Below are 57,671 nucleotides of genomic sequence, written 5' to 3'. Positions count from 1 at the left end.
CACGATCAGCTCATGCAATGGGCTCATGGAATACTCTCCAAGCGCTGGATCAAGCCAGTGCGGCCTGGTAGCGACGGGCGACCTCCGCCCAGTTCACCACGTTATAGAACGCGCCGATGTATTCCGGGCGACGGTTCTGGTAACGCAAGTAATAGGCGTGCTCCCACACATCCAGACCGAGGATCGGCGTATTACCGTTCATCAGCGGACTGTCCTGGTTGCCGGTGCTCTCGACCACCAGCTTCTTCTCGGGCGTCACGCTGAGCCACGCCCAGCCACTGCCGAAGCGGGTCAGTGCCGCCTTGGTGAAGGCTTCCTTGAAGGCCTCGAATCCGCCCAACTGGCTGTCGATGGCCGCTTTCAGATCGCCCTGGGGCTCGCCGCCGCCGCTGGTGCTCATCACCGTCCAGAACAGCGAATGGTTGGCGTGCCCGCCACCGTTGTTGATCACGGCACCACGCTTGTCTTCCGGCACCTCCTTGAGGCGGGTCAGCAGCTCTTCGACAGGCATCTCGCCGAGCGGGTTGCCTTCCAGCGCGGCATTGAGGTTGTTGACGTAAGTCTGGTGGTGCTTGCTGTGGTGGATTTCCATGGTTTGCGCATCGATATGCGGCTCCAGGGCGTCGTAGGCATAGGGCAAAGCAGGCAGGCTGTACGGCATGATTTCACTCCTCTAATGGTACTGACGACTGGCAGGCGCGGAGCGCACTGCCATTGGCACATTGCCGGACGCCTGGGCACCCAGCAATCGCTCCGTACGGGGGTAGGCTCCGTGCTCGGCGACAAAGTTCAACACTCCCTAGTAGCTGCGCCGACTGTGATGCAGGGCCGCCTGACGCAGCGCAGGCGAAAGCTGTTCGCTCGCCATGCAGTGCAGTAGGTGCTCGTGGCAGGCACATAGATGCTCGGCCGCGCCCTCAGGATGGCCGATGGTCAATTGCAAGTCGGCCAGGTTGTGCTGCGAGACGAAGAACGCCGCCACCGCCGCATCGGCATCACGCCAGCGTTCGAACAGCACCTGAGCGAGGGCGAGCGCCTGCAGGTACTGCTCGCGCGCCTCGACCCAGGAGCCTTCGGCGAAGTAGCGGTTACCGGTCTCGATGAGTCGTTTCCACTGCTCCATGATCTGCTCTCCCCCGGCTGACAAGCGCAGCGTTTAAAGACCGCCCTGGGTGAGCCGCTCGGGGTTGAGCAACTGCTCCAGCTCGGCGCGACCGAGTTCGGTCATTTCTTCGGCCACGTCGATGATCGGCCGACCTTCGCGGTAGGCCTTCTTGGCGATTTCCGCGGCTTTCTGATAACCGATCAACGGATTGAGCGCGGTGACCAGAATCGGATTGTGCCCTAGCGCTTCCTTGAGCTTGGGTTCGTTGACCTTGAAGCTGGCGATGGCGCGATCGGCCAGCAGACGGCTGACATTGGCCAGCAGCTCGATGCTGCCGAGCAGGTTGTGGGCGATGACCGGCAGCATGACATTCAACTCGAAGTTGCCGGACTGCCCGGCCACGGCGATGGCAGCGTCGTTGCCGATTACCTGCGCGGCGACCATGGCGGTGGCTTCGGGGATCACCGGATTGACCTTGCCGGGCATGATCGACGAGCCGGGCTGCAGGGCTTCCAGCTCGATCTCGCTGAGGCCGGCCAGGGGCCCCGAGTTCATCCAGCGCAGGTCGTTGGCGATCTTCATCAGCGAAACGGCAGTGGTCTTCAGCTGACCGGACAGCGCGACCGCGGTGTCCTGGGAGCCGATCAGGGCAAAGAAATTGGTGCCCTGCGTGAACTGCCGGCCAGTCAGGGCATTGAGCTCCTGACAGAACAGCTCGGCGAAACGCGGATGGGCGTTGATGCCGGTGCCCACCGCTGTGCCGCCCTGGGCCAGCGCCTGCAGCGCCGGCAGCAACCCGGTGAGTAACTGGATGTTGGCCTGGATCTGCTGAGCCCAGCCATCGAGCACCTGGCTCATGCGCACCGGCATGGCATCCATCAGGTGAGTACGGCCGGTCTTCACGTAGGGCTGCACCGCCAAAGACTTGTTGCACAGCACTTCGAGCAGATGCCCCAGGGCAGGCAGCAGCTTCTCGCTGACCTCGATGGCGGCACTGACATGGATGGTGGTGGGGATGATGTCGTTGCTGCTCTGGCCGCAGTTGACGTGATCGTTGGGGTTAATCGGCTCGCCCAGAATGCGCGTGGCCAGGGTGGCGATCACCTCGTTGGCGTTCATGTTGGAACTGGTGCCGGAACCGGTCTGAAACACATCCACCGGGAAATGCTGCATGAAGTCTTCAGCCAGTAATTGCTGACAGGCGGCGACGATGGCATCGCCCTGAGCCGGCAGGATCTGCTCCAGATCGACGTTGGCGCGAGCGGCGGCCGCTTTGGCCAGCACCAGGGCACGGATGAACGCCTCGGGCATGGCCTGCCCCGAAACGGGGAAGTTATTGACCGCACGCTGGGTCTGGGCGCCATACAGCGCTGCGGCGGGCACAGCCAGCTCACCCATGCTGTCGCGCTCGATACGGGTGTCGCTGTGGAAATTATTCATAGGGGTTTCCTTCTGCCAGTTCGGAGATCGAAAGCGAGGGCTGCATGCGCAAGGTGGCCAGGCGATTGCGCGCGCTAATCAGGCTGCGCTGCTGCTCGCGGTCGACCGCCAGATGCTGCAGGGCGTAGAGCGAGCGATAGGCGTGATCCAGACAGACACTGCGCCAGTGCCAGGGCAGTGCCGTGTCGCAGGCGGTGTCCATGAGCAGGGTCAGGGTGGTCAGCGACATCCGCCAGGGGCACAGGCGGCCGTGCTCGACCAGTTGCCGGCCTTGCGCCCAATGCAGTTCCAGCAGCCTTGGCTCGTCGGGAAGCAACGCGCAGCGGATCCTGAATCCCAGCCAGTGCCAGCAGTCCAGGCAAGGCGTATTGCTCGTGCGAAATCTCATGGCAATCCCTCAAAAGATAATGATATTAATTCCTATATAGGAAAAATAATCAATCCTTTATGGCAAATGCAAACGCAGGTGCCGATTCGCAGAGGTGGGATGTCGTAAGCGGACTTGCCCGGTAAAAAGCACAGAGAAAGAAACGGTAGGAAGAAAAGCCGTCGCCTTGCACGACGGCTTGAAATAAGGAAGGGCGCCGAGATCGCCCTTCTGGTTCAGCTGCCGGCGACGGTCATCTTCTCGATCAGCACCGAGCCCGTGCGGATATTGCTGCGCAGCTCCAAGTCGCTGCCAACGGCGACGATCTGCCGGAACATGTCGCGCATGTTGCCGGCGATGGTCACCTCCTGCACGGCGAACTGGATCTCGCCATTCTCGACCCAGTAACCGCCTGCGCCGCGGGAATAGTCACCGGTCACCATGTTCAGGCCATGGCCCATCAGCTCAGTAACCAGCAGGCCGCGGCCCATGCGCTTGATCAGCGCCTGCTGATCTTCCTCGCCATGGCTGACGAACAGGTTGTGCACACCACCGGCGTTGGCGGTACTCGGCATGCCCAGCTTGCGCCCGGAATAGGTGCTCAGAATGTAGGACACCAACCGGCCGCCCTCTACGAACGGCTTGGCGTAGGTAGCCAGGCCGTCGCCATCGAAAGAGGCGCTGCCCATGGCGCGCGGAATCTGCGGGCGCTCATCGAGGCTCAGCCAGGACGGGAACAGTTGCTCGCCCAGGGTACCTTCCAGGAACGACGATTTGCGGTACAGGGCGCCGCCTGAAATGGCGCCCAGAAAGCTGCCGAAAAGGCCGGTGGCCAGCTCTGCCGAGAACAGCACCGGCACCTCGCAGGTCGGCACCGGGCGCGCGCCCAGGCGGCTGACCGCACGCTGGGCGGCACGCCGGCCGATGCTGGCGGCGTCGGCGAGCAGGTTGCCCTGGCGGTTCACGTCATACCAGTAATCGCGCTGCATCTGCCCTTCGCTCTCGGCGATCATCACGCAACTAAGACTGTGGCGGGTGCTGGCGTAACCGCCGATAAAACCGTGGCTGTTGCCATACACGCGGCAGCCCTGGTGAGTGCCCAGGCTGGTGCCATCGGCATTGCGAATGCGAGCATCGGTATCGAAGGCCGCCGCTTCACAGGTCAGCGCACGCTCGACGGCCTGCTCGGGGGTGATGTCCCAGGCGTGATAGAGGTCCAGATCCGGCAGATCGCGAGCCATCAGCGCCGCGTCGGCGAGGCCGGCACTCTCATCTTCGGAGGCGTGCTTGGCAATCGCCAGAGCAGCCGCCACGGTTTCGCGAATGGCCGCTTCGCCGGTGGCCGACGTACTGGCCGAGCCCTTGCGCTGGCCCACGTACAGGGTGATACCGAAACCCTGGTCGCGATTGAACTCGACGGTTTCCACCTCGCGCTGCCGCACCGTGGTGGACAGCCCCTGCTCTACCGATACGGCGACCTCGCAGGCGGTGGCGCCCTGCTTCTTGGCCTCGGCGATGATCTGTTCGACCTGCGCCTGCAAACCAGGCAACGCGGCAGGTCCGACTACTTCCACTTCACTCATAACGACTCCTGAACGATAGCCACAGCGGCAACGACGCGGGTCGCGCATGCGGCAAGAAACTTGCTGCTATCATGGCGGCGTTTCCCATTGGATCACCGCCCCATGTCTGATTACTCCGATGACTTCTCCGGCGAGAAGAGCAAATCCCAGGTCAAGCGCGAGCTGCATGCGCTCCAGGAACTAGGCCAGCGCCTGGCCGGCCTCAAGCCCGACCTGCAGCGCAAGCTGCCGCTGACCGACGCCCTGCGCCGCGCCCTGGAAGAAGCACCGAAGCACACCGCCAACTCGGCCAAGAAGCGCCATGTCCAGTTCATCGGCAAGCTGATGCGCGAACAGGACATCGACGCCATCGTCGCACTGCTCGACCAGGTCGACGCCTCCACGCGCCAGTACAACGAACGCTTCCACAACCTCGAGCGCTGGCGTGACCGGCTGATCGAGGGTAACGACGAGGTGCTGGAGAAATTCATCACCGAGTACCCCGACGCCGACCGCCAGCACCTGCGCGGGTTGATTCGCCACGCCCAGCACGAAGCGGCCCAGAACAAGGCTCCGGCCGCCTCACGCAAGATCTTCAAGTACATACGCGAACTCGACGACGCCCAACGCGGCCTGCGCTAAACACCCCGCGCGGATGACGCTGTCGCCCGCGCTCATCACGCGCCAGTACCGCCGACCGTGATCGCATCGATTTTCAGGGTCGGCTGGCCGACGCCGACAGGCACCGACTGGCCATCCTTGCCGCAGGTGCCGACGCCGCTGTCCAGCGCCAGGTCGTTGCCGACCATCGATACCCGGCTCATCGCCTCCGGACCGTTGCCGATCAGGGTCGCACCCTTGACCGGTGCGGTGATCTTGCCGTCCTCGATCAGGTAAGCCTCGCTGGTGGAGAACACGAACTTGCCGCTGGTGATGTCGACCTGACCGCCGCCGAGGTTGGCGCAATAGATGCCCTTCTTTACCGAGCGGATGATTTCCTCGGGGTCGCTCTCGCCGGCCAGCATGTAGGTGTTGGTCATGCGCGGCATCGGCAGGTGCGAGTAGGACTCGCGGCGGCCGTTGCCGGTGCGCGCCACGCCCATCAGGCGGGCGTTGAGCTTGTCCTGCATGTAGCCCTTGAGCACGCCGTTCTCGATCAGCGTGGTGCATTGGGTCGGCGTGCCCTCGTCGTCCATGCTCAACGAACCACGGCGCTCGGCCAGGGTGCCGTCATCGACGATGGTGCACAGTTTGGATGCCACCTGCTGGCCGATCTTGCCGCTGTAGTTGGAACTGCCCTTGCGGTTGAAATCACCTTCCAGGCCGTGGCCGACCGCCTCATGCAGCAGCACGCCGGACCAGCCAGCGCCCATCACCACCGGCAGGGTGCCGGCTGGTGCAGCGATCGCCTCGAGGTTGACCAGTGCCTGGCGCAGCGCCTCGCGGGCATAGCCCATGGCGCGATCTTCGTTGAGGAAATAGCGGTAGTCGGTACGCCCGCCGCCACCGTGGCCGCCGCGTTCGCGACGGCCGTTCTGCTCGACGATCACACTGACGTTGAAACGCACCAGAGGGCGGATATCGGCGCCCAGGCTGCCGTCGGTGGCCGCGACCAGCACGCGATCCCAGACGCCGGCCAGGCTCACCGTCACCTGTTTGATGCGCGGATCCAGAGCGCGAGTGGCGAGGTCGATGCGCTTGAGCAGCTCGACCTTCTGGGCGCGGTCGATCACGTCCAGCGGGTTGTCGGCGGCGTACAGCGGCATCACTTCGGTAGCCTTGAAGGCCTGCACGCGGCCCTGCTGACCGGCGCGGGCAATCGAGCGCGCGGCGCGAGCCGCCTGGCTCAGCGCTTCGAGGGTGATGGCATTGCTGTAGGCGAAACCGGTCTTCTCACCGGACTGGGCACGCACGCCCACGCCCTGGTCGAGGTTGAAACTGCCCTCCTTGACGATGCCGTCTTCCAGCACCCAGGTTTCCGAGACCTGGGTCTGGAAGTACAGGTCGGCGGCATCGATGCCAGGGCCGGCCAGCTCGCCGAGCACGCCCGGCAGGTGCTCCAGGGTCAGGCCGCCGGGGCTCAGCAGTTGCTCGCTGACGGTCGATAACAGGTCGTTCATAAGGTCTCCACATCAGGCTGCCGCGGCTCGGCCGCAGCGAAAAATCGTTTGTGTCGCAGCACCGGCATGCGCTCGCGAATCGCCACCTGCTCGCCGGCATCCCGCTCGGCCAGCAGCATCGCTTCACCCTCGGCGTACTCTGCCAGCTTACGCCCCCAGGGGTCGACGATCAGGCTGTGGCCGTGGGTTTCCCGGCCGCCAGGGTGAATACCACCCTGGGCCGCCGCCAGCAGGTAGCACTGGGTTTCGATGGCGCGGGCGCGGATCAGCACCTCCCAGTGCGCCGCCCCGGTAACCCGAGTGAAGGCCGAGGGCGCGGTGATCAATTCGGCGCCAGCCTCACGCAGGGCGCCATAGAGCTCAGCAAAGCGCAGGTCATAGCAGACGGTCAAACCCAGACGCCCGACGGGCGTGTCGGCCACCACTATCTGCCCGCCATGGGCATAGTCGTCCGACTCGCGATAACGGCCGCGGCTGTCGCTGACATCCACGTCGAACAGGTGCAGTTTGTCGTAACGGGCGACGAACTCGCCGTGCTCATCGACCAGTAGCGAGCAGGCCCGCGGCTTGCCGTCGGGCTCATCTCGCGGTGGCAGCGGCAGGGTCCCGGCGACTATCCACAAACCAAGCTCGCGGGCGGCGCTGCGCAGCCAGGGCAGCACCGGGCCTTCGCCGCTGGCCTCCTGGCGGCCAAGAGCTGCGGCGTCGCGGCGGCCCAGAGCGGAAAAATTTTCCGGCAGCACGGCTAGTCGCGCGCCACCCGCCGCGGCCTGCTCCAGCAGGCGCCGGGCCTGCAGGAGGTTGGCGGCGATATCGTCCTGGCTGACCATCTGGATCACGGCGAATGACATCACGACCTCCGGCTCAGTTGGGCTTCTCGAACGGCTTGTCGAACTTCAGTTCCGGGTCGTGCAGCGTGCCCTTGACGTCGTACTGCACGCTGGCGAAGCGCGCCACGCGATCACCCAACAACTTGTCGGCGATGAACAGCGCACCGCCAATGGCCGGTGCGCCGACGATCAAGGCGGCAATCGGCAGGTTGTTGGTCACCGGCAGGGTGACCAGCAGCTTGGCGTCGATGCCCTCGTTAACCATGTTAAGGGTGCCGTTGAGCTCCAGGTTGCTCGACGGGCCGGTCATGGTGATCGGCTCCTGGGTGACGAACACGCCGTCGGTAGCCAGCAGGTTGCCTTTCACCCGGTCGTAGCTCAGGCCCTTGTCGAGCAGGTCGGAAAAATCCAGGCGCAGACGCCGGCCGATGGAATTGAAGTTGAGGAGGCCGAATACCCGCAGCGCCGATGCTGAGCCCTGCACCTCGACGAACTGGCCCTTGCGCAGCGCTGCGTCGAGGCTGCCGGAGTAGCGTTTGAGGCTGAACCAGGCTGGCGAGCCCGGCCAGTGGCCGTCGGCGTCCAGGCGGAAGCTTTCGCTGGTCGCCGACGGCGCGTAGCCCCAGGCCTTGAGCACTTCGGAGAGCTTTTCGCCCTGCAGGCGGCCCTTGTACCAGCTGCGCGTCTGCCCCGGCACGCCCTGCCAGCCGATGGCGCCGCCCATATGCAGGCCCTTGAGGTTGATGTCCAGATCGCTGAACTGCACGCCCTGGCCGTCCGGCCGTGCCTTGAGCGACCAGGTGCCCATGTCGTCGTCGCCCTGGAACACATGGGCGACGCGCAGGTTCAGCGCCGGAATCTTGCGCGGGTCGAAATCGGCCAGCGGGTCAGGCGCCTCAGGCTCCGGTTCGTCCTCGGTTTTCGGCTTGGCGGCCGGCAGGCGCACATATTCCATATCGGCGACGATAGGCTTGTCGGCGGCCTCGAACAGGTCGATGCGGCCCTTGGCCAGGGTGCTGTCCAGGTTCAGCGACCAGCCGCCATTGAGCGGACGGAGGCCCACATCCAGATCATCGAGCTTCTGCCCAAGGCCTTCGAAGTGGCCGATACGCAGCTGCGCATCGCTGAACAACTGCTGCGTCTGCTGACGTGACGCCTGTTGATAAGGCTCGATCGCCTTCTGCCATTCGGCCAGGTTGACCCGCTCGACGCGCCCACGCACCCGCACGCCGCGACTGCTCGGCAGGATCGCCGGGCCATCGCCAATGCGCAGCTCACCGCGACTCTGATCAAACTTACCTGTAGGTGCAGCCAGGGTGAAGCTGGCCACATTGGCGTAGTCGAGCCCATAGCGCTGCTCGGCACCGCCGAAACTCATGCGCCACTGAGCCGCGCGCTGCTCGTTGGCAGCCTTGCCGAAGGGCGCCGGCAAGCCAATGCTCAGGCCCTTGAGGTCGGAGTCGACGCTCAGCTGGCTTTGCGCGCCCTCCAAGCTCAGGTTCAGGCGATATGGCAGGCTCCCTTCGGCCGGCAGCTTCTGCTTGACGCCCAACCACTGCGTCAGGCTCGCCAGAGTTACCACGCCATTGGCCTCGATCTGGCTACGTGGCTGACCGGGTTTGCCATCGGCCACCGCCTTGCCACGGATGGCATGTCCCAGCGCTCGGGCAGTGATCGTCGGCGCGCTCAGCCCCTTGCCCGTGTCGTAACGGAAATCTCCGGTCACGTCGCTCAATTGCAGATCGGGCTTGCTGATGGCGAGCGAGGCCTTGTTGGCGCTGAAGTCGACGATCACATTGGCCAGCTCGCCTTTCTGCAGTGGGATATCCAGATTCAGAGCGCCATTGAGGGCGCCCTCGCCCTTCCAGCCAGCGAAAGTGTCGGCGACGCCAAGCGGGGTTTCCTGAAGGATCTTCAGACCATCGCCGACGCTGCTCTGCAGCTTGCCCTTGAGCTTCAGGTGCGGAGTCTGGCCACTGTCGACATGGGGGATATCGGCAAATGCCTCGCGCACGCGGCTGTCGAGAATCTTGCCTTCGGAAACGCGCACGCGCACGCCGCTGTCTTCGATCAGCACCTGGCCGCGGGCATCACGCAGCGCCGGCCAGCCGGGCTGGAAGGCCAGCTCGGCGTCCTGCACGTCGAAGAACAGGCTGATACTACGCACTGCCGGATCCGGGTTACGGTTGATCGAACCCTGATACTGAAAGTAGCCCTCGTTGACCTTGCCACTGCGGATGGCGGTCTTCAGCCATTCGTCGAGGGCCGCGCTGAGCACCGGGGTCGGCAGATACTTTTCGGTGAAGCGCGCATCGCCGTCACGCATGCCGACGCGCAGGTCCATATAGTCCTCGCGCTCGGGGTCCTTGAGCATGCGGATCAGAAAATCGCCGGCCACCTTGCCCTCTTCACCCACCACTTGCAGATAGGGCGCACGCAGGGTGAAGCCTTCGTCGTCGAGGGTCCAGGTCAGCCGACCCTTGGCCTGCTGATAGACCCAGGCCTTCGGGAACAGGGTGGTCAGGTGCAGGGAGAAATCTTCGCTGTCGACCTTCAGTTCGCCGCCGCCGAGGTCGCCGGTGATGCTGCCGCTGCCGTTCTCCACGGCAGGCGAGGCATGCCAGGCGGAAAAGCCGACGCGCTCCAGGTTGGCGGAGAACTGCAAACGTTTCGGCCCCTCAGCATCCGGCTGGAAGCTGGCGTTGAGGTTACGCAGGCCGCCGTGGGGCTTGAGGGTCTGCAGCAGATCCAGCGCCGTTTCCGGCAGCGGCGCCAGGCTCTCGACCAACGGCAAAAGCGGGCCGACATCAAGGCGGTCGGCGCTCAGTCTCCAACGCTGCGACTGGTCGTCCTTGGCCGCCTGATGGCCCAGGGCGATTCGCGCTTCGCCCCAACGGTTGTCACCACGGCTGAAGGCGAAATCATCGAGCAACAGGTCGAAGTCATCACCCTGGCGCTCGAAGTAGGCATTCAGGGCCAGATCCTTGAGGGCGACGGACTTGCGCTCGCCATAATGCCCCTTGATGGCTGGCGCATGTAGGCGAGTAACGGCACGCTGCAACTGACGCTGGTCCCACACGCCCCACAGCTCACCGCCCAGTTGCAGATTGTCGAGGTGCCAATCGCGGGTCAGCCTCTGCGGCAGCCAAGCGGCCCAGTCGCTCTGTGGCGCACTCAGGTACAGCTCGGCACGGGCGTCCTGCCAGTGCTCGGGCTGGATGCGCGTGCGCAGTTGCAGGGCCAGGGGTTGGCCATCCGGCAGGTGCAGGCGCGCGTTCAGGCGCTGACGGCTGCTGCCGTTGTCGACGCTGAGGTTGATGTCGGTGAGTTGCAGCGGCGCCTGCCCGAGCGCCTGGACGCTAACCTGGCTGCCGAGCAGGGAAAGATGGCCGAGCACCTGGGACTGGCGCAGCGCCTTGGCGATATCCAGCGGCGGCTGATCCTGCCGTTGCGGCAGGCCGTCTACGTGCCAGGCGCCCTGCTCATCCTCGCGTAGGGTCAGACTGAGGCCATCGAGCTGTAGATCGGCGAGGCGCGGTTGCCAGGTCATGAGGCTGCCAAGCAAGTCGGGCACCACCTTAACCTGGTCGAGAGCCAGTGCCTGTTCGCCTTCGCCAATGCGCAGATCGCGCACGGTCAGCAGCGGCGCGAAACCGCTCCAGTGACCTTCCAGCGCGCCGATGCTGACGGGCATGCCCAAGGCCTCACTGGCGCGGGTTTGCGCCTCTTCGCGGTATTCGGCCACCAGGGGCACCAACTGGCGACCGAGGCTCACGTAAAAGGCGGCCAGCACCAGGCCCAGCGCACACAGCCCCAGACCCCAGCGCAGCAACGTGGCGAATGCCTGCCCCAGACGCGCCATTCAGTTCACTTCCCGGCCCGGCCGGGCAACGTTACAGCAGCACCACATCATATTGTTCCTGGGAGTACATGGTTTCGACCTGGAACTTGATGGTTCGTCCTATGAATGCTTCAAGGTCGGCGACGTTGCCCGATTCCTCGTCGAGCAGGCGGTCGACCACCTTCTGGTTGGCCAGCACGCGGTAGCCCTCGGGCTGGTAGGCACGGGCCTCGCGGAGGATCTCACGGAAGATTTCGTAGCAGGTGGTTTCCGCGGTTTTCAGCTTGCCGCGTCCCTGGCAGTGGCTGCACGGCTCGCACAACACCTGTTCGAGGCTTTCACGAGTGCGCTTGCGGGTCATCTGCACCAGGCCCAGCTCGGTGATGCCGATGATGTTGGTCTTGGCGTGATCGCGCTCCAGTTGCTTTTCCAGGGTGCGCAGCACCTGGCGCTGGTGCTCCTCGTCTTCCATGTCGATGAAGTCGATGATGATGATGCCGCCGAGGTTGCGCAGGCGCAGCTGGCGGGCGATCGCGGTGGCCGCCTCGAGGTTGGTCTTGAAGATGGTTTCTTCGAGCGTACGATGGCCGACGAAGGCGCCGGTATTCACGTCGATGGTGGTCATCGCCTCGGCGGGGTCGATGATCAGATAGCCGCCGGACTTGAGCGGCACCTTGCGCTCCAGGGCCTTCTGGATCTCATCCTCGATGCCGTGCAGGTCGAAGATCGGCCGCTCGCCCGGATAATGCTCCAGACGGTCGGCGATTTCCGGCATCAGTTCGGCGACGAAAGCGGTGGCCTTGCCAAAGGTTTCCCGGGAGTCGACGCGGATCTTCTCGGAACGCGGGCTGACCAGATCGCGCAGGGTGCGCAGGGCCAGGCTCAGGTCCTCATAGATCACCGAGGGCGTCGGCGCACTTTTCATCTGCTCGGCGATCTGCGTCCACAGGCGGCGCAGGTAGCGGATGTCGACGAGAATCTCCTCGGCCCGCGCGCCATCGGCCGCCGTACGCAGGATGAACCCGCCGGCTTCGGCGATGCCTTCAGCGGCCACGCAATCGGTGACCACCTGTTTGAGGCGCTCGCGCTCGGCCTCATCTTCGATCTTCAGGGATATGCCGACATGACTGGTACGCGGCATGTACACCAGGTAGCGCGAGGGAATCGACAGTTGGGTGGTCAGGCGCGCGCCCTTGCTGCCAATCGGGTCCTTGGTGACCTGTACGGTGAGGCTCTGGCCTTCGTGCACCAGGGCGCTGATGCTCTCCACGGCGCTGCCTTCACGGCTCGAGATTTCCGAGGCATGGATGAACGCCGCACGCTCCAGGCCGATGTCGACGAACGCCGCCTGCATACCGGGCAGCACACGAACCACCTTGCCCTTGTAGATGTTGCCGACGATGCCGCGGCGCTGGGTGCGCTCGACGTGCACCTCCTGCAGGACACCGTTTTCCACCACCGCCACGCGCGACTCCATCGGCGTGATGTTGATCAGAATCTCTTCACTCATGCGCCCATCTCTTGGCTGAGATGAAGCTGAAAGCAGCGGCGGGCTCATCGCACCCGAACCATCGCAGCCTGCAACCTCTTAGGTTATGCGCTGGCAGTCGTTTGCCAACACGGAATCGCGAATTGCGCGAGCAGTTCGGCAGTCTCGCACAACGGCAGGCCAACCACCGCTGAATAACTGCCCTGCATCTGGCTGACGAACACTGCAGCCAGCCCCTGAATACCATAACTGCCAGCCTTGTCGCGCGGCTCTCCAGTGGCCCAATAGGCTTCAATCTGTTTCCGGTCGAGAGGCTTGAAGCACACCGTGCTGGTTACCACGCGCGCTTCGGCGCGGCTATCACTGACCAGCGCGACGGCGGTCAGCACCTGGTGCTCACGGCCGGAAAGCGCCGCCAGGGTGGCTAGCGCATCCTCGCGGTCGACGGGTTTGCCGAGAATCCGGCCATCGAGCACCACGGCGGTGTCGGAGCCGAGCACCACGGCGTCGCGGCGATCAGCCAGAGTCGCGAGAGCAGCCTGAGCCTTGGCCTGGGCCAGGCGCTCGACGTAGGCCGCAGGCGCCTCGCCGGGCTGCGCGGTTTCATCGATAGGCACCACGTGGGTGGTGAAGGGGACGCCGATCTGCGCGAGTAGCTCGCGACGGCGCGGCGAAGCGGAGGCCAGGTAGAGCGTGGTCATGCACAGGTCTCGCAATCAGGCGCTACAGCGCGGTTCAGTTGACTCGCATGCGCCGGTGCACGGCACGCAGCAGGGTGCACACCCAGGGCCAAAGCAGCGCGCTGACCAGAGCCGGCAGCACGAAGGCCAGGGTCGGCGGGCGGTTGCCAGTCAGGGCGTTGAGCCACAGCTGCACCAGTTGAGCCACGCCGAACACCACCAACAGCACCATGCTCTGCTGCCACATGGGAAACATGCGTAGGCGCTGATGCAGGCTGAGCACCAGAAAGGTGATCAGGGTGAGGATCAGCGCGTTTTGCCCCAGCAACGTGCCATTGAGCACGTCGGCCAGCAGGCCGATGCAGAAGGCGCTGGTCATGCCGATGCGGTGCGGCACGGCCAGCACCCAGTAGGTGAGAAACAGCGCCAGCCACAGCGGTCGGCCGATTTCCATGAAGCGCGGCATGGCCGATACGCTGAGCAGCAAGGCCAGCACCAGACTGGCCCAGATCACCCAAAGGTTGCTCGAACGGGACGCGATCATTAGCGGGGCTCCTCACCGTTGGGTGGCTCTACGGGCTGCACCTCCGGTGGCGGCGCCTCGACCGGTGGGGCGTCTTCGATCGGCGCTTCGGCGTCAGGACGGTGACGCGTCTGGCGGTCGACCTCTTCCTGAGCCTCCGCTGACTCGGCAGCACGCTGCTCCGGCGAACGCGGGTCGGTGAACACCAGCAGCATGTAGCGGGTGCGATTGAGGTTGGCGGTCGGCACGGCGCGGACGATGGCGAACGGCTGACCGGAGTCGTGCACCACCTCGGTCACCGTGGCCACCGGATAGCCGGCAGGGAAACGCTGGCCAAGACCGGAGCTGACCAGCAGATCGCCTTCCTTGATGTCGGCGGTATCGGCGACGTGGCGCAGCTCGAGGCGTTCGGGGTTGCCAGTGCCGGTGGCGATGGCGCGCAGGCCGTTACGGTTGACCTGCACGGGAATGCTGTGGGTGGTATCGGTGAGCAGCAGCACGCGGGAAGTGTAGGGCATCACCTCGACCACCTGGCCCATCAGGCCGCGGGCGTCGAGCACCGGTTGGCCGAGCACCACGCCGTCCTTCTCGCCCTTGTCGATGAGAATGCGGTGGGTGAAGGGGTTGGGGTCGATACCGATCAGCTCGGTAGCCAGCACTTCATCGTCGACCAGCGCCGAGGAGTTGAGCAGTTCGCGCAGGCGCACGTTCTGTTCGGTCAGCGCGGCGAGCTTCTGCAGGCGGCGCTGCATCATCAGCTGTTCGGCTTTGAGTTTCTCGTTCTCGGCGGCCAGCTCGTTGCGCGAACTGAGCTCCTGGGTGGCGCTTTCCCACAGGTTGACCGGCAGGCGGCCGAGCCAGTAGACCGGCTCGACGATCAAGCCGAGCTGGCTACGCACCGAGTTGAGTACGGTCAGACGAGCATCGACGACCATCAGAGCGGCCGAAAGCACGGCGAACACCAACAGGCGTACACCGAGCGAAGGACCTTTGGCGAATAGCGGCTTTATGGCGATTACCTCGTAGCCTGCCCGGAAGCTGCATGCGGCGCGATGGTAGCTTCCGAGCTGCTGCAGCGTGAGGCGTGCGGCTTATTCGGTGGACAACAGATCCATGCTGTGACGATCCATCATCTCCAGCGCCTTGCCGCCGCCACGGGCGACGCAGGTCAGCGGGTCTTCGGCGACGATCACCGGCAGGCCGGTTTCCTGGCTCAGCAGCTTGTCGAGGTCGCGCAGCAGCGCGCCACCACCGGTCAGCACCAGACCGCGCTCGGCGATGTCCGAAGCCAGCTCGGGCGGCGACTGCTCCAGGGCGCTCTTGACCGCCTGGACGATGGTTGCCAGGGATTCCTGCAGCGCTTCGAGCACTTCGTTGGAGTTCAGGGTGAAGCTGCGCGGCACGCCTTCGGCCAAATTGCGGCCACGTACGTCGACCTCACGGATCTCGCCGCCCGGGTAGGCGGTGCCGATTTCCTGCTTGATGCGCTCGGCGGTGGATTCGCCGATCAGCGAACCGTAGTTGCGGCGCACATAGGTGATGATGGCTTCGTCGAAACGGTCGCCGCCAACCCGTACGGATTCGGCATAGACCACGCCGTTCAGGGAGATCAGTGCGATTTCAGTGGTACCACCACCGATATCGACGACCATCGAACCACGGGCTTCTTCGACCGGCAGGCCGGCACCGATGGCAGCGGCCATCGGCTCTTCGATCAGGAACACTTCGCGGGCACCGGCGCCCAGGGCGGATTCACGGATGGCGCGGCGCTCGACCTGAGTCGACTTGCACGGCACGCAGATCAGCACGCGTGGCGACGGCTGCAGGAAGCTATTTTCGTGAACCTTATTGATGAAGTACTGCAGCATCTTTTCGCAGACGCTGAAGTCGGCGATCACGCCGTCTTTCATCGGGCGAATGGCGGCAATGTTGCCAGGAGTACGACCGAGCATGCGCTTGGCGTCGGTACCGACAGCGACGACGCTCTTCTGATTGCCATGGGTACGAATGGCGACGACCGACGGCTCGTTCAGGACGATGCCGCGCTCGCGTACATAAATAAGGGTATTGGCAGTGCCCAGGTCAATCGACAGATCGCTGGAAAACATGCCACGCAGTTTTTTGAACATGGGATAGGGACCCTAGGCAACGCGTGGTAAAGATCGGCGCAAGAAAACACGCAGGTAAAAAAGTGCGGCAAACTCTAACAACGGCAGGGATTTTGAGCAAGGCACCAATATGTTAGATTGCCTGTTTTTCCGCGGCCTTGAGGCATCTTTCACACGGGTGGCGACAGCACTGAAAAGCTGTCATGCGCTACCGGTAACTGCCCCAAGCCGCACGTCGCCGCCTTAGACCGCCAGCCAAGCGCATCCGTTCCCTGCCACCTGTGCACGGGTACCTGCCGATACGCGCGCTGGCGACCGCCTGGCGGCCAGTTTTCAAAGGGAGAACCCGATGGCGCTTGAACGCTCCGAGGTGGAAAAGATCGCACACCTGGCCCGCCTGGGCCTGAGTGACAGTGAACTGCCACAGACCACCGCAACCCTCAACAGCATTCTGGGCCTGATCGACAACATGCAGGCGGTCGACACCACCGGCATCGAGCCCCTGGCCCACCCGCTGGAAACCACCCAGCGCCTGCGTGCCGACGCCGTTACCGAAGCGAACCAGCGCGACGCCTATCAGGCCATCGCCCCGGCCGTGGAAAGCGGCCTGTACCTGGTTCCCAAAGTCATCGAGTAAGGAAAGCCTTCCGCCATGCATCAATTGACCCTGGCCGAGATCGCCCGCGCACTCGCCGACAAGCAATTCTCCTCCGCCGAGCTGACCCAGAGCCTGCTGAGCCGCGTCGAGCAGCTCGATCCGCAGCTCAACAGCTTCATCACCGTCACCGCCGACCAGGCCCTCGAGCAGGCCAAGGCCGCCGACGCCCGCCGCGCTGCGGGTGAAAACGGTCCGCTGCTCGGCGCGCCGATCGCCCACAAGGACCTGTTCTGCACCCAGGGCGTGCTGACCAGTTGCGGCTCGAAAATCCTCACCGGCTTCAAGGCGCCCTACGACGCCACCGTGGTCGACAAGCTCAAGGCTGCCGGTACCGTCAGCCTCGGCAAGCTGAACATGGACGAGTTCGCCATGGGCTCGGCCAACGAATCCAGCCACTACGGCCCGGTCAAGAACCCCTGGGACACCAGCCGTGTACCCGGTGGTTCCTCCGGCGGCTCCGCGGCTGCCGTGGCGGCACGGCTGATTCCGGCCGCCACCGGCACCGATACCGGCGGCTCGATTCGCCAGCCGGCCGCGCTGACCAACCTCACCGGCATCAAGCCGACCTACGGTCGGGTGTCGCGCTGGGGCATGATCGCCTACGCCTCCAGCCTCGACCAGGGCGGCCCGCTGGCCCGCTCTGCCGAGGATTGCGCCCTGCTGCTCGGCGCCATGGCCGGTTTCGACCCGAAGGATTCGACCAGCGTCGATCAACCGGTCGATGACTACCTGGCCGCCCTCGCCCAGCCACTGGCGGGCCTACGCATCGGCCTGCCCAAGGAGTACTTCGGTGCCGGCCTGGACGCGCGCATCGGCGAGAAAGTCATGGCCGTGGTCGAGGAGCTGAAGAAGCTCGGCGCCACCGTCAAGGACATCAGCCTGCCGAACATGCAGCATGCCATCCCGGCCTACTACGTGATCGCCCCGGCCGAGGCCAGCTCCAACCTGTCGCGTTTCGACGGCGTGCGTTTCGGCTATCGCTGCGAAAACCCGAAGGACCTGCAGGACCTGTACAAGCGTTCCCGTGGCGAAGGCTTCGGCGAGGAAGTGAAGCGCCGCATCATGGTCGGCACCTACGCGCTGTCCGCCGGCTACTACGACGCTTACTACATCAAGGCCCAGCAGATCCGCCGACTGATCAAGAACGACTTCGTGGCGGCCTTCAAGGACGTCGACGTGATCCTCGGCCCAACCACGCCGAACCTGGCCTGGAAACTCGGCGAGAAGAACGCCGACCCGGTCTCCGCCTACTTTGAAGACATCTACACCATCACCGCCAACCTGGCCGGCATTCCCGGCCTGTCGATGCCGGCCGGCTTCGTCGATGGCCTGCCGGTGGGCGTGCAGTTGCTCGGCAACTACTTCCAGGAAGGTCGTCTGCTCAACGTCGCGCACCAGTACCAGCAGGTCAGCGACTGGCACAAACAAGCACCGAGCGGATTCTGAGGAACACTTTTATGCAATGGGAAACCGTCATCGGGCTCGAGATTCACGCTCAGCTCAGCACCCAATCGAAGATCTTCTCGGCCAGCGCCACCACCTTCGGTGCCGAGCCCAACACCCAGGCCAGCCTGGTCGACCTCGGCATGCCCGGCACCCTGCCGGTGCTCAACGCCGAGGCCGTGCGCATGGCCTGCCAGTTCGGCCTGGCCATCGACGCCGAGATCGCCGAGCGTAACGTCTTCGCGCGCAAGAACTACTTCTACCCGGACTTGCCCAAGGGCTACCAGACCAGCCAGATGGATCACCCCATCGTCGGCAAGGGCTTCCTCGACATCACCCTGGAAGACGGTACCGTCAAGCGCATCGGCATCACCCGCGCGCACCTCGAAGAAGATGCCGGCAAGAGCCTGCACGAAGACTTCCAGGGCATGAGCGGCATCGACCTGAACCGCGCCGGCACGCCGCTGCTGGAAATCGTCTCCGAACCGGACATCCGTTCGGCCAAGGAAGCAGTGGCCTATGTGAAGGCCATCCACGCACTCGTCCGCTACCTGGGCATCTGCGACGGCAACATGGCCGAAGGCTCGCTGCGTTGCGACTGCAACGTGTCGGTACGCCCTAAGGGCCAGGCCGAGTTCGGCACGCGCGCCGAGATCAAGAACGTCAACTCCTTCCGCTTCATCGAGAAAGCCATCAACCATGAAGTGCAGCGCCAGATCGAGCTGATCGAGGACGGCGGCAAGGTGGTGCAGGAAACCCGCCTGTACGATCCCAACAAGGATCAGACGCGCTCCATGCGCAGCAAGGAAGAAGCCAACGACTACCGTTACTTCCCCTGCCCGGACCTGCTGCCGGTGGTGATCGAGCGCAGCTTCCTCGACGAACTGCGCGCCGGGTTGCCCGAGCTGCCGCCGCAGAAGCGCGAGCGTTTCGAGAGCCAGTTCGGCCTGTCCACCTACGATGCCAGCGTGCTCAGCGCCAGCCGCGAGATGGCCGACTACTTCGAAGCCGTCGAGAAGACCTGCGGCGACGCCAAGCTGTCCGCCAACTGGGTGATGGGCGAGCTGTCCAGCCTGCTCAACAAGGACGGCCTGGAGATCGAGCAGTCGCCGGTGTCCGCCGAACAAATGGGCGGCATGATCCTGCGCATCAAAGACAACACCATCAGCGGCAAGATCGCCAAGATGGTCTTCGAAGCCCTGGCCGCCGGTGAAGGCGCAACGGCCGATGAAGTGATTGAGAAGAAGGGTCTCAAGCAGGTCACCGATTCCGGCGCCATCGAGAAGATGCTCGACGAAGTGCTGGCGGCCAACGCCGAGCAGGTCGAACAGTACCGCGCCAGCGACGAAGCCAAGCGCGGCAAGATGTTCGGCTTCTTCGTCGGCCAGGCCATGAAAGCCTCCAAGGGCAAGGCCAACCCGGGGCAAGTGAACGAACTGCTGAAGAAGAAGCTCGAAGGTTGAGCGATTTGAAAACGCCGGGATTGCCCGGCGTTTTCATGTCTGATGGATGGCAAAGGGAGAAGAGCAATGCGAGGACTGTCGATTGTGCTGGTGCTGTTCAGCCTGCTGCTCGCCGGCTGCAGCACGCCCCGTGGCGGCCTGCCCTATGGCAGCTATGACAGCAGCGTGGCAGGCGACTACCGCGCTGAAGGCAAGGCCTCGTATTACGGCCGCGCGCACCACGGCAACAAGACCGCCAGCGGCGAGCGCTTCGACCAGAACGCGCTGACCGCCGCACACCGCACCCTACCCTTCGGCACCATGGTTCGGGTTACCAACCTCGACAATGGCCAGAGCGTGGTGGTGCGCATCAACGACCGAGGCCCCTTCGCCCGCGGGCGCATCATCGACGTGTCGCGCAAGGCGGCCGAGTCGTTGGATATGCTCAAGACGGGCGTGGCGCCGGTGCGGGTGGAAAGCCTGAAGTAAGACGGAGGGGTTGCTCATGATCTCTCAGGCAGCTTAAAGGACTGCTACAAAACAAAACCGGACATCGTTGCTTACCTGTGGGAACGGGCCATGCCCATGATTTTTTCGCGGGCATGGCCCGCTCCCACAGGTGGGCCTTATGGCTGCTACCGCCACTTCGCAGGCAAAGCGCTGAACTTCAACCTGAAAATCGTGAGCAGACGCCTACAACGCCGGATCCCAGCGCTGCGACCAGTCGGTATCTTGCGCGGCGATCTCGCGCAGCAGCTCGAAGCTTTGCTGCAGGGCTGCCGAATCCCGCTCGCGGGAATACACCAGATAGGTCGGGTAGCTGAACTCTGGCGCCCTGGGCACCCGCTCCAGTACCTTCTTGTCCAGGTAGCTCTGCACAACGCGCGTGCGGAAGTAGCCCGAGCCGCCGTGCTCCAGGATGTATTGCAGGGCCAGCGGCCCGAGATTGAAGGACACCGGTGCCCGCGCCTTGTCCGGCAGGGCGCGGTCGTGCTGGGCGCGGAAGCTGTCGCTCCAGTCGATATAGACGTAGGGCTCCGGGTTTGCCGCACGGACCAGAATCAGCTTTTCCTCGAGCACCTGCTCGACCTGCACGCCGGCCCAGTAGGTGGGCTGGTAGACCAGCGCCGCGTCCATCACGCCCATTTCCACCTGCCGCAACAGGCTGGCGCATTCGGCCACCTGGGCGCGCACCGCGTAGCCGTCGACGCCCTCGCGGATGGCGCTGACCCAACGCAGCATCAGCGGATTGCACAGGCTCACCTCGCCGCCGATATGCAGCACGTTGTGATAACCGTCCGGCAACGGCAGGTCGTGCTGCGCGGCCTCCCAGGTCTGCTGGATCTGGTTGGCGTAGGTGACGAACGCCTCGCCATCGGGCGTCAGCCGCGCGCCAGCGCGATTGCGCACGAACAGCGTGCTGCCCAGATGACTTTCCAGCTTCTGGATACGCGCGGTGATCGCCGTCTGGGTGACGTGCATGCGCTCGGCGGCGGCGATGAAACTGCCGCTACGGACGATTTCCAGAAAGGTACGGGTAAGGTCGATATCCATGGTCGCTGGGCCAGCCCGATTGGCGCTGGCGATTCCTCAAGCCTGATCCGGCGCCCAGTGTACGGGCGCGCGGCGGATCATTCGATGCTTCAATCGAGGCGCCTGAGCAGATCGCGGTGCAGCGCGGCGACCAGGTCGGTCTGGGTAATCACCCCGACCAGCCGGCCCTCGTCGAGCACCGGCAGGCAATGCAGGCCGTCGTCGGAGAGCAGCGCGATCAGGTCGACGACATGGGTATCGACATCCACCGTGCGCACCGGCGCCGTCATCAGCTCGCCCAGCACCTGTTTCTTCTGCAGGCCGAGAATCGCCCGCAGGTTGAAGCTATTGGCGCGCGTGGCGCTGACCAGATCGACCAGGCTGACGATACCGACCAGCCGCCCGGCGTCGAGAATCGGCAGCGCCTTGAGGCCGTGATGGGTCAACAGGTACAGGCCCTTGGCGACCGCCGTTTGCGGCGTGGCGTGGATCAGGTCGCGGGACATCATCTGCCCGGCACGGATCTCGCCCATGCTGCGGCGCAGCGCGTGCTTCTCGGTGCTGCGCACGATCAGCTCAAGGTCTTCACGGGTGATGTCGACGAAGGAACCCAGTTCGTCGAGGGCGTAGTCCAGGTCATCGGCATTGATCCCGGCGCGCTCGCTCGGCAGTGGGTCGCGGGTGTGATGCACCGCAGGCGTGCCGGGGTGCGGGCGCGGATACGGCACGCGGGTCAGGTTGTTGTAGAGCAGAGCGCAGGCCAGGAGGCCGACGCCAGCGGTCATCGCCGCCAGCGCCGGCTGCCAGAATGGCTCGCCCGGCAGCGGTGTGGCGAACACCATGCAGAAGGCGATGGCCCCGCCCGGCGGATGCAGGCAGCGCAGCGGGCACATCAATAGCAGGCTCAGGCCCAGGGCCAGGGCCGCGCCGAGCAGGCTGTGATCGACGAAATGGGTGATCGTCAGCGCGACCACGCTGGCGCACAGGTAGCTGCCGAGAATCGACCAGGGCTGGGCCAGCGCCCCCGAAGACACAGCGAACAGCAGCACGGCCGAAGCCGCCAGGGGGCCGGAGAAATGTACCGCCATGTGCAAACCGAACAATTGGCTGCACACCCAGGTGCTGAACAGAAACCCAGCGGCAGCGCCAAAGGCGGCGCGACTCCATTCACGAGGGCGGGTATGCAGGGCGTCAGGCAGAAAGGCGGAGAGCCATTGGGGGAAATGCGCGTGGGACTTCATCGCTACCGTCGAAAAGATCGAGCCTCTCAAATGAGAGGCCCGCTGGGACCGCTGGAAGCGGCTTGCAGGAGCATCCGTCCCTGGATGATGTACTCGTCTGTTTGCAACCTTGCCCGCCCCGGCAGAGAAACCGTGGCGAGCAATGGAGCAGAGTGTGACGAACGGCGATAACGCGATCAAACGAATAATAATGAAGGATGGATAAGCTTTTTTTGATACTAAAATGACACGCATCACGCCTGTGGCCCGGGTTGAGCGCAGCGATATCCGGGGAACCGAATCCTGGGTATCGCTGCGCTCAACCGCAGGCTACGTATGATCGGCTGTGCCTTTACGGATAGCTGAAGCTTTTTACCAGGGTCAGCTCGCCCGGCGTGCGCATCGGCACCAGAAAGCTCTCCTGCTTCTCGTTGACCGTGCCCTCTTCGGTAATCAGGGTGATCTGCCCGGTGGTGAGGATCTGCTCGGAGTTGCCCTCGCCTTCTTCGTCGTAGCTGTAACCGCCGCCGTAGTAGTTCACGTAGACCAGGTACCGGCCCTTTAGCGGCGTGGGCGAGGCGATCATTTCCGGGCCGTAGCCGGTGGTCACGTCGACATCCAGGGCAGCGCCGTTGGCCAGCGAACGATTGCCGTACCACACATGCTCGCCATCGGGCGTGACCAGGTGCAGGTCCAGGTCGGTGTTGTCGCTGTCCCACGACAGCACCACGCGCAGGCGCGCGGGGGTTTCGCCGCTGCCATTGTTGTAGAACTGCACGCGCCGACGCTGGCTGCCATCCGGGCTGCGCACCTCGACGTTGTTGCTGCCGGCCGGGAACACGAACGGGCGGTCGAAGCCGCCGTCCTCGTCGATCTTCAGCGGCATGCTGGTGCCGTTGACCACCAGGCGACCCGGCGCCCTGCTCTCGTCCTTGCGCAGCGCGCTGATCGCACCCTTGATGCGTGCGGTGTCGGCCTGGTTGGCGGCGCTGTTCACCGAAGAGGCCGGGTAATTGACCTCCTGCATGAACTGCGCGCCGTCGCCACCGCCGACGCGCCAACCGCTACGTGGCGTGTCGAGTTTCACCTCGGCCAGCGCGCACAGCGGCAGCAGGGTCAGGCAAAGGGCGATACGAGGGGTAATCAGGGCCATGATGTCATTCCAGTAACAGGGTGCGGGCGAGGCCTTCGACGTAGGCCTCGTCCTGTCCATTGGGGTGGGCGACGAACGCCAGGTGCAGGTATTCGTGGGTCAGGTCGAGGCGATCCTGCAGGGGGAAGAAGCCGCGCACGAAAATGCGCTGCCGCTCACGATCCACATAGGGCCGCCCGGAAGCCAGTTGGCAAACGGTGAACTGCTGAATTTCTTCATACCCCGGCTCCATGTCCAGGCGCGGGCGCCAGTCGCGGCGCTGCTTGCGCAGCCACTGCTCGGCAGCGACCAGCGGCTGGCAGGCGGCCACGGGCTTGTCCCAGCGGCTCAGGGTGGCACGCGGGAAGGCGCGAGCAAGGATGGCGTCGTAACGCAGGCCGTTGTTCGCCTGCTCGACCGCTTGGCTCCAGGCCAGACGATCAGGCCCCGGCTGGGTGCTGTGATAGGTCACCGGCGTACCGGCCAGCACCAGGTCGGCCGTCCACGCGGCGATATCCTTGGCGCCCTGGCTGGCCGGGCGCGGCGCCACGCGCTGGCTGGCGCTGCTGTCGTCGATGCGCAGGCATTCGCCACGGCGACCGGCGCTCTGCAACAGGTAGGTGCGCGCAGCGATGGCCAGTGCCTTGGCGGCCTCGGCGGGCTGCGCCGAGGCCTCTCGATCCAGCACCCGGGCCACGTAGTCTTCGCGCTGCAGATGGGCAGTGAGCTGCTGGCCCTCGTTCGTACGTTCGAGAAACAGCTCGCCGTGGCTTTCGATGGGCAGGCGGTTGCCATTGGCGAACTCGACCTCGTAGCGCCCGTTTAGCACACCCGGCTCCACGGCCACCTCACTGCCCTCGCGCCGCAGCTGACGCAGGGGATAACGGGCGAATAGGCGCACCTCGACGCAACTGCCGGCCTCGCTTGGCCAGGCCGCTGGCAACACCTGACCGAGCGCTTCGGCATGCCGCTTGAGCACCATCACGCTGGTGCCCGAGCCGCCAGCCCAAACGGGCGTGCCGTCGGCCAGCCAGCCGGCGAAACCACCCTGGCGCGCCTGGGGATCGTTATCGGCCAGCCAGCTCCAGGTCTTCACCCGCAGGCGGCTGCCCAGGGCGCTGACGGTCGAACCGTCGCCGTTCAGTACCACGTCCAGCAGCACTTTGCGGGCATCGGCCTGAGCGGGCAATTGCGCCAGCTGCAGAAGCAGTTGCTGAACCGAGACACGGGTCGCCGGCGCCAGGCGCTGGCGCTCGCTGATCCAACTCGGCGCCTTGCGGGCCTGCCAGTAGTGCGACCAGTCGCTCTGATCCAGCTGCAGGTTCTGCTGCTCGAAATACAGGCCGCAGGATTTGACCAGCGCCTGGTCCCGGTCGATGTGCTCGCCGGGGTTGCAGCAGTAAACCTCTTCCTTGTCCTGCCCGCGGCACTGATAGCCGTTGTCCGGCTGCCCGGTGTCGACCAGATAGGCGTAGACGAACAGCTTCCACAGGCTGCCCAGCGGCGCCTCCAGGCTGTCGGGCAGGGCTTCGCGAATGAGTAGCCGCTGCCCATCAAGGCGCAGCAGCTCGCTGCCGTCAGCCCGTTGCCAGGCCAGCGACAGCGGCGCTTCGCTGGCTATCGCTGAACCGCCGAGGGCGGCCAGCAGGGCTAGCGAAGCGAGCAGGCCGTACTTACTCAACGGTTACCTTCTGCAGGGCTGGCTCCGTTTCCAAAGCCTGCTGACCAGGCGCATAGAGGCGGACGTAGCGAGCCGGCGGCAGCACGAACTCGCCCTTCTGCGAGAAGCGCACCAGGTGGCGCAGCACCAGCTCGCCTTGCAGGGCGTCCACCGGCACCGCGTAGCTGAGTTCGCCCGGCTCGTTGCGGGCCTTTTCCAGCGCCGCGGCTTCATCGCCACCCAGGCCGCTGACCTGGATGCCCCAGGTGGTGCGCTCCACATCGGCGCCCGGCGGCAGCGGCACTTCCAGCATGCCGTAGCGCAGGGTCTGCTCGCCTTCGCTGCTAAGGGTCACTTCGTCCAGGTACAGGTCGGCGCTGGATATCTCGTCCTTGCCGACTTCCTCGGCACGGAATTCGAAGGCCTTTTCGCCAGGTACCAGCCGCAGCAGACGACGCTTGAGAGTGACCGGCACGTTGCTCGGCGCAGCCTGGGCGCTCTGGTAGTCGAGGCGTACTTCGCTCGGCTGATCCAGATCGCCGGCCACCTGCAGGGCCTGGGGCGGTTGCACGCCGGTCCACTGCCAGTAGTTGTCACCGCTGGTGCCTTCCACGGCCTGCCAGTCGCCCTCCAGCGCCAGCGTCGGCTGGGCACTGCGCAGGTCCAGCGACGGCTGCAGCCAGGTCAGCGCCAGGGCGCGCTCCAGGCCAGCCTGGGCCGGTGCCAGCTCGCCGAGCAGACGCTGGGCGCGCTGGCGATCCGGGCCATTGAGGTACAGGCCGACGGCCGCCACGAACGGCGACTGGCTCTCGGCCAGGCGACGACGGGCGCCATCGAGTTGTACTTGCAGCGCCTCGGCCACCGGCACGTTGTTCTGCTGCGCCAGGCGCACGCCCATCTCGCGGGCAATCGCCAGGCCCAGGGCCGAATCCGGCGCTGCCATCACCAGGCTGTCGCCTTCGCCGAGCACCACTTCCTCGCCTTCGCCCGCGGCGGCCAGGTCATACACCAGGCCTTCGAGCAGGGTTTTCACCGGCAGCCCCATGTCGCGGGCGAAGGCCAGGATCAACGCACGCTGCAACAGCGGCGTTTCCGGGGCGCGCTTGGCGTACAGCTCCAGCACGCGCTGCCAGTGCTCGGGCGGCAGTGGAATGGCCAGGGCGCGGCTGGCGTGCCAGTCGGCGTAATAGGCATAGGTGGTCAGGAAGGCGTCGCCATCGGCATCGCCGCCCCACCAGGTGAAGGTCGCTTCGGGCCCGGCCATCTGCACCAGGCGCAGGCGGCTGTTCTGCATGATCAGGCGCAGACGATCCTTGATGCGCGGCTCGCCGGCGGCCAGTGCAGGGTAGGCCAGGCTCAATGGCAGCAGGCGGCTGGCGGTCTGCTCGACGCCGCCATAGGGGTAGTCGAGCAGGTCGTCCAGCGCGGCGTTGAACAGGCCCGCGCCGCTGTCGGCCACGCGCAGTTGCACTTGGCTGGCATCGGCCGGCAGTTGCAGCGGCGTGCTGCCTGGGAACACCGACAGGTGCTCGCTGCGCACCTGCTGCCAGCCGGGCGCGACGGTGCTCAGCTTGACGGCCAGGGCGTCGGCGACCTTGTCGGCCTGGCGCAGCTCGGCGCTGAAGTCGCCAGCGGCGATCACCGCCTCTTCGACCGGCAGATAGTTGATGCCCTTGGCCAGCGTCACCTCGCGGCGCTGCTCCTGCTCGCCATGACGGATCAGCAATTCGGCCTTGGCGCCCTCTTCGCCCTGGTTGAAGGCGAACAGGCCCAGCGCCGGCTTGTCGCCGACGCGGAAGCGGCTCGGGCCGCTCCACTTCAGGTACAGCGGTTTTTCCGAACGCACGAACTGGCGCTTCTGTCCGACTTCGCCCTCGGCGCTCACCGCCCGGGCGGTGATGCGCCAGCGGGTCAGCGAGTCCGGCATGCGGAAGCTGAAGCTCGCCTTGCCGTTGGCATCGGTGACCAGATCCGGCTGCCAGGAGGCGGTGTCGACTTCCTCGCGGCGCGGACGCTCGAGCACCTTGACGCCGCGCTCGCTGCGGTTGGCGCGGCCCGGTGCACTGGGCATGCCCGGCAGGGCCAGGTCGTAGCTGATGAACGACAGGCTGGCGCTGGTGCGCACGTTGTTGCGGCGCGGGTGATAGAAGAACTGGTCGATGCCCGGGGCGATTTCCGGTTGCAGGGCGTAGATCATCTCGTCCACCACGCTGACCGTCAGGCGCGTCGGCATCGGTTTGCCTTCGAACAGGGTGCTCAGCTCGACGGTGACCAGCTCGCCCGGTTGCACCACGTCCTTGTCGACCTTGATGGCGATGTCGATCTGTGGCGTGGCGACCTTGATGCCGGCGTTCTGGAAGCTGTAATCGCCGCCGCGGGTGTACAACGCCGAGAAGGTGATGTTCGGCGAGAAGGTCTTGCCGACCGGAATCCGCGCGCGGTACTGGGTGTCGGACAAACGCTCGAGCTTGAGCCAGTCGCCGCCCTTGGAGAGCAGCGCAGTGGCCTCGACCTTGTCGCGCTCCAGGGTCAGCAGCGCGTCGCTGACCGGCTCGGGAAAGGTGATCAGCGCCTGGGCTTCGTCGCCGGCCTGGTACTCGGCTTTATCGAGCACGATCTCGATGGTACCAGCCACCGACTTGACGCCCTCGCCGCTGACCGAATGGCCGGTGGCGCCGAGGATCAGGCCGCTGTCATCCTTGAGGGTGATGCTGTAGGTGCCGGGGCGCTCGAAATTCAGCTCGAAGCCCTTGGCATCTGCCGCCAGCTCGCCGTTGCCGGTGCTCTGATCTTCCAGGCGCACCCACTCGTAGCGGGCCGGTTTGCGCTCACTGGCGCCCTCGCTCTGATAGGTGAAGTTCACCGCCTGGCCGGCCGAACTGAAACGCTGCGGCGCGCCCAGGCGGTAGCGGGCGGCGCCGCGCTCGATGAGAATTTCCTTGCTGGTCTTGACCCGGTAGGCGGCGCCATCGCTGGCGAACACGCTGAGCAGGTAGCGGCTCGGCTTGTCGGCAGCCGGCAGGTCGAGCGCCGCGCGGCCCTGGCTGTCGGTGCTGACTTCGCTGCTGGCCAGCTCGACCGGGAACTGGCCGAGGTACTGCAGTTCGTTGTCGACCATCGACAGCTGCTGGGCACGCAGGCTCAGCTGCACCCTGGCGTTGGCCACCGGCTTGCCGTCCGGGTAGAGCAGCACCAGGGCGCCCTTGACCGGCTCGCCGGTGCGGAAGTCCGGCTTGTCGAGATCCAGTGACACTTCGAAGTGCGGCTTGATGTACTCGGCGACGCGGAAGGCGCTGCTGTACAGCCCGTCGCGGTAGCCGAAGCGCAGCTCGTAGCCGCCGGCCACGGCGTTGTCCGGCAGCTGGAAGCGAGCCTGGCCGCCACGGGCGCTGTCGAAGTCGAGCTTCTGGGTTTGCAGCACGGTGCCGTTGGCGTCGAGCACGCTGAGGCTGATCGGCGCGGTGCCGGCCGCGACGGATTCGCGGGCGTTCTTGAACTCGCGGCCGACGATCTTCACTTCCACCCAGTCGCCAGGGCGGTACAGCGGGCGGTCGGTGAAGGCGTACAGCTTGGTGTCGTAAATCTCGCTGTCGTAATAGAAGTTCTCGGAAACGAACACGCCGCCGTCGGCGTCCTCACCGATCACGTAGGAGCGCTCCGGGCTGGCGTGGCCCAGGCGCAGCAGGCCCTGGGCGTCAGTCTTGCCGCTGGTCATCACGCCCACGCCATCGCTCCACAGCAGCTTGGCGTCGGCTACAGGGGTGCCCTGGTGCTTGTCGGCCGTCCAGACCAAGAGCTCGCCGCCGGCGATCTTGCTGACCGCCACGGTGTTGGAGACGAACACCACGGTGGTGGCGCGGTACTTGCCGATGATCGCTTCAGCCAGATACAGGCCCGGTTTGAGCTTGCCCAGCGGCACGTAGACGTTGCCCGAGGCGACGCTGACGAAGTTGCTCGACGAGCCGGACAGGTCGACGCCGGCAGGCGGCTCGATGGGCTTGGCTTCCCACAGCGGGTAGCGGAACTCGGCGACCAGCGGCAGGCCCTTCATCGGCGCGAATTGCACCTGCGGGGTGTACTCGGTGGGCGCGGCGATGGCGTTGCCCATCTTCAGCTCCGGCGCCTCCTCGGTGACCTGCTTGCGCGACTCGTAGGAGAAGGCGCGCTGCATCACCCGGCGGGATTTGCGGTACCAGTTGTCCCACAGGTACGACAGGGTGTTGGACAGCCCCTCGCCCTTGAACTGGCCCTCGGCGACCACGCGGTGCAGGTTCTTCTGGCGCTTGAGGAACTCCAGCGGCTGGTCGATGCGGTACAGGCGCATGTCCACGCCGCCGTAGCCTTCCATCCGATAGCGGCGGTAATCGCGACCCGGCGCCTCGAGGCGCACAGTGGCCACTTCATCGGCGGCGAAGCTCGAGTCGGCGAGCAGGAAGAACGACTCGCCGGCCAGCGGCGTGTAGCCGCTGGCCGGCACTTCGTCTTCGGCGTGAGCGGCCAGGGGCATGAGCGCCAGCAGCGCGACGGCGAGCAGACGGTTCATCGCGCGAGGAAATTCAGCCGATAGATGCCGATAAAGTTGGGGTTGGCGTCGTCGGGTATCCATCGGGTGTCCTTCCATGTCATGAGTTGTTGCAGGCTGACGGCACGCATGCCGTTATCCGTGGGAGTGGTGGTGCCGGTGTGGTAAACGATGTCGCGGCCCATCCAGATCATCAGGTGCTGGTCATCGCCCTGGTCGAAGAACATCAGGTCGCCGGGGCGCGCCTGGTTCAGGTCGCGACCGACCAGAACGCTGTTGAACTGGATCATCTTGATCGCGTTGACGTAGGGGCCGCGCTTGCCGCCGCCCTGCTCCCAGTTCTGCGCCAGCGTGCGTTGCGCGTCGCTCAGTTGCAGCTCGGGCGGCAGGTAACGATTGGACAGGCCATTGGCACGCAGCCACTTGGCGTCGTGCACCTTGAGCGCTTCGTTGGCGGCGAAACGCACCAGGCCTACGCAATCCTGCTGATACCAGCGCGGGCTCGGCCCCTGGCGCAGTTGCTCCTGGGCGATCCGCACGAACCAGGCGCGAAAGATCTGCGACTGCTCGGGATCGAGGCCGGGCGCCTGCTCGGCCCGGGCGCACAGGCCAAACGCGAACAGCGCCGCAGCAAGCAGCACGCGCCAGGCCGGCATGGCCGTGATCAAAGCGCACGCCATTCGAGCGGAATCCACTTCCAGTCATCGTCGGCTTCGATGCCTTTCGGCAGCGTCAGCGCGAACTGGCCATAACCGCCGAGGGCCCGCAGCTTGGGCAGCAGGTGGGTGTCGGCGGCGTTGCGGAATACCGGCTCGTAGTTGGCCGGCAGGCTGTCCAGGGTTTCCTGTTCGAGCAGGCGCGACAGGCCTTCGGGCGCCAGGTATCCGGGCACCACGCCGTCGGCTGGCAGCACTTCGGCCAGTGGCGGGAAACGCTTGTTCAGCGTATCGAGCGCCTTGTTAACCAGCCGGTCATCCAGGGAGAACAGCAAGGTCTGGCCTTGACGCGCCAGGCTCACCCGGAAAAAGCCCTGGGAGACCAGCGCATCGGGGATGGCGCCCTGCTCCGCCGGGTACTGGCCGAAGTTGGAGCCCACCTCGCGGCGCCAGGTGTGGCCATCGTTCGTGGCCCGGCTTTCCACCGGAAAGCGACCGTTCTCGGCATTGGGCTCGAAGGCGCCGATCATGCCGTCGAACAGCCCGCCGATGGCCTGATCCAGCTCCGGCGTGGCGGCTTCATCCAGATGGGCGACCAGCAGCGGCGAGTGCAGCCGCGAGTCGGCATACCAGCACAGACCGGCAACATTACCCAGGCGCTTGCGCAGCTCTTCGCTGGCCTGCTCGCTGGCGCCGACCTTGGCCAGCAGTTTTTCGGCGCTGCCCGGCGCCACCGGCACCGCCACGCAAGCGCTGGCGCCCATGGGCATGGCTTTCCAGATCGGCGTGAAGTCCATGGCCGGCTGGTCGTCCACTTCGTTCAGTGCCAGGAAGCTGCTCCAGCCGCCCTCGCCCTTCTCGAAACGCACCCCGGCAAAGGCCGGGAAGAAGCGCTGATAACCGAGTGCGACGTACTCGCCGCTCAGGGAAATGCGCTGCTGCTCGGTTTCGCGAGCCTTGAGGCCGAAGCGCTTGGCGAAAGGGTTGTCGCCATCGAGCAGTGCCTCGACGGATTCGGTGGCATCGCGGCCGAGCTTGTCGTCCTCGCCGAACAGCATGCCGGGCGATGACAGCACCAGCAGTTTGTCGCCATGGCTGGCCAACAGTAGGGCGCGATCCCCCAGATAATTGAGGCGGTACAGCGGCACGCTGCTGCCATCGACGCGCAACTCACCGGCCTGGCTGAGCTGGGTGTCGTCCAGCGCCACATGGGCCAAAGGTTCGAGCACCTTGGCCAGGCCGCCGCGCTGCATGACCATCACGAAGTGCTTGAGCTTGCCGTCGGCGCCCTTCCAAATGGCGACGTCGGCGGGCTGGTCGAGCAACTCGTCGAGCAGGTTGTCGCGCAGCTTCAGGTCACGCTCGTAGATGATCCGCCGCAGGCTGCCGACCAGCCCGAGGCGGTCGGCGTTGTGCTCGTAATAGAACACGAAGTCCTCGGTGAGGGTGTCGCGCAGCAGCGGCACAGCCAGCAGGTCCTTGGGCAGACGGCTGAGCGAGGCACTTTCGATCAGCGCATCGGGGTGCTTGAGGTCCAGGCCCAGGGCGCTGCGCTCACCGAGTTCGCGTGAGTCCTGACCGCAGGCAGCCAGCAGGCCGGCCGTCAGCAGCAGAGCGACGTGGCGCAGGTGGGCAGTGGTATTCCGGTTCATCCGAGCCTCGGGATATCAGTAATTGAAGGATTTCACGAAAAGCAGCTCGCCAATGGCGCGCAGCGGTACCACGAAGGTATCGCGCTTCTCGTTGACGGTGTTCTCGTTGAAGATCAGGTTGATCTGCGCGGTGATGATCTCGTTCTGGTTGCTGCCGGCCTCGAAGTTGTAGCCCTCGCTGCCCAGGTTGCCCCAGTAGTTCACGTAGATCAGGTAGGTACCTTGCAGCGGCGCAGTCATGGTGAACATTTCCGGGCCGGGACCGTCGACGCTGTCGACATCCAGGCCGCCGCCATTGGTGAGTACCGGGTGGCTCCAGAACGCGTGCTGGCCATCCGGGGTGACCACATGCAGGTCGAGCTCGGCCTTGGGATCGTCCCAGCCCAGCACCATACGGATGCGCGCCGGTGTGCGCAGGTTGTTGGCCTCATAGAACTGCACGCGCTTGAGCGATTTGCCCTCGCCAGCCACCAGCTCCACGCTGTTGGAGCCGGCGCCAAAGGCGTAGGGCCGGGCGAAGCTGCCCTGCTCGTCGGTGTACAGCGGCAGCGGGTTGCCGTTGACCACCAGCCGATGTGGCGCGCGCAGGTGGCCGATGTTCTTGAGAGTGCCTTCAATCAGGCTGCGCCCACGCTGCGCGCCCCGGTCGATGGGCGGCGTCGGATAGGCCACCTGGGCATCATTGTCGCCGTCGTTGAGGCCGTGATAGCGCCAGCCGCCGGTGGGCGATTGCAGGGAAACAGAGGGTTCGGCCCGGCCAGACTCGGCCCAGCTCGATGGCATGGCCAAGAAGGCGCAGAGCAGCAGCACCAGCCGCGAGGCGACCGGCGCGCGCCGAAAGGATCGGCATCGCAGAGGGAAACGAACCACCGCACTGCACTCCTTGTGCCGGCTCAGCAGCGCTGGCGCCCGCACTCACACTGTTGGCTCTGAGAAAAGAGATCGCTGCGTGCGGCGTCATCAGCCGCATTGGGCGGCGCCGTCACATCAGGTTACACGCTGGGCAGGAATGCTAGCGAGTTGCCCGGAGGCTGACAATCGTGGCACTTGCGAATCGGTACTGGATCACAATCAACGCGCGTCCGCTCACAACAATCGCCGTCAAACCCATCCCGCCCACTGCAGCAGCAACAGCCCGACGTTGGTGGTGACTACCGCGGCAAGGGTGGTGATCACGATGATCGCGGCGGCCAGTTGGTAGTTACCATTCACCGCCCGGGCCATGACGAAGCTCGACGCTGCCGTTGGGCTGCCCAGATAGAGGAACAGGATCGCCAGGTCGGCGCCGCGGAAGCCCAGAGCCCAGGCGCCGATGGTCGCCAGAAATGGCAGCCAAACCATCTTCATCAGGCTGGAGCTGACCGCCATGGCGCTGCTCTCGCGCAGCGAGGCCAGGGACAGCGTGCCGCCGATGCAGATCAGTGCGAGCGGCAGGGTCATCTGTGCGAAGTACTCGGCGGAGACCATGGTCCAGTGCGGCAGCGGCACCTTCCAGTAGGCGACGGGAATGGCCGATAGCACGCCGATGATCAGCGGGTTGGTGAAAATGCTCTTGCACAGCGACCAGGGGTCGGCCTTCATGCCTGGCGCGTAGATGTTCAGCACGATGGCCGACAGCACGTTGTAGCAGAGGATCACGATACCACCGAGCACCGCGCCTACCGACAGGCCATAGTCGCCGAACATGCTGGTGGCCAGGGCCAGACCAACGATGCCGTTATTGCCGCGAAACGCACCCTGGGTATAGATGCCGCGGTCTACCTTCGGGCAACGCCAGATCGACCACAACCAGGCCAGGGCGAAGCTCGCCACGGTAGCGAATACGAAGTAGCCGATCAGCGCAGGTTGCAGCGCGGTGCTCAGGTCCGCCTGGACGATGCTGATGAACAGCAGCGTCGGCATGGTGCCGCGAAACACCAGGGACGAGGCGGTATCGATGAAGGGGTCGTCGATCCAGCGCAGCCGCTTGAGCAGCACGCCGAGAAACAGCATGGCGAAGACGGGGGCGGTGATCGCCAGTGTCTGCTGGACTACAGCGAGCATGGAGGTTCCGAAGGGTGAAGAGGCCATGGAAAGCGCCGACACGCCTGCGCTCAGGCACGTCGATAGGCTGCTAATGATAGCAAGGCTTCAGCCCTTCGGGCGGGCGCTTGTCAGGGCGCGCCGCTCGCAAGCAATGCGACTGACCTCAGCGGCGAACCGGGCGCTTCTGCAGTTTGCGCTGCAGGGTACGGCGGTGCATGCCCAGGGCGCGGGCGGTCGCCGAAATGTTGCCCTCGTGCTCGGTCAGCACGCGCTGGATGTGCTCCCACTGCAAGCGATCCACCGACATGGGGTTTTCCGGCACCAGAGTGTCGAGGTCGGCGTGCTGGGTCAGCAGTGCGGCCAGCACGTCGTCGGCATCGGCGGGCTTGCACAGGTAGTTGCAGGCGCCGCGTTTAATGGCCTCCACGGCGGTGGCGATGCTCGAGTAACCGGTAAGGATCACCACGCGCATCTCGGCATCCAGTTCCAAGAGCTTGGGCAGCAGCACCAGGCCGGAGTCGCCTTCCATCTTCAGGTCGAGCACGGCATAGTCCGGCAGATCCTGGGTGGCCAGCGCCAGGCCTTCGTCGGCGCTGGCGGCGGTAGAGACGCGCAGCCCGCGGCTGCTCATGGCGCGGGCCATCACGCGGGTAAAGGTGGGATCGTCGTCGACCAGCAGCAGGTGGGGCTGTTCTTCGCTTTCCAGCAGCGTTTCGTCACTCATGGGGTCACTCCTCAAAACATGCTCGCGGCCTGCCGACTCGGCAGTACGGCGTATCGACAAACCTGCGCCGGGCTCACACCCGGGCGTAGGCGCGCGGCAACTTGAGCTCGGTGAGCGTGCCGCCTTCTTCATGGTTATACAGCTTCACCGTGCCGCCGGCCCGGCTGACGCTTGCCTGGCTGAGAAACAGGCCGAGGCCAAAGCCCTTGCCTTTACCCTTGGTGGTGAAGAACGGCCGGCCCAGCTGCTCGGCGATGGCCAAGGGTACACCGGCGCCGTAATCGCGGATGCTCAGGCGCACCCACTGGTGATCCCAGTCCAGGCTAATTTCCAGGTTATCAGGGCAGGCATCGGCGGCGTTGTTGAGCAGATTGAGCAGCGCCTGGGTGAGGTCAGCCGGCGGCATCAACTGCGGCGACTTGCCCACGCCCAAGCACTCGTAACGATAGCTGGCTTCGGGGCGCATCAGGTGCCAGCGGTTGAGGGTAGTTTCCAGCCAGCTGACCGCCGGCATTTCCACCACGGCCTGGCGTCGATCCGCTTCGGCGGCGCGCACCAGGTGCTGGAGGGTTTCCTTGCACAGTTTGACCTGCTCCTGCAGCAGCGCCAGGTCCTCCTGCAGCAGCGGATTCTGGTGCTCGCGGCGCAGCTCCTTGATCAGCACGCTCATGGTTGCCAGCGGCGTGCCCAGCTCGTGGGCGGCGCCGGCAGCCTGGGTGGCAACGGCCAGCAACTGCTGGTCACGCATACCCTCCTCACGGCGCTCGGCGCGCAGTTTTTCCTGTTGGCGCAGTTCCTCGGCCATCTTGGCGACGAAGAAGGTGATCAGCCCCGCCGCCAGGGCGAAGCTCAGCCACATGCCGTACACCAGCAGGCTCTCGCGTGGCCCCACGGGCAGTTGCAGCGGGTGCGACCAGACCAGCAGCAGCGTGTAGGACGCCAGCGCCATGCCGCCGAGAATCATGGTGAACAGCCATGGCAGCGTCGCGGCGGCGATGGTCAGCGGCACCAGGTAATAGGACACGAAGGGGTTGGTGGAGCCGCCCGAGTAATACAGCAGCACGCTGTGGATGATCAGGTCGAAGCCCAGGTGAATGGCGTACTCGGCCTCGGTAACCGGCCAGGGCCCGCGCAAGCGCAGCGCCGTCAGCAGGAACAGCACCAAGGACGCGCCCAGGGTGATGCTCAGCTGCAGCCAGGGCAGCGGCAACAGATCGGATTTATACGCCAGGCCAACCGAACCGGCTTGCGCGGCCAGCACCAGGAGGCGAATCAGGGTCAGCCGCCAGAGGTTCTGGCGACTGGCGGACAACAACTGAACAGGGGCCAGCATCAACTCTCCTAAAGGCTCATGGCGAGCTCGGCGAGTATAACCAAGGCCACCTGCCGGCTGATGCGGCAACGCGCCGCAGCAGCCCAGGCGGCAGGCTCGATTGCATCGTCATGCACGTGCGCACGCGCAAGTCATGAGGTACAGCCCGCTGCCCTCATCCTTACCGCAATAAGGATGGCACCACGCCACACGTCATCGTACAACACAGCTATATCGCCGTTTTTCGCGGCAGGTTCCCGCCTATACCGCGCGACAAAACCGAGCAGTAACGCACGTCAAAACGGTTAAAAGCCCGCAAATCAGCGCCAAATTCCTTTTTAGTTATAAAAACAAAACTCAATATTCATATATTTATGTTGTATGACAACATATTTCTTGAGAGCGCATATATGTAACAAATTGTCTCAGAGCGCTCACGAAAGCAGCCCTGAACAATCACCAGTCTCCAAGAATAATTCAGGTGAAATAATGAGAATAAAAGGTATCCGGTGGTGGATGGTCAGCCTGGTCACTGCCGGCCTGGTCATCAACTACCTCGCTCGCAACACCCTGTCGGTCGCCGCGCCCACGCTGATGACCGACCTCGCCATCAGCACCGAGCAATACGCCAAGATCGTCGCCGCCTGGCAGATCTGCTACGCCCTCATGCAGCCCATTGCTGGCTGGGTCATCGACTTCATCGGCACCAAACTGGGTTTCGCGGTGTTCGCCATTGGCTGGTCCATCGCCTGCGCATCTGCCGCGCTGGCTACCGACTGGAAGAGCATGGCGTTCATGCGCGGTCTGCTCGGCATCACCGAAGCAGCCGGCCTACCGGCTGGCGTGAAGGCCACCACCGAATGGTTCCCGGCCAAGGAGCGCTCGGTGGCCATCGGCTGGTTCAACATCGGCTCCTCCCTTGGCGCGCTGCTGGCGCCGCCCCTGGTGGTCTGGGCGATCTTGCACAGCGGCTGGCAGCTGGCGTTTCTGATCGTCGGCGGCTCGGGCCTGGTGTGGACGCTGCTGTGGGCCTGGCTCTACAAGCACCCGCGTGACCAGAAGCGCCTGGGCGACGAAGAGCGCGACTACATCCTTTCTGGTCAGGAAGCCCACCTGCACAGCGAGAAGCGTGAGAAAGGCGCCTGGAAAGGCATCTTCAAGGTGCGCAACTTCTATGCGATTGCCGCCGCGCGGGTGCTGTCCGAACCGGCCTGGCAGACCTTCAACGCCTGGATTCCGCTGTACCTGATGACCGAGCGGCACATGAACATCAAGGAAATCGCCATGTTCGCCTGGCTGCCCTTCCTTGCCGCCGACATCGGCTGCGTGCTCGGCGGCTACCTGAGCCCGTTCTTCCACCGCTACTGCAAGGTGTCGCTGTTCACCTCGCGCAAGATGGTGCTGCTGTTCGGCGCCAGCTGCATGATCGGCCCGGCCTGCATCGGCCTGGTGGAAAGCCCGTACACGGCGATTCTGTTGCTGTGCATCGGCGGTTTCGCGCACCAGACGCTGTCCGGCGCGCTCTACTCGATCACCTCCGACTCCTTCAAGAAGGATCAGGTGGCCACTGCCACCGGCCTGGGCGGCATGTGCGGCTACCTGGGCGCTGCAGCCTTCACCCTGGTGTTCGGCGTGCTGGTCACCCAGATCGGCTACAGCCCGCTGTTCGTGGTACTGGCGATCTTCGATATCGTCGCTGCCATTCTGGTCTGGACCCTTGCCCGCGAACGGCATGACACCGTAGCGCCGGCGCCCGCCGCGCTGCCTGATGCCCACGTCACTCCCGCCTGACCGCACACCACGCCCGGCACTGGCCGGGCGTGGTTCCCCGCTGCACCGGCTACTGCCTGAAAAGCGCTGGCTACCTGCCCTGCAAAAAAATTTGCCGAACCTTGACCCGGTTACCCGATGTCCTTCGTCTACCTTGATGAACGCGGCAGCCAGCCGCACGTAACCGAAAAGGAATCGCCATGCTGCCACTGTCCCGCCTCGCCACCGCACTGGCCTTCACCACCGCCGGCCTGCTGAGCATCGCCGCGCACGCCGAAGAGCCGCGCTACAACCAGATTTCCCTGAGCACCCAGGTCAGCCATGAAGTGGCCCACGACCTGATGCAGGTCACCCTGTACACCGAAGCCCAGCAAAAGGACCCGGCGGCACTGGCCGCCGAGATCACCCTCACCCTCAATGCCGGCCTGACCCAGGCCCGCGGCGTGAAGGGCGTGACAGTTTCCCAGGGCAGCCGCAACAGCTACCCGGTATACAGCGAGAAAGGTGAAGAAATCAGCGCCTGGCGCGAGCGTGCCGAAATTCGCCTGGAAAGCGCCGACTTCGCCGCCCTCTCCAAGCTCACCGGCGAGATGCTGAAAACCCTGAAGATGGGCGGCATGAGCTTCAGCATTGCCGACGCCACCCGCAAGAAGGAAGAAGACGCGCTGATCAAGGACGCCGTCGCGGCCTTCAAGGAGCGCGCCCAGCTGACCACCGAAGCCCTGGGCGGCAAGAGCTACAAGCTGGTCAGCCTGAACCTCAACAGCGGCGGCTTCGTACGTCCACCGATGCGCATGGAGGCCATGAGGGCCTCGGCGTTTTCCGACAGCGCAACGCCAGAGGTCGAAGCCGGTACCAGCCAGGTGACCATGAACGCCGACGGCGTGATCGAAGTGCAGCTGTAATCCGCCTGCCGGCGTCACGAAAGAGGAGGTTGCGAGCACGCTCGCAACCTCCTCTTTTTTTGCCCCGCGCTTTTCGGCACAGGCCATGCATAGGCTGAAACAAGGTCTAGGCTCAAGGCAGGCTCGTCACCATCCGACACGCCACGCTTCAACGCAGCAGACCCCTCAGGAAAAATCACAACAGACATGAGGTAACCATGCACAAGAACGCCTTTATCCAGGCTTTTGTCGTCGCCGGCCTGATAGCCAGCGCACCCTTCGCACAGGCCGCCGGCAACCTGGTGTACTGCTCCGAAGGCAGCCCTGCGGGCTTCGACCCGGGGCTCTACACCACCGGCACCGATTTCGATGCCGCGGCGGAAACCGTCTTCAACCGCCTCTCGCAGTTCGAGCGTGGTGGCACCTCGGTGGTGCCGGGCCTGGCGGAGAAGTGGGACATCAGCGATGACGGCCTCACCTACACCTTCCACCTGCGTAAAGGCGTGAAATTCCACACCACCGACTACTTCAAGCCGAGCCGCGAATTCAACGCCGACGACGTGCTGTTCACCTTCAACCGCATGCTCAACAAGGACGACCCCTTCCGCAAGGCGTACCCCACCGAGTTCCCGTACTTCACCGACATGGGCATGGACAAGAACATCGCCAAGATCGAAAAGGTCGACGAACACACGGTGCGCTTCACCCTCAACACCGTCGATGCCGCGTTCATCCAGAACATGGCCATGAGCTTCGCCTCGATCCACTCGGCCGAATACGCCGCCCAGCTGCTCAAGGCCGGCAAGGCCTCGGAAATCAACCAGAAGCCCATCGGCACCGGCCCGTTCGTGTTCAGCCGGTACCAGAAGGACGCGCAGATCCGCTACAAGGGCAACAAGGAATACTGGAATCCGGATGACGTGAAGATCGACAACCTGATCTTCGCCATCAACACCGACCCGTCGGTGCGCATGCAGAAGCTACGCGCCGGCGAGTGCCACGTCAGCGTGTTCCCGCGCCCGGCCGACCTGGAAACCCTGAAGAAGGATCCCAAGTTGCAGATGCCCGAGCAGGCCGGCTTCAACGTCGGCTACCTGGCCTACAACACCGAGCACAAGCCGCTCGACAAGCTGGAAGTACGCCAGGCGCTGGACATGGCCATCAACAAGCCGGCGATCATCAATGCGGTGTACCAGGGCGCCGGCCAGGTGGCGGTCAACGGCATGCCGCCGACCCAGTGGTCCTATGACGACACCATCAAGGACACCCCCTATAACCCGGAAAAGGCCAAGGAGCTGCTCAAGGCTGCTGGCGTGAAGGAAGGCACCGAGATCACCCTGTGGGCCATGCCCGTGCAGCGCCCATACAACCCCAACGCCAAGCTGATGGCCGAGATGCTGCAGGCCGACTGGGCCAAGGTCGGCATCAAGGCACGCATCGTCAGCTACGAGTGGGGCGAGTACAACAAACGCGCCAAGGCCGGCGAGCACGACACCCTGCTGATCGGTTGGACCGGCGACAACGGTGACCCCGACAACTGGCTGGGCGTGCTGTACGGCTGCGACTCCATTGGCGGCAACAACTACAGCCGCCTGTGCAACAAGGAGTTCGACGCGCTGATCAAGAAAGCCAAGGCGATCAACGACCGCGACGAGCGTACCGCGCTCTACAAGCAGGCCCAGCAGCTGCTCAAGGCCGACGTGCAGAACACGCCAATCGCCCACTCCACGGTGTACCAGCCGATGAGCACCCGGGTGAAGGACTTCAAGATCAGCCCGTTCGGCCTGAACTCCTTCTACGGTGTGAGCATCGAGTAACTCCTGCTGCGTGAATGAAAACGCCCGGCCGATTGGCCGGGCGTTTTCGTTTCCGGGAGCCTGTTCGTGATCTTGCAGATCGACTTCAGCGCGTTGCCTGCAAAAGGTGAGAGCGGCCAATGAATGCGTGGCTTTGTAGGAGGGGCTTCAGCCCCGAGCTCTTTATTTGCCTTGATAAAAAGCTCGCGGCTAAAGCCACTCCTACCAGATCGCCCGATGTCCGCTTTTGCATTTCATATCGCCCAAAAATCGGCTCCAGGGACGCTTCAGGCATTCAGCCCGAACGGGTCGTCAACCGAGTGGCTTGGCTGGGTAAACCAGCGCGGGCCTTCGACCGTCATATAGAAGTGATCTTCCAGGCGGACGCCGAACTCACCCGGTACGCAGGCCAACGGCGTGTCGTCACGCCAACGAAAGCGGGTGCTCAGCCAGCCCATCACGGGGTTGCGACTATGCACAAATAAGCAGGCTCGCCGCCACTAAAGCGGCAAGCACTGGCCGGCACCACACAGAGCCCGTGCGGCACCGCATAGGCAATGTGGCCGAGGATCGCAAACGGGTTATTAGCAGCAAACCAGATGATCTTGTAGAAAAAATCCAGAGTGCGGCATGCTCCATCGACACACCGATTCACACCTGTCGACAGGACATTCATGGACAAGACCCTATTCAAACCCTTGCTACTGACCACCGCACTGTTGGCCTGTGCGCCAATGGCCCAGGCCGCCAGCACCCTGGTTTACTGCTCCGAGGCCAGTCCGGCCGGCTTCGACCCCAGCCAGTACACCAGCGGCACGGATTTCGATGCGTCGGCGGAAACCGTGTTCAACCGCCTCACCCAGTTCAAGCGTGGCGGCACCGAGGTCGAACCGGGGCTGGCCACCGAGTGGCAGGTGGCCAATGACGGGCTGAGTTACACCTTCCACCTGCGCAAGGGTGTGAAATTCCATACCACCGACTATTTCACGCCGAGCCGCGACTTCAACGCCGACGACGTGCTGTTCACCTTCAACCGCCTGCTCGACCCCGAGCAGCCGTTTCGCAAGGCTTATCCTTCGGAGTCGCCCTACTTCACCGACATGGGCCTGAATACCACGATCAAGAGCGTGGAAAAGCTCGACGACTACAGCGTGCGCTTCAACCTCAACAATGTCGATTCCGCTTTCGTGCAGAACCTGGCGATGAGCTTCGCCTCGATCCAGTCGGCCGAGTACGCCGCCAAGCTGCTCAAGGAAGGCAAGCCCGGCGAGATCAACCAGAAGCCGATCGGCACCGGGCCGTTCGTGTTCAAGCGCTACCAGAAAGATTCCAGCATCCGCTATACCGCCAACCGGCAGTACTGGAAGCCCGAAGACGTGAAGCTCGACAACCTGATCTTCTCGATCAACACCGACGCCGCCGTGCGCCTGCAGAAGCTCAGGGTCGGCGAATGCCAGGTCAGCGGCTATCCGCGGCCCGAAGATATCGAGCTGGCCGAGAAGGCCCCGAACCTCAAGGTACTCAGCCAGCCAGGCTTCAACCTGGGCTTCCTGGCCTATAACGTCACGCACCCGCCACTCGACCAGCTCAAGGTGCGCCAGGCATTGGACATGGCCATCGACAAGCCGGCGATCATCAAGGCCGTTTACCGCAGTGCCGGGCAAGTGGCCGAGAACGCCCTGCCGCCTGGCCAGTGGGGCTTCGACCCGAACATCAAGGACGCTCCGCACGATCCGCAAAAGGCCCGGCAACTGCTCAAGGAGGCCGGCATCGCCCCCGGCACCCAGATCAACCTGTGGGCCATGACCGTACAGCGCGCCTCCAACCCCAACGCCAGGCTCTCGGCCCAGATGATTCAGGCCGACTGGGACAAGATCGGCATCAAGGCCAATATCGTCAGCTACGAGTGGGGCGAGTACATCAAGCGCGCCAAGGCCGGCGAACACGACGTAATGATCTACGGCTGGACCGGCGACAACGGCGACCCGGACAACTGGCTGGGTGTTCTCTACAGCTGCGCAGCGGTCAAGGGCAGCAACTATGCCAAGTGGTGCGACCCGGCCTATGACAAGCTGGTCACCCAGGCCAAGACCACCAACAACCGCGACGAGCGCATCAAGCTGTATCAGCAGGCCCAGCAGATCCTCAAGGCTCAGGTACCGATCACCCCGATCGCCAACTCCCGGGTGTTCCAGCCCATGCGCAAGGAGGTGCAGGACTTCCGCATCAGCCCGTTCGGCCTGACGCCCTTCTACGGCGTCAGCATCGACTGAACCAGCGCGGTGAATGAAAAACGCCCGGCCAATTGGCCGGGCGTTTTCGTTTCCAGGAGCCTGTTCATGATCTTGCGGATTGAATTCAGCGCGTTGCCTGCAAAAAGGCGGGTGCGGCCGGTCGCGTAATCCGTAGGAGGGGCTTTAGCCCCGAGCTCTTTGGTGACCTTGATAAAAAGCTCGGGGCTAAAGCCCCTCCTACATTCTCACCGGCCACTTCTGCCTTGCAGCAGTCTCTTTAATGTCGCCTCAAAGATAAGCCCAAGGGGCGGTTCAGGCATTCAACCCGAATGGATCATCCACCGAGTGGCTTGGCTGGGTAAACCAGCGCGGGCCTTCGGCCGTCATGTAGAAGTGATCCTCCAAACGGATGCCGAACTCGCCCGGCACACAGATCATCGGCTCGTTGCTGAAGCACATGCCTTCGGCCAGCGGCGTATCGTCGCCACCGACCAGGTACGGGCCTTCGTGGATGTCCAGGCCGATGCCGTGACCGGTGCGGTGCGGCAGGCCCGGCAGTTTGTAGGCCGGGCCCAGGCCCGCGGCCTCCAGGCTGCGGCGAGCGGCGGCGTCGACGCTGGCGCAGGGCGCACCGATCACGGCGGCTTCGAAGGCCGCCTGCTGGGCGGCCTTTTCCTTGTTCCAGAACTCGCGCTGGCGCTCGCTCGGCGTGCCGAAGACGTAGCTGCGGGTGATGTCCGACAGGTAGCTGTGCACCTGGCAGCCGGTGTCGATCAGCACCATGTCGCCATCCTTCAGGGTCTGCGCATGTTTGACGCCATGGGGGAAGGCGCTGGCCGGGCCAAACAGCACGATGCAGAAGATCGAACCCGGCGCGCCGACCTTGCGGTGTGCCTGACGAATGAATTCGCCGACTTCGGTGGTGGTGATGCCTTCGTGAAGGATGCTCGCCGCGGCCTTGTGCACTTCCAGGGTCATGTCCTTGGCGCGTTGCATCAGGGCGATTTCGGCGGCCGACTTGCGCTGGCGGCACAGGGCGGTAACCGACCCGGCGTCGACGAAACGGTAACCGCTGGTCAGCTTGCGAATGCCCTCGAACATGAAAAAAGGCAAGGAGGAACAAAGACCTACCTGAGGCGGCGTACCATCGTTGGGCGTTACGCCAAGACGACGCAGGCAGCGCAGCAGCAGCGCGTAGGGGCTCTCGTGCTCCTCCCAGGTGTTGATGGTGCCCGGCACCTCCTGAAAATCACGTACCGTGCCTTCTTCGAACGCCGGTGCCAGGTACTCCACCTCGCCGCTGGCCGGCAGGATGGCGCCGACCATGCGCTCGCTGGGGTTCCACTTGACCCCGGTGAAGTACTGCAGGTTGCTGCCGGCAGCCACGAACAGCGCCTCGATGCTCTGCTCACGCATCAGCGCCTGGGCCCGTGCGATGCGTGCCCGGTACTCCGCTTCACCGATCGGCTGCGTGCCGGCCGTCATGTCCTGCAAGCGCGCCAAGGCCTGCTCCGGCGTGCTACCGCCCACTCCCAGTGTCATCTGCACATCCTCGTCTGGCGACGGCAGCGGAGATCGCTGCCGGGTCATTCACTGCGGCAAAATTTAAGTGCAACTTAAATTCTGGTCAAAGCATTTTTCAGTGGCACTTAAATAGTGCGTAATCTGACGGCTGAAGTCCCTACGCTGGCTGGGTATACTGCGCCAACTCCAACAACGAACTTTGCCCATGACCGCAGATCGCATTGGCGAACGCCTGCGCCGCTACCGGCGGGCCGCCGGCAAGACCCTCAACCAGGTGGCCGCCGACGCCGGCCTGACCGCCAGCTTCCTGTCCCAGGCCGAGCGCAACCTCACCGGCGTGTCGATCTCGTCCCTGGCGAGCATCGCCAAGTCCCTGAACGTGCCGCTCAACGCCCTGTTCGACCAACCCGTACAGGCGCAGCCCGACTCCCACGTCAACGAGCGCGTGCGCTACACGGTTGGCGGCCAACTGCTGGCCTACGAGCGCCTGTCCAGCTCGTTTCCCGGCAACTCGATCAACGCCGTGAAAATGAATATTCCGGTGGGCTACGAATCGGAACTGATCGCCCACGAGGGCGTGGAGTTCTCCTACGTGCTGGCCAGGCATATCGTCTACACCATCGAAGGTCGCGACTATCCGCTCGGCCCTGGCGACTCCGTGCATTTCGATGCCGGCAAGCTGCACCGGCTGATCAACGCCGCCGACGAGCCCGCCGAAGTGCTCACCATGACCACCATGCAATTGTTCGGCGATAGCCCAGCGCAAGAGTGATTTTCGCCCCAATTCAGGGCAAATATGCGCAATGTTAGTGCCGCTTAATTTTTGTTGACCGAAATTTCAGCATGACTTAATTTCGAGCCCGACCCGGTGGGCTATCCGCTTTCACCGCATATCGAGCTCGCGCTGAACCCAGGCGCGAACAAAAAGAAAAAAGAGGTTCGCATGCGCATGTCTCTCCTGTGCAAGGCTCTGCTCACGGCAGGTCTGCTCTCCAGTGTTTCGCTCGCCCAGGCCAGCAATCTGGTGTATTGCTCCGAAGGCAGCCCAGGTGGGTTCGACCCCGGCCAGTACACCACTGGTACCGACTTCGATGCGGCGTCGGAAACCATCTTCAACCGCCTGGCCGAATTCGAGCGTGGCGGCACCAAGGCTCAGCCGGGCCTGGCGACTTCCTGGGACATCAGCGAAGACGGCCTGACCTACACCTTCCACCTGCGCGAAGGGGTCAAGTTCCACACCACTGATTACTTCAAGCCGAGCCGCGAATTCAACGCCGACGACGTGCTGTTCACCTTCAACCGCATGCTCGACCGCAACCACCCGTTCCGCAAGGCTTACCCCAGCGAGTTCCCGTATTTCACCGATATGGGCCTGGACAAGAACATCGCCAAGGTCGAGAAGAAAGATGACCACACCGTGGTCTTCACCCTCAAGGAAGTGGACGCCGCGTTCGTGCAGAACCTGGCGATGAACTTCGCCGGCATCCATTCCGCCGAGTACGCCGACCAGTTGCTCAAGGCCGGCAAGGCCGCAGAAATCAACCAGAAGCCGATCGGCACCGGCCCGTTCGTGTTCAGCCGTTACCAGAAAGACGCGGCGATTCGCTACAAAGGCAACAAGGAATACTGGAACCCGGATGACGTGAAGATCGACAACCTGATCTTCTCGATCAACACCGACGCTTCGGTACGCGCCCAGAAGCTGCGCGCCGGCGAATGCCAGATCACCCTGAACCCGCGTCCGGCCGACCTCAAGGGCCTACAGGCGGACAAGAACCTCAATGTGCCGACCGCTCCGGGTTACAACCTGGGCTACATCGCTTACAACGTGACCCGCGCGCCGTTCGACAAACTCGAAGTGCGCCAGGCGCTGGATATGGCGGTGAACAAGAAAGCCATCATCGACGCCGTGTACCAGGGCGCCGGCCAGCTGGCCGTCAACGGCATGCCGCCGACCCAGTGGTCCTACGACGAGTCGATCAAGGACGCGCCCTACAACCCGGAAAAGGCCAAGGAACTGCTCAAGGCCGCCGGCGTGAAGGAAGGCACCGAAATCACCCTGTGGGCCATGCCTGTGCAGCGCCCCTACAACCCCAACGCCCGTCTGATGGCCGAAATGCTGCAGGCCGACTGGGCCAAGGTCGGCGTCAAGGCACGCATCGTCAGCTACGAGTGGGGCGAGTACATCAAGCGCGCCCACGCCGGCGAGCACGACGCCATGCTGATCGGCTGGACCGGCGACAATGGTGACCCCGACAACTGGCTCGGCACCCTGTACGGCTGCGCCTCGGTAGACGGCAACAACTTCTCCAAGTGGTGCAACGCCGAGTACGACAAGCTGGTAGTGGCCGCCAAGCGCGTGACCGACCAGAACGAGCGCAGCGAGCTGTACAAGCAGGCTCAGGTGGTGCTCAAGCGTGAAGTGCCGATCACCCCGATCGCCCACTCCACCGTGTACCAGCCGATGCGCACCAGCGTGAAGGGCTTCCAGATCAGCCCGTTCGGGCGTAACAGCTTTATCGGTGTCAGCAACGACTGATTGGCCGCCTCGCGGACAACCGCGCGGCGACCCGCCAACCGACAAGCCTGGGTGACCAGCGCGATCAGCGCTCAGTCCTCGGGCTTGCCACTGGCAACGACCGATGGTGCACGCATCCTTCTGAAAACCGGCTCACGGCCTGCCCCTTGCAGGCCGTACGTCTATGCTGACCTCAACCGCGGGGGACATCCGATGAAGACACTACCGCTACGCGCTGCCCTGGCCGCCCTGGTTCTCGGCGCCGCCGGCAATCTGGCCGCCAAACCGCTGGTGGTATGTACCGAGGCGAGCCCCGAGGGTTTCGACATCGTGCAGTACACCACCGCGGTGACCGCCGATGCCTCGGCCGAGACGGTGTTCAACCGCCTGGTCGACTTCAAGCCCGGCACCACTGACATTCAGCCGGCGTTGGCCGAAAGCTGGGAGATCAGCGACGACGGCCTGACCTACACCTTTCACCTGCGTAAAGGCGTGAAATTCCACACCACCGATTACTTCACGCCGAGCCGCGAATTCAACGCCGACGACGTGCTGTGGAGCCTCAATCGCCAGCTCGACCCCAAGCACCCGTGGCACGCCAAGGCCAGCGTGGGCTACCCCTATTTCGAGAGCATGGCGTTCCGCGACCTGCTCAAGTCGGTGACCAAGACCGACGACCACACCGTGGTCATCACCCTGAACCGCCCCGAAGCGCCGTTCCTGCGTGACATGGCCATGCCATTTACCTCGATCTACTCCGCCGAGTACGGCGACCAGCTGCTCAAGGCCGGCAAGACCGGCGAGCTCAACAGCAAGCCGATCGGCACCGGGCCGTTCATCTTCCAGCGCTACAACAAGGACGCCCAGGTTCGCTTCAAGGCCAACCCCGACTACTTCCGCGGCAAGCCGCCGGCCGACCCACTGATCTTCGCCATCGCCACCGACAACAACACCCGCCTGCAGAAGCTGCGCGCCAACGAGTGCCAGGTGGCGCTGTACCCCAAGCCTGATGACGTGCCGTCGATCAAGGCCGATGCCAACCTCAAGGTCGACGAGATCGAGGCCATCGTCACCGGCTATATCGCCATGAACACCGAGCACAAATACCTGAGCGACGTGCGCGTGCGCCAGGCGATCAACCTCGCCTTCGACCGCCAGCGCCACGTCGAGCAGCTGTTCGGCAAGGGCAACGCGCTGGTGGCGGTCAATCCCTACCCGCCGGTGCTGATCGGCTACAACGACGACAACCGCAACCCGCCCCGCGACCTCGACAAGGCCCGTGCCCTGCTCAAGGAAGCCGGCGTGCCGGAAGGCGCCGTGCTTACCCTGTTCACCCGCAGCGGCGGCGGCCAGACCAACCCCAACCCGCGCCTGTCGGCAGAAATGCTCCAGGCCGACCTTGCCGAGATCGGCCTGAAGCTCGATATCCGCGTGATGGAGTGGGGCGAGATGCTGCGCCGTGCCAAGAAGGGCGAAGGCGACCTGGTGTCCTCCGGCTGGGCCGGCGACAACGGCGACCCGGACAATTTCCTGACCCCGCTGCTGAGCTGCGATGCGGCGAAAAACGGCGAGAACTATGCGCGCTGGTGCAACCCTAAGTTCCAGGACCTGATCACCCAGGCCCGCGGCGTGACCGACAACGATCAACGTGCCGGCCTCTACCGCCAGGCTCTGGCGATCTACGCCGAGGGTCAACCCTGGATCAACGTGGCCCACCCGAAACTGTTCACCGCCATGCGCAAGAACGTCGAGGGCTATCACATCAGCCCACTGACCAATAACAACTTCGCCACCACCCAGGTGAAGTAGATAAAAACACACCGCCGGCGGTACACACGCCGGCGGGCTGCCTGACCGGCCAATGAGGTACCTCCCACGATGTTGAGTTTTATTGCCCGGCGCCTGGGCCTGCTGATCCCCACGTTCTTCGGGGTTACGCTGCTGACCTTCGCGCTCATCCGCATGATCCCCGGCGACCCCGTGGAAGTGATGATGGGCGAGCGGCGCGTCGACCCGCAGATGCACGCCGAAGCCATGGAGCGTCTGGGCCTCAACAAGCCCCTGTATGCCCAGTACTTCGATTACATCGGCCAGCTGGCCCAGGGCGACCTGGGTGAATCGCTGCGCACCCGCACCCCGGTGTGGAGCGAGTTCACCACCCTGTTTCCCGCCACCCTGGAGCTCACTCTGGCCGCGCTGCTGTTTTCCGGCACGCTGGGGCTGATTGCCGGGGTGATCGCCGCGCTCAAACGGGGCTCGTTATTCGATCACGGGGTGATGGGCATTTCCCTGGCCGGCTATTCGATGCCGATCTTCTGGTGGGGCCTGCTGCTGATCATGTTCTTCTCGGTGTGGCTCGGCTGGACGCCGGTATCGGGGCGTATCGACCTGCTCTACGACATCCAGCCGGTCACCGGCTTCATGCTGATCGACACCCTGCTGTCCGATGAGGAAGGCGCGTTCGGCAACGCCCTGCGCCACCTGATCCTGCCGGCCATCGTGCTGGGCACCATCCCGTTGGCGGTGATCGCCCGCATGACCCGCTCGGCGATGCTCGAAGTGCTGCGTGAGGACTACGTGCGCACCGCCCGCGCCAAGGGCCTGTCGCCGGCCCGCGTGGTATTCGTGCACGGCCTGCGCAACGCACTGATTCCGGTGCTCACCGTGTTCGGCCTGCAGGTCGGCACTCTGCTCGCCGGGGCGGTACTGACCGAAACCATCTTCTCCTGGCCGGGCATCGGCAAGTGGCTGATCGAGTCCATCGGTGCCCGCGACTACCCCGTGGTGCAGAACGGCATCCTGCTGATCGCCTGCCTGGTGATCCTGGTCAACTTCGTGGTGGACATCCTCTATGGACTCGTTAACCCACGCATTCGCCACCAGCGCTGATAAAGGAGCCTGAAATGTCCCTGCATTTGGCTCGCTGGAGCTATTCAGAAAACACCAACGTATTCGTAGCCTGGGTTGGGCAGCGCGATACCCAGGTCGCTCTCTCCCGGGTGTCGTTGCGCTCGACCCGGGTTACGCCAAAATCAGCTATTCATGAGGTGCGAGCATGACCTCGACCACGACTACACCGCTGGACCAGGCCCTGGTCTACCCCTCGCCGCTGAAGGAATTCTGGCGCGCGTTCAGCCACAACAAGGGCGCTGTCGCCGGCCTCGGCTTCATGCTGCTGATGGTGTTCTGCGCGCTGTTCGCGCCATGGATCGCGCCCTATTCGCCCAGCGAACAGTTCCGTGACGCCCTGCTGACCCCGCCGGTCTGGCTCGAAGGCGGGCAATGGCAGTTCATCCTCGGCACCGACGAAGTGGGCCGCGACCTGCTCTCGCGGCTGATCCACGGCGCGCGCCTGTCGCTGCTGATCGGCCTGGCCTCGGTGGTCATCTCGCTGATTCCCGGCCTGCTGCTGGGCCTGGTCGCCGGCTTCTTCCCGCGCCTGATGGGCCCGTCGATCATGCGCCTGATGGATATCATGCTGGCCCTGCCCTCGCTGCTGCTGGCCGTGGCCATCGTCGCCATCCTCGGCCCAGGCCTGATCAACACCGTGATCGCCATTGCCATTGTCTCGCTGCCCTCCTACGTGCGCCTGACCCGCGCTGCGGTGATGGGCGAGCTGAACCGCGACTACGTCACCGCCGCCCGCCTGGCCGGCGCCAGCCTGCCACGGCTGATGTTCATTACCGTGCTGCCCAACTGCATGGCGCCGCTGATCGTGCAGGCGACCCTGAGCTTTTCCTCGGCGATTCTCGATGCCGCCGCCCTGGGCTTCCTCGGCCTGGGCGTGCAACCGCCAACGCCTGAGTGGGGCACCATGCTGGCTTCGGCGCGCGACTACATCGAGCGCGCCTGGTGGGTGGTGACCCTGCCCGGCCTCGCCATCCTGCTTAGCGTGCTGGCGATCAACCTGATGGGCGACGGCCTGCGCGATGCGCTGGACCCGAAACTCAAGAATGCGATCTGAGGAGGCCGCCATGAACCTGTTCTGCACCACGGCCGCCCCCTGCAATTCGATGGAGGCCACCCGATGAGCCTGCTGGAAATAGACAACCTGAGCGTGCGCTTCGGCGACGCCAACGCCGTGCCGGTGGTCGATGGCCTCGACCTGAAAGTCGACAAGGGTGAGGTGCTGGCCATCGTCGGCGAGTCCGGCTCCGGCAAGTCGGTGACCATGATGGCGCTGATGGGCCTGATCGACGCCCCCGGCATCGTGCGCGCCGACCGCCTGACCTTCGACGGCACGGACATGCTGACCCTCAAGGGCCGCCAGCGTCGACATATCGTCGGCAAGGACCTGTCGATGATCTTCCAGGACCCGATGACGGCACTGAACCCCAGCTTCACCGTGGGTTTCCAGATCGAGGAAGTGCTGCGTCAGCACCTCGGTCTCAAGGGCAAGGCTGCCCGCCAGCGTGCCCTGCAACTGCTCGAACGCGTGGAAATCCCTGGTGCCGCCAGCCGCCTCGACGCCTTCCCGCACCAGCTCTCCGGTGGCATGAGCCAGCGCGTCGCGATCGCCATGGCGATTGCGGCCGAGCCCAAGCTGCTGATCGCCGATGAGCCGACCACCGCCCTGGACGTGACCATCCAGGCGCAGATCATGGAGCTGCTGCTCGACCTGCAGCGCGAACAGAATATGGGCCTGGTGCTGATCACCCATGACCTGGCCGTGGTCGCCGAAACCGCCAACCGGGTCTGCGTGATGTACGCAGGCCAGGCCGTGGAGCTGGGCCAGGTGCCAGCGCTGTTCGACGCGCCGACCCACCCGTACACCGAAGCGCTGATCAAGGCGATTCCCGAGCACAGCCTGGGCGCCACGCGCCTGTCGACACTGCCCGGCATCGTCCCTGGTCGCTATGACCGACCCCACGGCTGCCTGTTGTCGCCGCGCTGCCCCTACGTGCAGCCCAAGTGCCGCGAGCAGCGCCCGGCCCTGGAACCCCACGAGCGCGGCGCGGTGCGCTGCTATTTCCCGCTCAATCTGAATGCTGAGGTGGCGTGATGACGACCGTTCTGACCGCACGCCAACTGACGCGTCACTACTCCGTGTCCCAGGGGCTGTTCAAGCCCGCCGCCACGGTGCAGGCGCTCAATGGTGTGTCCTTCGAGTTGCAGGCTGGCAAGACCCTGGCCGTGGTCGGCGAATCCGGCTGCGGCAAATCCACCCTGGCCCGCGCCCTGACACTGATCGAGGAGCCCACCTCGGGCTCGCTGCAGATCGCCGGGCAGGAAGTCAACGGCGCCAGCGCCCAGACCCGCAAGCAACTGCGCCGCGACGTGCAGATGGTCTTTCAGAACCCCTACGCCTCGCTCAACCCGCGGCAGAAGATCGGTGACCAGCTGGCCGAACCGCTGTTGATCAACACCAGCCTGTCGCGCGTCGAACGCCGCGAAAAGGTCCAGGCGATGATGAATCAGGTCGGCCTGCGCCCCGAGCACTACCAGCGCTACCCGCACATGTTCTCCGGCGGTCAGCGCCAGCGCATCGCCCTGGCCCGCGCCATGATGCTCACCCCCAAGGTGCTGGTGGCGGACGAGCCGACTTCGGCGCTGGACGTGTCGATCCAGGCCCAGGTGCTCAACCTGTTCATGGACCTGCAGGAAGAGTTCCAGACCGGCTACGTGTTCATCTCCCACAACCTCTCGGTGGTGCGCCACGTCGCCGATGACGTGCTGGTGATGTACCTCGGCCGCCCGGCGGAAATCGGCCCCAGCGAAAAGCTCTACGAGCGCCCGCTGCACCCATACACCAAGGCGCTGCTGTCGGCCACGCCGACCATCCACCCGGATCCGAGCAAACCGAAGATCAAGATCGTCGGCGAGCTGCCCAACCCGCTCAACCCGCCACCCGGCTGCCCGTTCCACAAGCGCTGCCCATACGCCACCGAGCGCTGCCAGACCGAGCTGCCGCTGCTGCGACCGCTCGATGGCCGGGAAGTGGCCTGCCACCACGCCGAGCAGTTTCTCTGACCGCCCGCCGGGCGCAGCTTCACGCTGCGCCCGGAGGAACAAGAGCCTTTTCACGATCGTCCTGCCGGGCTTTATCTATGTGATCGCTACGTAACTGGATCGGCCGTTCGCGTAAATTGTAGGAGGGGCTTTAGCCCCGAGCTCTTTGCTTGCCTTAATAAAAAACTCGCGGCTAAAGCCGCTCCTACGCAACCTTTGAATGTCCGGTTCGCGAGCACGCTTCTCAGTACACATCCCGCCGATACCGCCCCTGCTCCACCAGCTCTTCCACAACAGCCTCACCCAGCACGTCTCGCAGTACCTGATCCACACCCGCCGCCATACCCTGCAAGCTGCCGCACACATAAATCGCAGCACCCTCGGCAATCCACGCCCGCAGTTCATCCGCGGCCTCGCGCAGGCGATCCTGCACGTAAATGCGCTTCGCCTGATCACGGGAAAAGGCCAGATCCAGCCGCTGCAATTGGCCGCCTTCGAGCCAGGCCTGCAACTCGTCACGGCAGTAGAAGTCGTGCTCGGCGTTGCGCTCGCCAAACAGCAGCCAGTTGCGCGCGTGCCCGGCAGCGATGCGCGCCTTGAGCAGGCTGCGCAGGCCAGCCAGTCCCGTGCCGTTGCCGATCAGGATCACTGGTCGGTCATCCTCTGGAACATGGAAACCGCTATTACGCCGTACCCGCGCCAGCAACTGCTCGCCAACTGGCAGGTGCGCAGTCAGCCAGCCGGAGCCGGCACCCAGCTCGCCATTGGCCAGCTGTTGCTGACGCACGATCAGCTCCAGCATGCCGTCCTCCGGCAGCGAGGCAATCGAGTATTCGCGGCTCGGCAGCGGCACCAGCGCATCGAGCAGCGCCTGGGCGTGCAGGCCGACCAGATGACTGGCGCTGTACGGCAACTGGCGAGCGGCCAGCGCCTCACTGAGTGTATGGCCCAGCGGCTCGATGATGACGGTTTCCAGCGCCTGTAAACCATGCTCATACAGCCAGCGCTGCACCTGCGCTTCACCGTTGCGCGGGAGGATTTCCAGGATATCGCCGGCCTGCCACTGCGCACCGGCTGGCGGCTGCAGGCCGACCAGCCAGGTGCCCGCGCCCTGGCTGCCCGGGTTCAGGCAGATACGTTCACGCAGCACCCAGCCATCGAAGGGCACCTGTTGTACGGCCATTGGCTGCACGCCAGTCAGCTCGGCCAGCTGGCGCTGCCAGTTCTGCAGAGCAGCTTGGTCATCGCCATCCACCTCGATACGCTCGCCCAGGCGCTGGGCGCCGCGCCCGGCCAGCCAATCGTCGACACGCCGGGCAAAGCCGCAGAACTGCGCATACTGGCGATCCCCCAGGGCCAGTACCGCGTAGCGCAAGCCGGGTAGATCCAGCGCCGACGTCAGCCATTGGCGCTCGACGCCACGGGCGCTATCCGGCGCCTCGCCGTCGCCAAAGGTGCTGAGCACCAACAGCGCGCAAGGTGTGGCGCTGAGCCTGGCGGTGTCGATACGCGCCAGCGGCTGCACCTCAACCGCCAGGCCGGCGGCCTGCAATTGCCCGGCGGTCTGCCAGGCCAGTTGCTCGGCAAAGCCGCTCTGGCTGGCGAAACCGACCAGCCAGGGCTCACCACCCTCGCTCCCGGCAAGCGCTTGACGAGCGCCCAGCGCTGCACGCTTCTTGCCGCGCCTGTCCAGGTACAGCAGCAGGCCGGTGACAAAGAACAGCGGCATCACCAGGCTGGCGACCATCATCAGGATGCGCCCGGTCATGCCGAAATACTCGCCGGTGTGCAGGGCGTAGACGCTGGCCAGCAGGCGCGCCTTGAAGGACTTGTCGGCATAGCGCTCGACCTGCTTCGCCTCGCCGGTCAGTGGGTCGAGTTGCATCTGGTCGAAGGCGCGGGTGTGCTCGGCGTCGCGCAGCATGAAGAACACCCGCGCCGACTGCCCGGCCGTACTCGGCAGCTGCAGGCTGTAGACGCCCAGCTTGTCGCCCGCGGTGCGCTGGATGCCCTGCCAGAGCTTGGCGTAATCCACCGGCGGCATCGCCTGGCCCTGGGGCGGCGGGCCACGGCGACCACGCTCTTCGCCGGCGGCACGCGGCTTGTCACTGAGCAGGCTTTCCAGCCCGCTGCGGTACCAGTCGTAGGACCAATACAGGCCGGTCAGCGCTGCACACAGGTACAGCGGCAGGCACCAGGTGCCGACCACCGAATGCAGATCCCAATTGAACGCGCGGCCCTTCTTGGCCCAGTCGAACGTCAGCCAGGCGCGCCAGCTCCATACCTTGCGCGGCCAGCGCAGGTAAAGCCCGGACAGGCAGAAGAACACCAGGGCGATGGTGCAGGCACCGGTGATCTGCCGACCGCTCTGGCCCATGGCGAGAAAGCGATGCAGCTGCAGCATCAGCCCGAAGAACTGCAAGCCGCGAGGGTCCTCGAAGATCTCGGCTGTATAGGGGTCGACGAAGCGTATCCCGCCGCGCCGCTCACCCGGCGGCGGCGTCAGGAACACCCGAGTCGGCTGGCCGCCCTCGGTATCCACATACAGCCCGGATACGCTGAGCCCCTGAGCCTGCAAGCGCTCGACCATTTCGCCCGGTGGCAGCACATCGCCCGCCTGAGCGGTCACCGCCATCTCGGGGTTGATCGCCAGCAGGATCTCTTCCTGAAAGCTGTACAGCGCGCCGGTCACGCCCATCAGGGCCAGCACCAGCCCGGCGGTGATGCCGAAAAACCAGTGCAGTTGGAACAAGACTTTCTTGAACACGATTAACACTCAGCAGATGGACACGACTCGAAGCCGCGCGATCATAGGGTCTGTTGCCGTTTCAACGCGAGCCGCGTTGTCGCGAGAAATCTCGCCAGGCGAGGCGGAGGACGCAGGGAATGGTTGTTCCCTTGCCAAGTCCTCCAACGACGCATGGCGAGATTTCCCGCACAACCCGAAGGGCCGGGCCCGTTTTGCCGCGATACTGCGTTTCTCGCCGGCTCATTTGGCTAGCCAAACTTCGCGGCTCGTGCCTTGCCTCGCGGCAAAACGGGCTCCGGCGCGGCCGTGCGTGAAACGGCAACAGACCCTAGATGAGAATCATTTAAAATGCTCGTTTTTTACCTGCTCTTTACCAATCAGCGAACGCCACACAGGCAAAAGCCCCGTCGACGCCAGACGTCAACGGGGCTCAAGGGCGCCTATCAGAAGCTGTAAGTCGCCGACAGCAGCGCCGAACGACCATCGCCATACTCGATGGCCGACGAGCGAGCCGCGGCACCGGCCTGCTGACGCACGCGCTCGACATAATCCTCATCGAACAGGTTGTTCACGTTCAGCTGCAGGTCGAGGTTCTCGTTGACCGTGTAGCCGACCATGGCGTTGTGCAGCCAGTAGTCGTCCAGCTTGGCGCGGGTGCTGGAGCTGACGTTGCGCTCGCTGACGTAACGGGTGCCGTAGCCGATGCTCCAGCCGGCGGGCAGCTTGTAGGTGGTCCACAGGTTGAAGGAGCGCGGCGGCGTATTGCCCAGCGCCTGGCCTTCGCGGTCGGCACCGGCTGGTGTGTCGGCGGCCTTGAGGGTTTCGCTGTCGAGGAAGGTGTAGTTGGCGAACACGTCCCACTGCTCGGTCACGTGACCAGTCAGGCCCAATTCGACGCCGTCGACGCGCTGCTTGCCGGCCAGCTGCGTGGAGCCATCGGACATGGTTTCCCGAGCATTGCTCTTCTCGACGCGGAACACGGCGGCGTCCAGTTCGACACGGCGCTCGAACAGTTCCCACTTGGTGCCCAGCTCCCAGGTTTCGTTCTTCTCGGGGGCAAGGTCAGCCGTGGCAGCGGTCAGGCCACCGCCCGACGACGCCAGGTTCTCGGCAGAGGGGTTGTAGGAGTTGCCCCAGGCCACATAGAAGCGTCCGTTCTCCACCGGTTTGTAGACCAGACCAAGCCGGCTGCTGGCCTTGCGATCATTGGACTCGAAACGGGTGGTCGGCTGGTGAGTGGCGTCGAATGCACGCGCCTGACCGTCCATCCAGTCCACCCGTACGCCGCCGTTGATGTCCCACTGCTCGTTGAGGGCGATGGTGTCGAACAGGTAGATGGCCTTGTCGACCAGCTTGGTCTCGGTGTAGCCGCTGGTGGCCTTGTTGGTGGCGCCGGCCCAGTAGCCCGGCGGGTTGTCGAGATCGAAGATCGGATAGGGCCCGGCACTGGTCAGGTTGTAGCTGTAGGTGCGCAGGTCCAGGGTTTCGCGGGAGATTTCCGCACCGACCACCAGGTTGTGGGCCAACCCGAAGGTATCGAAGGCGGCCTTGATGTTGCTCTGGTTGATCCACATTTCGGTCTCGGCATCGCGGCCGTAGCCCTGCGGGCCTGCCGGGCGGTAGCTGCCGGCCGGCACCCCGGTGGTGTTGACGTGGGAGGCGGACACCGTTGTGTCGCGGTTGACCCGGCTGTAGCGGGTCAGGTTCTGCAGGCTCAGGTTGTCGTTGAAGTCGTGCTCGAAGTTGGCGGTGAGCGCGCTCTGCTCGATCTTTTCCTTGTCCAGGTTCTTCCAGCCGAAGTAGGCGTCGCGGTCCACACCGGCCAGGCGTTTGCCATCCAGGGCCGGCACGCCGTAATCGGGCAGGTTGTCGTCCTCCTGATGGTGCAGGCTGAGGGTCAGCCGGGTCGCCTCGCTAAAGCCCAGGCGCAGAGACGGGGCAATCCCCCAACGCTTGCGGTCGATCTCGTCGCGGCCGGCCACGTCGTTCTGGTGGCCCATCAGGTTCAGGCGTACGGCGCTGTCGGTGCCCACACCTTCGAGCGGCTGGTTGGTGTCCAGGGTGGTGCGGTAGTAGTTGTCGGTGCCAAGGCTACCGCCGATGCGGGTGAAGGCACGGTTCTGCGGCTGCTTGCTGATCACGTTGATGCTGCCGCCAGTGGTGCCGGCGCCGCCGAATACCGAGTTCGGGCCCTTGATGACTT

44 protein-coding genes and 2 pseudogenes (2 of these 46 running past the window's edge) are annotated in these 57,671 nt (G+C 64.5%); 16 read left to right on the top strand and 30 right to left on the bottom strand.

The window, feature by feature from the left end; genetic code table 11:
• From PVA39_RS04590 to pmbA, 6 genes and pseudogenes are all read right to left on the bottom strand, one after another.
• Positions 1–27: the 5' end (the start) of a hypothetical protein gene (locus PVA39_RS04590; protein ID WP_274123019.1), read on the bottom strand. Its footprint begins 108 nt before the window's first position; the window shows 27 of its 135 coding nt (coding positions 1–27); its start codon is at positions 25–27; its stop codon lies beyond the left edge, outside the window.
• Positions 28–49: 22 nt separating this feature from the next.
• Positions 50–661 (bottom strand): superoxide dismutase, encoded by a 612-nt coding sequence (locus PVA39_RS04585; RefSeq protein WP_274123018.1) that lies wholly within the window; start codon positions 659–661, stop codon positions 50–52.
• Positions 662–673: 12 nt separating this feature from the next.
• A pseudogene (locus PVA39_RS04580) lies at positions 674–1,123 on the bottom strand (hypothetical protein).
• Between the two features lie 33 nt (positions 1,124–1,156).
• Positions 1,157–2,545: a class II fumarate hydratase FumC gene (gene fumC, locus PVA39_RS04575; protein WP_274123017.1), complete on the bottom strand. Its 1,389-nt coding sequence runs from the start codon at positions 2,543–2,545 to the stop codon at positions 1,157–1,159.
• A complete protein-coding gene (locus PVA39_RS04570; RefSeq protein WP_274123016.1) occupies positions 2,538–2,933 on the bottom strand; it encodes a FagA protein in 396 nt (131 codons plus the stop codon). The genes fumC and PVA39_RS04570 overlap by 8 nt, the downstream gene beginning before the upstream one ends.
• Positions 2,934–3,148: 215 nt before the next feature.
• Positions 3,149–4,495, bottom strand: a complete 1,347-nt coding sequence (gene pmbA, locus PVA39_RS04565) for a metalloprotease PmbA (protein ID WP_274123015.1) — start codon at positions 4,493–4,495, stop codon at positions 3,149–3,151.
• A gap of 102 nt (positions 4,496–4,597) precedes the next feature.
• Between pmbA and yjgA the strand changes: the two genes are divergently transcribed.
• Positions 4,598–5,116 (top strand): ribosome biogenesis factor YjgA, encoded by a 519-nt coding sequence (gene yjgA / locus PVA39_RS04560; RefSeq protein WP_075929222.1) that lies wholly within the window; start codon positions 4,598–4,600, stop codon positions 5,114–5,116.
• A 35-nt stretch (positions 5,117–5,151) separates the two neighbouring features.
• Here yjgA and tldD read toward each other — a convergent pair whose 3' ends face one another.
• The 8 genes from tldD to mreB form a co-directional block, all read right to left on the bottom strand.
• Positions 5,152–6,594 (bottom strand): metalloprotease TldD, encoded by a 1,443-nt coding sequence (gene tldD / locus PVA39_RS04555; RefSeq protein WP_274123014.1) that lies wholly within the window; start codon positions 6,592–6,594, stop codon positions 5,152–5,154.
• A complete protein-coding gene (locus PVA39_RS04550; RefSeq protein ID WP_274123013.1) occupies positions 6,591–7,445 on the bottom strand; it encodes a carbon-nitrogen hydrolase family protein in 855 nt (284 codons plus the stop codon). The genes tldD and PVA39_RS04550 overlap by 4 nt, the downstream gene beginning before the upstream one ends.
• 13 nt (positions 7,446–7,458) lie before the next feature.
• Positions 7,459–11,286, bottom strand: a complete 3,828-nt coding sequence (locus PVA39_RS04545) for a YhdP family protein (protein WP_274123012.1) — start codon at positions 11,284–11,286, stop codon at positions 7,459–7,461.
• Positions 11,287–11,317: 31 nt separating this feature from the next.
• Positions 11,318–12,775: a ribonuclease G gene (rng, locus tag PVA39_RS04540; protein WP_093504222.1), complete on the bottom strand. Its 1,458-nt coding sequence runs from the start codon at positions 12,773–12,775 to the stop codon at positions 11,318–11,320.
• A gap of 83 nt (positions 12,776–12,858) precedes the next feature.
• Positions 12,859–13,455, bottom strand: coding sequence for a Maf family protein (locus tag PVA39_RS04535; protein ID WP_274123011.1), 597 nt, complete (start codon positions 13,453–13,455; stop codon positions 12,859–12,861).
• A 34-nt stretch (positions 13,456–13,489) separates the two neighbouring features.
• Positions 13,490–13,978, bottom strand: a complete 489-nt coding sequence (gene mreD, locus PVA39_RS04530) for a rod shape-determining protein MreD (protein ID WP_093504224.1) — start codon at positions 13,976–13,978, stop codon at positions 13,490–13,492.
• Positions 13,978–14,919 (bottom strand): rod shape-determining protein MreC, encoded by a 942-nt coding sequence (gene mreC, locus PVA39_RS04525; protein ID WP_443200934.1) that lies wholly within the window; start codon positions 14,917–14,919, stop codon positions 13,978–13,980. Before mreC ends, mreD begins: the two co-directional genes overlap by 1 nt.
• Before the next feature lie 129 nt (positions 14,920–15,048).
• Positions 15,049–16,086, bottom strand: a complete 1,038-nt coding sequence (gene mreB / locus PVA39_RS04520) for a rod shape-determining protein MreB (RefSeq protein ID WP_013792778.1) — start codon at positions 16,084–16,086, stop codon at positions 15,049–15,051.
• Between the two features lie 328 nt (positions 16,087–16,414).
• Here mreB and gatC point away from each other — a divergent pair, with 328 nt between their 5' ends.
• From gatC to PVA39_RS04500, 4 genes are all read left to right on the top strand, one after another.
• Positions 16,415–16,702 (top strand): Asp-tRNA(Asn)/Glu-tRNA(Gln) amidotransferase subunit GatC, encoded by a 288-nt coding sequence (gene gatC / locus PVA39_RS04515; RefSeq protein WP_013792779.1) that lies wholly within the window; start codon positions 16,415–16,417, stop codon positions 16,700–16,702.
• A gap of 15 nt (positions 16,703–16,717) precedes the next feature.
• Positions 16,718–18,169 carry an Asp-tRNA(Asn)/Glu-tRNA(Gln) amidotransferase subunit GatA gene (gene gatA / locus PVA39_RS04510; protein WP_274123010.1) on the top strand — a complete coding sequence of 484 codons (1,452 nt, stop codon included), beginning with the start codon at positions 16,718–16,720 and terminating at the stop codon, positions 18,167–18,169.
• An 11-nt stretch (positions 18,170–18,180) separates the two neighbouring features.
• Positions 18,181–19,629: an Asp-tRNA(Asn)/Glu-tRNA(Gln) amidotransferase subunit GatB gene (gene gatB / locus PVA39_RS04505; RefSeq protein ID WP_274123009.1), complete on the top strand. Its 1,449-nt coding sequence runs from the start codon at positions 18,181–18,183 to the stop codon at positions 19,627–19,629.
• 66 nt (positions 19,630–19,695) lie between these two features.
• Positions 19,696–20,097, top strand: a complete 402-nt coding sequence (locus PVA39_RS04500; protein ID WP_093504228.1) for a septal ring lytic transglycosylase RlpA family protein — start codon at positions 19,696–19,698, stop codon at positions 20,095–20,097.
• Between the two features lie 204 nt (positions 20,098–20,301).
• On the opposite strand, the gene PVA39_RS04495 is transcribed toward PVA39_RS04500, so the two are convergent.
• From PVA39_RS04495 to PVA39_RS04445, 11 genes are all read right to left on the bottom strand, one after another.
• Positions 20,302–21,162 carry a LysR family transcriptional regulator gene (locus PVA39_RS04495; protein WP_274123008.1) on the bottom strand — a complete coding sequence of 287 codons (861 nt, stop codon included), beginning with the start codon at positions 21,160–21,162 and terminating at the stop codon, positions 20,302–20,304.
• 89 nt (positions 21,163–21,251) lie between these two features.
• A complete protein-coding gene (locus PVA39_RS04490; RefSeq protein WP_274123007.1) occupies positions 21,252–22,382 on the bottom strand; it encodes an HPP family protein in 1,131 nt (376 codons plus the stop codon).
• A gap of 331 nt (positions 22,383–22,713) precedes the next feature.
• Entirely contained in the window at positions 22,714–23,514 is an 801-nt protein-coding gene (locus tag PVA39_RS04485) for a YfaP family protein (protein ID WP_274123006.1), read from the bottom strand.
• 4 nt (positions 23,515–23,518) lie between these two features.
• A complete protein-coding gene (locus PVA39_RS04480) occupies positions 23,519–25,174 on the bottom strand; it encodes a DUF2300 domain-containing protein (protein ID WP_443200933.1) in 1,656 nt (551 codons plus the stop codon).
• Positions 25,167–29,696, bottom strand: coding sequence for an alpha-2-macroglobulin family protein (locus PVA39_RS04475; protein WP_274123004.1), 4,530 nt, complete (start codon positions 29,694–29,696; stop codon positions 25,167–25,169). The genes PVA39_RS04480 and PVA39_RS04475 overlap by 8 nt, the downstream gene beginning before the upstream one ends.
• Positions 29,693–30,331: a DUF1175 domain-containing protein gene (locus PVA39_RS04470; RefSeq protein ID WP_274123003.1), complete on the bottom strand. Its 639-nt coding sequence runs from the start codon at positions 30,329–30,331 to the stop codon at positions 29,693–29,695. The genes PVA39_RS04475 and PVA39_RS04470 overlap by 4 nt, the downstream gene beginning before the upstream one ends.
• A gap of 8 nt (positions 30,332–30,339) precedes the next feature.
• Positions 30,340–31,983 (bottom strand): DUF2138 domain-containing protein, encoded by a 1,644-nt coding sequence (locus PVA39_RS04465; RefSeq protein ID WP_274123002.1) that lies wholly within the window; start codon positions 31,981–31,983, stop codon positions 30,340–30,342.
• Positions 31,984–31,998: 15 nt separating this feature from the next.
• Positions 31,999–32,766, bottom strand: a complete 768-nt coding sequence (locus PVA39_RS04460) for a YfaP family protein (RefSeq protein ID WP_274123416.1) — start codon at positions 32,764–32,766, stop codon at positions 31,999–32,001.
• Between the two features lie 318 nt (positions 32,767–33,084).
• Positions 33,085–34,026 carry an AEC family transporter gene (locus PVA39_RS04455; RefSeq protein WP_093504235.1) on the bottom strand — a complete coding sequence of 314 codons (942 nt, stop codon included), beginning with the start codon at positions 34,024–34,026 and terminating at the stop codon, positions 33,085–33,087.
• Positions 34,027–34,171: 145 nt separating this feature from the next.
• The gene (locus tag PVA39_RS04450) at positions 34,172–34,732 is read right to left on the bottom strand and encodes a response regulator transcription factor (protein ID WP_013792792.1); all 561 of its coding nucleotides are present in this window, start codon (positions 34,730–34,732) and stop codon (positions 34,172–34,174) included.
• A 73-nt stretch (positions 34,733–34,805) separates the two neighbouring features.
• Positions 34,806–36,065 carry an ATP-binding protein gene (locus PVA39_RS04445; protein WP_013792793.1) on the bottom strand — a complete coding sequence of 420 codons (1,260 nt, stop codon included), beginning with the start codon at positions 36,063–36,065 and terminating at the stop codon, positions 34,806–34,808.
• Between the two features lie 468 nt (positions 36,066–36,533).
• Here PVA39_RS04445 and PVA39_RS04440 point away from each other — a divergent pair, with 468 nt between their 5' ends.
• The 3 genes from PVA39_RS04440 to PVA39_RS04430 all read left to right on the top strand — a co-directional run bounded on the left by PVA39_RS04440 (position 36,534) and on the right by PVA39_RS04430 (position 40,515).
• The gene (locus PVA39_RS04440) at positions 36,534–37,835 is read left to right on the top strand and encodes an MFS transporter (protein WP_274123001.1); all 1,302 of its coding nucleotides are present in this window, start codon (positions 36,534–36,536) and stop codon (positions 37,833–37,835) included.
• Between the two features lie 179 nt (positions 37,836–38,014).
• Complete coding sequence (locus tag PVA39_RS04435) at positions 38,015–38,719, top strand: SIMPL domain-containing protein (protein ID WP_274123000.1); 705 nt, start codon at positions 38,015–38,017, stop codon at positions 38,717–38,719.
• A gap of 197 nt (positions 38,720–38,916) precedes the next feature.
• Positions 38,917–40,515 (top strand): ABC transporter substrate-binding protein, encoded by a 1,599-nt coding sequence (locus PVA39_RS04430; RefSeq protein WP_274122999.1) that lies wholly within the window; start codon positions 38,917–38,919, stop codon positions 40,513–40,515.
• A gap of 266 nt (positions 40,516–40,781) precedes the next feature.
• Here PVA39_RS04430 and PVA39_RS04425 read toward each other — a convergent pair.
• Positions 40,782–40,910: pseudogene (locus tag PVA39_RS04425) on the bottom strand (aminopeptidase P family protein); the annotation flags it as partial.
• 41 nt (positions 40,911–40,951) lie between these two features.
• The gene (locus PVA39_RS04420) at positions 40,952–41,170 is read right to left on the bottom strand and encodes a hypothetical protein (RefSeq protein WP_274122998.1); all 219 of its coding nucleotides are present in this window, start codon (positions 41,168–41,170) and stop codon (positions 40,952–40,954) included.
• Between PVA39_RS04420 and PVA39_RS04415 the strand changes: the two genes are divergently transcribed.
• Positions 41,169–42,767: an ABC transporter substrate-binding protein gene (locus PVA39_RS04415; RefSeq protein WP_274122997.1), complete on the top strand. Its 1,599-nt coding sequence runs from the start codon at positions 41,169–41,171 to the stop codon at positions 42,765–42,767. The genes PVA39_RS04420 and PVA39_RS04415 overlap by 2 nt on opposite strands.
• Before the next feature lie 273 nt (positions 42,768–43,040).
• On the opposite strand, the gene PVA39_RS04410 is transcribed toward PVA39_RS04415, so the two are convergent.
• A complete protein-coding gene (locus PVA39_RS04410; protein WP_274122996.1) occupies positions 43,041–44,270 on the bottom strand; it encodes a M24 family metallopeptidase in 1,230 nt (409 codons plus the stop codon).
• A 187-nt stretch (positions 44,271–44,457) separates the two neighbouring features.
• On the opposite strand from PVA39_RS04410, the gene PVA39_RS04405 reads away from it, so the two are divergent.
• From PVA39_RS04405 to PVA39_RS04375, 7 genes are all read left to right on the top strand, one after another.
• A complete protein-coding gene (locus tag PVA39_RS04405) occupies positions 44,458–45,024 on the top strand; it encodes a helix-turn-helix domain-containing protein (protein WP_274122995.1) in 567 nt (188 codons plus the stop codon).
• A gap of 171 nt (positions 45,025–45,195) precedes the next feature.
• Positions 45,196–46,791 (top strand): ABC transporter substrate-binding protein, encoded by a 1,596-nt coding sequence (locus PVA39_RS04400; RefSeq protein WP_093499791.1) that lies wholly within the window; start codon positions 45,196–45,198, stop codon positions 46,789–46,791.
• Positions 46,792–46,983: 192 nt separating this feature from the next.
• The gene (locus PVA39_RS04395) at positions 46,984–48,579 is read left to right on the top strand and encodes an ABC transporter substrate-binding protein (protein WP_274122994.1); all 1,596 of its coding nucleotides are present in this window, start codon (positions 46,984–46,986) and stop codon (positions 48,577–48,579) included.
• A 69-nt stretch (positions 48,580–48,648) separates the two neighbouring features.
• Positions 48,649–49,659: an ABC transporter permease subunit gene (locus PVA39_RS04390; RefSeq protein ID WP_093499795.1), complete on the top strand. Its 1,011-nt coding sequence runs from the start codon at positions 48,649–48,651 to the stop codon at positions 49,657–49,659.
• A 166-nt stretch (positions 49,660–49,825) separates the two neighbouring features.
• On the top strand, positions 49,826–50,734 hold the full coding sequence (locus PVA39_RS04385) for an ABC transporter permease subunit (protein ID WP_093499797.1): 909 nt from the start codon (positions 49,826–49,828) through the stop codon (positions 50,732–50,734).
• Positions 50,735–50,797: 63 nt separating this feature from the next.
• The gene (locus tag PVA39_RS04380) at positions 50,798–51,772 is read left to right on the top strand and encodes an ABC transporter ATP-binding protein (protein WP_093499799.1); all 975 of its coding nucleotides are present in this window, start codon (positions 50,798–50,800) and stop codon (positions 51,770–51,772) included.
• Positions 51,772–52,740, top strand: a complete 969-nt coding sequence (locus PVA39_RS04375; protein ID WP_274122993.1) for a peptide ABC transporter ATP-binding protein — start codon at positions 51,772–51,774, stop codon at positions 52,738–52,740. Before PVA39_RS04380 ends, PVA39_RS04375 begins: the two co-directional genes overlap by 1 nt.
• 223 nt (positions 52,741–52,963) lie before the next feature.
• Here PVA39_RS04375 and PVA39_RS04370 read toward each other — a convergent pair whose 3' ends face one another.
• Positions 52,964–55,486, bottom strand: coding sequence for a sulfite reductase flavoprotein subunit alpha (locus PVA39_RS04370; protein WP_274122992.1), 2,523 nt, complete (start codon positions 55,484–55,486; stop codon positions 52,964–52,966).
• A gap of 425 nt (positions 55,487–55,911) precedes the next feature.
• Positions 55,912–57,671: the 3' portion of a TonB-dependent receptor gene (locus PVA39_RS04365; protein WP_274122991.1), read on the bottom strand. The gene runs 463 nt beyond the window's last position; the window shows 1,760 of its 2,223 coding nt (coding positions 464–2,223); its start codon lies beyond the right edge, outside the window; the stop codon is at positions 55,912–55,914.

It is taken from the genome of Pseudomonas sp. CNPSo 3701 (assembly GCF_028674975.1).
Classification (GTDB): domain Bacteria; phylum Pseudomonadota; class Gammaproteobacteria; order Pseudomonadales; family Pseudomonadaceae; genus Aquipseudomonas; species Aquipseudomonas straminea.
Note: the sequence above shows the minus strand (reverse complement) of the source record. Positions and strands in the feature narration are given on the sequence as shown.

Coding starts and splice junctions, on each gene's coding strand:
- PVA39_RS04585 (WP_274123018.1), bottom strand. CDS start 661: ATGCCGTACAGCCTGCCTGCTTTGCCCTATGCCTACGACGCCCTGGAG.
- fumC (WP_274123017.1), bottom strand. CDS start 2,545: ATGAATAATTTCCACAGCGACACCCGTATCGAGCGCGACAGCATGGGT.
- PVA39_RS04570 (WP_274123016.1), bottom strand. CDS start 2,933: ATGAGATTTCGCACGAGCAATACGCCTTGCCTGGACTGCTGGCACTGG.
- pmbA (WP_274123015.1), bottom strand. CDS start 4,495: ATGAGTGAAGTGGAAGTAGTCGGACCTGCCGCGTTGCCTGGTTTGCAG.
- yjgA (WP_075929222.1), top strand. CDS start 4,598: ATGTCTGATTACTCCGATGACTTCTCCGGCGAGAAGAGCAAATCCCAG.
- tldD (WP_274123014.1), bottom strand. CDS start 6,594: ATGAACGACCTGTTATCGACCGTCAGCGAGCAACTGCTGAGCCCCGGC.
- PVA39_RS04550 (WP_274123013.1), bottom strand. CDS start 7,445: ATGTCATTCGCCGTGATCCAGATGGTCAGCCAGGACGATATCGCCGCC.
- PVA39_RS04545 (WP_274123012.1), bottom strand. CDS start 11,286: ATGGCGCGTCTGGGGCAGGCATTCGCCACGTTGCTGCGCTGGGGTCTG.
- rng (WP_093504222.1), bottom strand. CDS start 12,775: ATGAGTGAAGAGATTCTGATCAACATCACGCCGATGGAGTCGCGCGTG.
- PVA39_RS04535 (WP_274123011.1), bottom strand. CDS start 13,455: ATGACCACGCTCTACCTGGCCTCCGCTTCGCCGCGCCGTCGCGAGCTA.
- mreD (WP_093504224.1), bottom strand. CDS start 13,978: ATGATCGCGTCCCGTTCGAGCAACCTTTGGGTGATCTGGGCCAGTCTG.
- mreB (WP_013792778.1), bottom strand. CDS start 16,086: ATGTTCAAAAAACTGCGTGGCATGTTTTCCAGCGATCTGTCGATTGAC.
- gatC (WP_013792779.1), top strand. CDS start 16,415: ATGGCGCTTGAACGCTCCGAGGTGGAAAAGATCGCACACCTGGCCCGC.
- gatA (WP_274123010.1), top strand. CDS start 16,718: ATGCATCAATTGACCCTGGCCGAGATCGCCCGCGCACTCGCCGACAAG.
- gatB (WP_274123009.1), top strand. CDS start 18,181: ATGCAATGGGAAACCGTCATCGGGCTCGAGATTCACGCTCAGCTCAGC.
- PVA39_RS04500 (WP_093504228.1), top strand. CDS start 19,696: ATGCGAGGACTGTCGATTGTGCTGGTGCTGTTCAGCCTGCTGCTCGCC.
- PVA39_RS04495 (WP_274123008.1), bottom strand. CDS start 21,162: ATGGATATCGACCTTACCCGTACCTTTCTGGAAATCGTCCGTAGCGGC.
- PVA39_RS04490 (WP_274123007.1), bottom strand. CDS start 22,382: ATGAAGTCCCACGCGCATTTCCCCCAATGGCTCTCCGCCTTTCTGCCT.
- PVA39_RS04485 (WP_274123006.1), bottom strand. CDS start 23,514: ATGGCCCTGATTACCCCTCGTATCGCCCTTTGCCTGACCCTGCTGCCG.
- PVA39_RS04475 (WP_274123004.1), bottom strand. CDS start 29,696: ATGAACCGTCTGCTCGCCGTCGCGCTGCTGGCGCTCATGCCCCTGGCC.
- PVA39_RS04470 (WP_274123003.1), bottom strand. CDS start 30,331: ATGCCGGCCTGGCGCGTGCTGCTTGCTGCGGCGCTGTTCGCGTTTGGC.
- PVA39_RS04465 (WP_274123002.1), bottom strand. CDS start 31,983: ATGAACCGGAATACCACTGCCCACCTGCGCCACGTCGCTCTGCTGCTG.
- PVA39_RS04460 (WP_274123416.1), bottom strand. CDS start 32,766: ATGCCATCGAGCTGGGCCGAGTCTGGCCGGGCCGAACCCTCTGTTTCC.
- PVA39_RS04455 (WP_093504235.1), bottom strand. CDS start 34,026: ATGCTCGCTGTAGTCCAGCAGACACTGGCGATCACCGCCCCCGTCTTC.
- PVA39_RS04450 (WP_013792792.1), bottom strand. CDS start 34,732: ATGAGTGACGAAACGCTGCTGGAAAGCGAAGAACAGCCCCACCTGCTG.
- PVA39_RS04445 (WP_013792793.1), bottom strand. CDS start 36,065: ATGCTGGCCCCTGTTCAGTTGTTGTCCGCCAGTCGCCAGAACCTCTGG.
- PVA39_RS04440 (WP_274123001.1), top strand. CDS start 36,534: ATGAGAATAAAAGGTATCCGGTGGTGGATGGTCAGCCTGGTCACTGCC.
- PVA39_RS04435 (WP_274123000.1), top strand. CDS start 38,015: ATGCTGCCACTGTCCCGCCTCGCCACCGCACTGGCCTTCACCACCGCC.
- PVA39_RS04430 (WP_274122999.1), top strand. CDS start 38,917: ATGCACAAGAACGCCTTTATCCAGGCTTTTGTCGTCGCCGGCCTGATA.
- PVA39_RS04415 (WP_274122997.1), top strand. CDS start 41,169: ATGGACAAGACCCTATTCAAACCCTTGCTACTGACCACCGCACTGTTG.
- PVA39_RS04420 (WP_274122998.1), bottom strand. CDS start 41,170: ATGAATGTCCTGTCGACAGGTGTGAATCGGTGTGTCGATGGAGCATGC.
- PVA39_RS04410 (WP_274122996.1), bottom strand. CDS start 44,270: ATGACACTGGGAGTGGGCGGTAGCACGCCGGAGCAGGCCTTGGCGCGC.
- PVA39_RS04405 (WP_274122995.1), top strand. CDS start 44,458: ATGACCGCAGATCGCATTGGCGAACGCCTGCGCCGCTACCGGCGGGCC.
- PVA39_RS04400 (WP_093499791.1), top strand. CDS start 45,196: ATGCGCATGTCTCTCCTGTGCAAGGCTCTGCTCACGGCAGGTCTGCTC.
- PVA39_RS04395 (WP_274122994.1), top strand. CDS start 46,984: ATGAAGACACTACCGCTACGCGCTGCCCTGGCCGCCCTGGTTCTCGGC.
- PVA39_RS04390 (WP_093499795.1), top strand. CDS start 48,649: ATGTTGAGTTTTATTGCCCGGCGCCTGGGCCTGCTGATCCCCACGTTC.
- PVA39_RS04385 (WP_093499797.1), top strand. CDS start 49,826: ATGACCTCGACCACGACTACACCGCTGGACCAGGCCCTGGTCTACCCC.
- PVA39_RS04380 (WP_093499799.1), top strand. CDS start 50,798: ATGAGCCTGCTGGAAATAGACAACCTGAGCGTGCGCTTCGGCGACGCC.
- PVA39_RS04375 (WP_274122993.1), top strand. CDS start 51,772: ATGACGACCGTTCTGACCGCACGCCAACTGACGCGTCACTACTCCGTG.